48 protein-coding genes (1 of these 48 running past the window's edge) are annotated in these 57,671 nt (G+C 45.1%); 24 read left to right on the top strand and 24 right to left on the bottom strand.

Annotated elements, in window-relative coordinates:
* The 3 genes from R7R24_RS10895 to argR form a co-directional block, all read right to left on the bottom strand.
* Nucleotides 1-780 carry the start of a TRAP transporter permease gene (locus tag R7R24_RS10895; RefSeq protein ID WP_005383099.1) on the bottom strand. 1,800 nt of this gene lie to the left of the window's left edge, so only the first 780 of its 2,580 coding nucleotides appear in the window; it begins with the start codon at nt 778-780; its stop codon lies off the left edge, out of view.
* Between the two features lie 291 nt (nt 781-1,071).
* On the bottom strand, nt 1,072-2,040 hold the full coding sequence (locus R7R24_RS10890; protein ID WP_005379657.1) for a TAXI family TRAP transporter solute-binding subunit: 969 nt from the start codon (nt 2,038-2,040) through the stop codon (nt 1,072-1,074).
* A gap of 405 nt (nt 2,041-2,445) precedes the next feature.
* Complete coding sequence (argR, locus tag R7R24_RS10885) at nt 2,446-2,916, bottom strand: transcriptional regulator ArgR (protein ID WP_005379659.1); 471 nt, start codon at nt 2,914-2,916, stop codon at nt 2,446-2,448.
* 359 nt (nt 2,917-3,275) lie between these two features.
* Between argR and mdh the strand changes: the two genes are divergently transcribed.
* A complete protein-coding gene (gene mdh / locus R7R24_RS10880; RefSeq protein ID WP_005379660.1) occupies nt 3,276-4,211 on the top strand; it encodes a malate dehydrogenase in 936 nt (311 codons plus the stop codon).
* Between the two features lie 113 nt (nt 4,212-4,324).
* Entirely contained in the window at nt 4,325-4,516 is a 192-nt protein-coding gene (locus R7R24_RS10875; RefSeq protein WP_005379661.1) for a hypothetical protein, read from the top strand.
* 93 nt (nt 4,517-4,609) lie between these two features.
* Here R7R24_RS10875 and ispB read toward each other — a convergent pair whose 3' ends face one another.
* On the bottom strand, nt 4,610-5,581 hold the full coding sequence (gene ispB, locus R7R24_RS10870) for an octaprenyl diphosphate synthase (protein ID WP_025768368.1): 972 nt from the start codon (nt 5,579-5,581) through the stop codon (nt 4,610-4,612).
* Between the two features lie 256 nt (nt 5,582-5,837).
* On the opposite strand from ispB, the gene rplU reads away from it, so the two are divergent.
* The 6 genes from rplU (at nt 5,838) to folA (ending at nt 9,773) form a co-directional block, all read left to right on the top strand.
* Complete coding sequence (gene rplU / locus R7R24_RS10865) at nt 5,838-6,149, top strand: 50S ribosomal protein L21 (protein WP_005383096.1); 312 nt, start codon at nt 5,838-5,840, stop codon at nt 6,147-6,149.
* 20 nt (nt 6,150-6,169) lie between these two features.
* On the top strand, nt 6,170-6,427 hold the full coding sequence (gene rpmA, locus R7R24_RS10860; protein ID WP_005383095.1) for a 50S ribosomal protein L27: 258 nt from the start codon (nt 6,170-6,172) through the stop codon (nt 6,425-6,427).
* A 212-nt stretch (nt 6,428-6,639) separates the two neighbouring features.
* The gene (gene cgtA / locus R7R24_RS10855; RefSeq protein ID WP_005383091.1) at nt 6,640-7,815 is read left to right on the top strand and encodes an Obg family GTPase CgtA; all 1,176 of its coding nucleotides are present in this window, start codon (nt 6,640-6,642) and stop codon (nt 7,813-7,815) included.
* A 195-nt stretch (nt 7,816-8,010) separates the two neighbouring features.
* Nucleotides 8,011-8,811, top strand: coding sequence for a threonine/serine exporter family protein (locus R7R24_RS10850; RefSeq protein WP_005379664.1), 801 nt, complete (start codon nt 8,011-8,013; stop codon nt 8,809-8,811).
* Complete coding sequence (locus tag R7R24_RS10845; RefSeq protein WP_005379665.1) at nt 8,811-9,284, top strand: threonine/serine exporter family protein; 474 nt, start codon at nt 8,811-8,813, stop codon at nt 9,282-9,284. Before R7R24_RS10850 ends, R7R24_RS10845 begins: the two co-directional genes overlap by 1 nt.
* A gap of 9 nt (nt 9,285-9,293) precedes the next feature.
* The gene (folA, locus tag R7R24_RS10840) at nt 9,294-9,773 is read left to right on the top strand and encodes a type 3 dihydrofolate reductase (RefSeq protein ID WP_017820272.1); all 480 of its coding nucleotides are present in this window, start codon (nt 9,294-9,296) and stop codon (nt 9,771-9,773) included.
* A 257-nt stretch (nt 9,774-10,030) separates the two neighbouring features.
* Here the strand turns inward: folA and apaH are convergent, their stop codons facing one another.
* From apaH to lptD, 6 genes are all read right to left on the bottom strand, one after another.
* Nucleotides 10,031-10,837 carry a bis(5'-nucleosyl)-tetraphosphatase (symmetrical) ApaH gene (gene apaH, locus R7R24_RS10835; RefSeq protein ID WP_258472261.1) on the bottom strand — a complete coding sequence of 269 codons (807 nt, stop codon included), beginning with the start codon at nt 10,835-10,837 and terminating at the stop codon, nt 10,031-10,033.
* Between the two features lie 15 nt (nt 10,838-10,852).
* Nucleotides 10,853-11,233 carry a Co2+/Mg2+ efflux protein ApaG gene (gene apaG / locus R7R24_RS10830; RefSeq protein ID WP_005379668.1) on the bottom strand — a complete coding sequence of 127 codons (381 nt, stop codon included), beginning with the start codon at nt 11,231-11,233 and terminating at the stop codon, nt 10,853-10,855.
* 75 nt (nt 11,234-11,308) lie between these two features.
* Entirely contained in the window at nt 11,309-12,118 is an 810-nt protein-coding gene (gene rsmA / locus R7R24_RS10825) for a 16S rRNA (adenine(1518)-N(6)/adenine(1519)-N(6))-dimethyltransferase RsmA (protein ID WP_005379669.1), read from the bottom strand.
* A complete protein-coding gene (gene pdxA, locus R7R24_RS10820; protein WP_005379670.1) occupies nt 12,115-13,113 on the bottom strand; it encodes a 4-hydroxythreonine-4-phosphate dehydrogenase PdxA in 999 nt (332 codons plus the stop codon). The genes rsmA and pdxA overlap by 4 nt, the downstream gene beginning before the upstream one ends.
* Nucleotides 13,103-14,386 carry a peptidylprolyl isomerase SurA gene (surA, locus tag R7R24_RS10815; RefSeq protein ID WP_054579264.1) on the bottom strand — a complete coding sequence of 428 codons (1,284 nt, stop codon included), beginning with the start codon at nt 14,384-14,386 and terminating at the stop codon, nt 13,103-13,105. Before surA ends, pdxA begins: the two co-directional genes overlap by 11 nt.
* A 59-nt stretch (nt 14,387-14,445) precedes the next feature.
* Nucleotides 14,446-16,791 carry an LPS assembly protein LptD gene (lptD, locus tag R7R24_RS10810; protein WP_054579263.1) on the bottom strand — a complete coding sequence of 782 codons (2,346 nt, stop codon included), beginning with the start codon at nt 16,789-16,791 and terminating at the stop codon, nt 14,446-14,448.
* A gap of 266 nt (nt 16,792-17,057) precedes the next feature.
* On the opposite strand from lptD, the gene djlA reads away from it, so the two are divergent.
* Complete coding sequence (gene djlA, locus R7R24_RS10805; RefSeq protein ID WP_005383076.1) at nt 17,058-17,912, top strand: co-chaperone DjlA; 855 nt, start codon at nt 17,058-17,060, stop codon at nt 17,910-17,912.
* Between the two features lie 140 nt (nt 17,913-18,052).
* On the opposite strand, the gene R7R24_RS10800 is transcribed toward djlA, so the two are convergent.
* From R7R24_RS10800 to leuA, 5 genes are all read right to left on the bottom strand, one after another.
* Nucleotides 18,053-18,835 carry a DUF547 domain-containing protein gene (locus tag R7R24_RS10800; RefSeq protein WP_054579262.1) on the bottom strand — a complete coding sequence of 261 codons (783 nt, stop codon included), beginning with the start codon at nt 18,833-18,835 and terminating at the stop codon, nt 18,053-18,055.
* 335 nt (nt 18,836-19,170) lie between these two features.
* The gene (gene leuD / locus R7R24_RS10795) at nt 19,171-19,773 is read right to left on the bottom strand and encodes a 3-isopropylmalate dehydratase small subunit (protein ID WP_042522424.1); all 603 of its coding nucleotides are present in this window, start codon (nt 19,771-19,773) and stop codon (nt 19,171-19,173) included.
* Nucleotides 19,774-19,784: 11 nt separating this feature from the next.
* Nucleotides 19,785-21,185 carry a 3-isopropylmalate dehydratase large subunit gene (leuC, locus tag R7R24_RS10790; RefSeq protein ID WP_005383069.1) on the bottom strand — a complete coding sequence of 467 codons (1,401 nt, stop codon included), beginning with the start codon at nt 21,183-21,185 and terminating at the stop codon, nt 19,785-19,787.
* A 110-nt stretch (nt 21,186-21,295) separates the two neighbouring features.
* Nucleotides 21,296-22,387 carry a 3-isopropylmalate dehydrogenase gene (gene leuB / locus R7R24_RS10785; protein WP_054579261.1) on the bottom strand — a complete coding sequence of 364 codons (1,092 nt, stop codon included), beginning with the start codon at nt 22,385-22,387 and terminating at the stop codon, nt 21,296-21,298.
* 82 nt (nt 22,388-22,469) lie between these two features.
* Nucleotides 22,470-24,017 carry a 2-isopropylmalate synthase gene (gene leuA / locus R7R24_RS10780; protein ID WP_005379685.1) on the bottom strand — a complete coding sequence of 516 codons (1,548 nt, stop codon included), beginning with the start codon at nt 24,015-24,017 and terminating at the stop codon, nt 22,470-22,472.
* 517 nt (nt 24,018-24,534) lie between these two features.
* On the opposite strand from leuA, the gene R7R24_RS10775 reads away from it, so the two are divergent.
* The 8 genes from R7R24_RS10775 (at nt 24,535) to R7R24_RS10740 (ending at nt 35,361) form a co-directional block, all read left to right on the top strand.
* Complete coding sequence (locus tag R7R24_RS10775) at nt 24,535-25,332, top strand: SH3 domain-containing protein (RefSeq protein WP_054579260.1); 798 nt, start codon at nt 24,535-24,537, stop codon at nt 25,330-25,332.
* 152 nt (nt 25,333-25,484) lie between these two features.
* Nucleotides 25,485-26,033 (top strand): phosphatase PAP2 family protein, encoded by a 549-nt coding sequence (locus R7R24_RS10770; RefSeq protein ID WP_033906038.1) that lies wholly within the window; start codon nt 25,485-25,487, stop codon nt 26,031-26,033.
* A gap of 3 nt (nt 26,034-26,036) precedes the next feature.
* Nucleotides 26,037-27,083 (top strand): MJ1255/VC2487 family glycosyltransferase, encoded by a 1,047-nt coding sequence (locus tag R7R24_RS10765; RefSeq protein WP_005379691.1) that lies wholly within the window; start codon nt 26,037-26,039, stop codon nt 27,081-27,083.
* 555 nt (nt 27,084-27,638) lie between these two features.
* The gene (gene calR / locus R7R24_RS10760) at nt 27,639-28,598 is read left to right on the top strand and encodes a LysR family transcriptional regulator CalR (RefSeq protein WP_005379693.1); all 960 of its coding nucleotides are present in this window, start codon (nt 27,639-27,641) and stop codon (nt 28,596-28,598) included.
* Nucleotides 28,599-28,891: 293 nt separating this feature from the next.
* A complete protein-coding gene (locus R7R24_RS10755) occupies nt 28,892-30,700 on the top strand; it encodes an AMP-dependent synthetase/ligase (protein ID WP_005379694.1) in 1,809 nt (602 codons plus the stop codon).
* A gap of 449 nt (nt 30,701-31,149) precedes the next feature.
* Nucleotides 31,150-32,874 (top strand): acetolactate synthase 3 large subunit, encoded by a 1,725-nt coding sequence (locus R7R24_RS10750; protein WP_005379695.1) that lies wholly within the window; start codon nt 31,150-31,152, stop codon nt 32,872-32,874.
* A gap of 1 nt (nt 32,875) precedes the next feature.
* On the top strand, nt 32,876-33,370 hold the full coding sequence (ilvN, locus tag R7R24_RS10745) for an acetolactate synthase small subunit (protein WP_005379697.1): 495 nt from the start codon (nt 32,876-32,878) through the stop codon (nt 33,368-33,370).
* Between the two features lie 110 nt (nt 33,371-33,480).
* Nucleotides 33,481-35,361, top strand: a complete 1,881-nt coding sequence (locus R7R24_RS10740; RefSeq protein WP_005379698.1) for a GGDEF domain-containing protein — start codon at nt 33,481-33,483, stop codon at nt 35,359-35,361.
* A 54-nt stretch (nt 35,362-35,415) separates the two neighbouring features.
* On the opposite strand, the gene R7R24_RS10735 is transcribed toward R7R24_RS10740, so the two are convergent.
* Nucleotides 35,416-36,102, bottom strand: a complete 687-nt coding sequence (locus R7R24_RS10735) for a GntR family transcriptional regulator (protein WP_081008270.1) — start codon at nt 36,100-36,102, stop codon at nt 35,416-35,418.
* Between the two features lie 167 nt (nt 36,103-36,269).
* Complete coding sequence (gene pykF, locus R7R24_RS10730) at nt 36,270-37,682, bottom strand: pyruvate kinase PykF (RefSeq protein WP_005392243.1); 1,413 nt, start codon at nt 37,680-37,682, stop codon at nt 36,270-36,272.
* 433 nt (nt 37,683-38,115) lie between these two features.
* Here pykF and R7R24_RS10725 point away from each other — a divergent pair, with 433 nt between their 5' ends.
* Together R7R24_RS10725 and glmS are read left to right on the top strand one after the other, a co-directional pair.
* Complete coding sequence (locus tag R7R24_RS10725) at nt 38,116-38,877, top strand: DeoR/GlpR family DNA-binding transcription regulator (protein ID WP_005379701.1); 762 nt, start codon at nt 38,116-38,118, stop codon at nt 38,875-38,877.
* A 110-nt stretch (nt 38,878-38,987) separates the two neighbouring features.
* A complete protein-coding gene (gene glmS, locus R7R24_RS10720) occupies nt 38,988-40,820 on the top strand; it encodes a glutamine--fructose-6-phosphate transaminase (isomerizing) (RefSeq protein WP_005379702.1) in 1,833 nt (610 codons plus the stop codon).
* An 84-nt stretch (nt 40,821-40,904) separates the two neighbouring features.
* Here glmS and R7R24_RS10715 read toward each other — a convergent pair whose 3' ends face one another.
* Nucleotides 40,905-41,987: a glycerol dehydrogenase gene (locus tag R7R24_RS10715; protein WP_017820260.1), complete on the bottom strand. Its 1,083-nt coding sequence runs from the start codon at nt 41,985-41,987 to the stop codon at nt 40,905-40,907.
* A gap of 353 nt (nt 41,988-42,340) precedes the next feature.
* On the opposite strand from R7R24_RS10715, the gene dhaK reads away from it, so the two are divergent.
* Genes dhaK through ptsP form a run of 3 tightly spaced genes read left to right on the top strand, consistent with a single transcriptional unit; the run spans nt 42,341 to nt 46,476 of the window.
* Nucleotides 42,341-43,399 carry a dihydroxyacetone kinase subunit DhaK gene (gene dhaK / locus R7R24_RS10710; protein ID WP_005379704.1) on the top strand — a complete coding sequence of 353 codons (1,059 nt, stop codon included), beginning with the start codon at nt 42,341-42,343 and terminating at the stop codon, nt 43,397-43,399.
* A 22-nt stretch (nt 43,400-43,421) separates the two neighbouring features.
* On the top strand, nt 43,422-44,057 hold the full coding sequence (dhaL, locus tag R7R24_RS10705) for a dihydroxyacetone kinase subunit DhaL (RefSeq protein ID WP_005379705.1): 636 nt from the start codon (nt 43,422-43,424) through the stop codon (nt 44,055-44,057).
* A 1-nt stretch (nt 44,058) separates the two neighbouring features.
* Nucleotides 44,059-46,476 (top strand): phosphoenolpyruvate--protein phosphotransferase, encoded by a 2,418-nt coding sequence (gene ptsP / locus R7R24_RS10700; RefSeq protein ID WP_054579258.1) that lies wholly within the window; start codon nt 44,059-44,061, stop codon nt 46,474-46,476.
* A 62-nt stretch (nt 46,477-46,538) separates the two neighbouring features.
* Here the strand turns inward: ptsP and dhaR are convergent, their stop codons facing one another.
* The 5 genes from dhaR to R7R24_RS10675 form a co-directional block, all read right to left on the bottom strand.
* On the bottom strand, nt 46,539-48,464 hold the full coding sequence (gene dhaR, locus R7R24_RS10695; RefSeq protein ID WP_054579257.1) for a dihydroxyacetone kinase operon transcriptional regulator DhaR: 1,926 nt from the start codon (nt 48,462-48,464) through the stop codon (nt 46,539-46,541).
* Nucleotides 48,465-48,609: 145 nt separating this feature from the next.
* Nucleotides 48,610-49,140 (bottom strand): MltR family transcriptional regulator, encoded by a 531-nt coding sequence (locus R7R24_RS10690; RefSeq protein WP_005379708.1) that lies wholly within the window; start codon nt 49,138-49,140, stop codon nt 48,610-48,612.
* An 86-nt stretch (nt 49,141-49,226) separates the two neighbouring features.
* Complete coding sequence (locus R7R24_RS10685) at nt 49,227-50,375, bottom strand: mannitol-1-phosphate 5-dehydrogenase (protein ID WP_054579256.1); 1,149 nt, start codon at nt 50,373-50,375, stop codon at nt 49,227-49,229.
* Between the two features lie 111 nt (nt 50,376-50,486).
* Nucleotides 50,487-52,439: a PTS mannitol transporter subunit IICBA gene (locus R7R24_RS10680; protein WP_005379710.1), complete on the bottom strand. Its 1,953-nt coding sequence runs from the start codon at nt 52,437-52,439 to the stop codon at nt 50,487-50,489.
* A 595-nt stretch (nt 52,440-53,034) separates the two neighbouring features.
* Nucleotides 53,035-54,798, bottom strand: coding sequence for a lysophospholipid acyltransferase family protein (locus tag R7R24_RS10675; RefSeq protein ID WP_054579255.1), 1,764 nt, complete (start codon nt 54,796-54,798; stop codon nt 53,035-53,037).
* A 233-nt stretch (nt 54,799-55,031) separates the two neighbouring features.
* Here R7R24_RS10675 and R7R24_RS10670 point away from each other — a divergent pair, with 233 nt between their 5' ends.
* Nucleotides 55,032-55,751, top strand: a complete 720-nt coding sequence (locus R7R24_RS10670) for an SIMPL domain-containing protein (protein WP_005379714.1) — start codon at nt 55,032-55,034, stop codon at nt 55,749-55,751.
* A 223-nt stretch (nt 55,752-55,974) separates the two neighbouring features.
* Nucleotides 55,975-56,250, top strand: coding sequence for a hypothetical protein (locus R7R24_RS10665; RefSeq protein WP_005379716.1), 276 nt, complete (start codon nt 55,975-55,977; stop codon nt 56,248-56,250).
* Nucleotides 56,251-56,345: 95 nt separating this feature from the next.
* Here R7R24_RS10665 and R7R24_RS10660 read toward each other — a convergent pair whose 3' ends face one another.
* On the bottom strand, nt 56,346-57,149 hold the full coding sequence (locus tag R7R24_RS10660; protein WP_042521813.1) for a MetQ/NlpA family ABC transporter substrate-binding protein: 804 nt from the start codon (nt 57,147-57,149) through the stop codon (nt 56,346-56,348).
* Nucleotides 57,150-57,671 lie beyond the last annotated feature (522 nt).

Genomic DNA, 57,671 nt, shown 5'->3' with positions numbered 1-57,671 from the left:
GTTTGCGATTGAAGAACCAGAAACCAGACCAGATAAACCTGATGCAACAACGGCCGCTTTAGCTGGACCACCTTTCATATGGCCAAGTAACGAGAAGGCAACTTTAATGAAGTAAGCACCAGCACCAGCGCGTTCCAGCATTGCTCCAAACAATACAAACAAGAAGACAAAAGAGGTAGAAACACCTAGCGCAACCCCAAATACGCCTTCTGTTGTTAGCCACAAGTGGGACATGGCCTTGTTCAAGCTTGCCCCTTTGTGTGCGATAACGTCAGGCATGTAAGGGCCTGCAAAGGTGTAAGTAAGGAAAACAGCAGCCACGACCATCAATGGTGGACCAAGAGCTCGGCGTGTTGCTTCTAAAAGGAGGATCATACCGATAACAGCAACAACGATATCAACCGTTGTCGGTGCGCCTGAGCGTCCTGCTAGCTCGGTATAAAAAAGGTATATATAGGCTGCTGAAAAGCTGCCAGCCAACGCGAGTATCCAATCAACAAGAGGGATATGATCGCGAGGAGAATTCTTCATCGCTGGATAAGCAGTGAAAGCCAAAAAGATCGCGAAAGTAAGGTGGATAGATCGCGCTTCCGTGTCGTTCAGTACGCCAAAATTGAAAATAAATGGTAACGGGGATGCGTACCATAATTGAAATAGTGACCAACACAGAGGAACAAACCAAAGGATTCGTCCTTGCATTCCCGAAGGGCTACGTGCACCTGTGTCTGCCTGAGCCACCATTTCTTGCACATCTTGTGACGGAGCTTGATTCGTCGCCATGTACTTTTTCCTTATTATTGATGGTCCTGTCTGATTTTTATCGAGAACCACACTTCGCCTCTATCAGTGTAGTGAATGGAGCGAAGTTTGCTTTCGAGTATTTTGCTGCCTGAACTCAAAGTGTTGATTGTTGGATACTCTGTTAGGCGGCGTTTAAGTTTTCTTGGGTATGAGCTCGCAGTTTTCAGAAGAAAACTGGCGAATGAAGCATACAGTTAGAACGTGCTACAACCTGTATGCTCAAACAGGCAGAAAATATTCTTTCCTGCCTGTATGTAGAGTCTGAGGAAATTACTTAATTAGACCCATTTCTTTGTAGTATTTTTCTGCACCTGGGTGAAGAGGAATAGAAAGACCAGCTTTCACCATGTCTTCTTTCTTCAAGTTTGCGAATGCAGGGTGTAGACGTTTGAAGGTATCAAAGTTTTCAAACACAGCTTTTGCCACGTTGTAAGCGACATCGTCTGAAACATCAGAGGTCGTTACCATTGTTGCTGCAACACCAAAGCTGTTTACGTCTTTGTCTGTGCCGCGGTACATACCAGCCGGTACTGAGCTAAAGGCGTAGTATGGGTTGTCGGCAACAATTTTATCGATTTTAGGGCCTGTTGCTGAAACTAGCTTCGCATCACATGATGTGGTTGCTTCTTTGATTGAACCGTTCGGGTGGCCGACCATGTAAATGAAGGCGTCAATTTTGTTATCACAAAGTGCCTGAGAGCGTTCAGAGCCTTTTAGCTCAGACGCCAATTTGAAGCTGTCGTTTGTCCAACCCATCGCTTCCATGACAACGCCCATCGTTGCACGGTCACCAGAGCCTGGATTACCGATGTTTACGCGCTTACCTTTCAGGTCTTCAACGTTTTCAATACCTGAATCTGCACGCGCAATGATGTTGAAAGGTTCTGTATGAAGAGAGAACATTGCGCGTAGCTTCTTGTACGGGCCTTGTTCTTCAAACTTGCTCGTACCGTTGTAGCCGTGGTACTGCCAATCCGATTGCACGATACCAAAATCTAATTCGCCTGCACGGATAGTGTTAACGTTGTAAATTGAGCCACCAGTCGATTCTACTGAACAACGGATGTTGTGGTCTTTACGACCTTTATTTACCAACTTACAGATAGCACCACCAGTTGGGTAGTAAACACCTGTCACAGAGCCAGTACCGATGGTAATAAACTCTTGAGCGTTAACTGCGCCTGCGCCCATTACGGCTGCAGCGATAGCGCCTACTTTGAGAAGTTTGTTAAATGCCATGAATTTCCCTTCCTTATATTCATTATTTACCCGGAAATAACCATAAATCACTTCTGGAGTTTCCTATTTGGAAACGGCACCTTTTTCAATCCAATCGTTTGAAAAAGCGAGCGAATCATAACAAAAAATTGGCAGAAAATTATCCAATTGTTAAATGTTATAGTTGATAAGTCTGAATTTTGTATCAGGGGATAGGATTCAATTTGTGATTTAATTCTTTTTAAAACAATTGCTTAATTAACGTTTAGTGACTGAAATGAAAAAGATCAATTGCGTGATGTTAATCACAAAATGGATGGTTAAAGAATGAGCGGAGTAAGCAAAAAATTTACATAAATTATGGGCTACAAAATGAGACTTCTTTTATAACCCACAATGAGTTAGCTGATTGAAGCTTTATAGAACTTAACCAGTATATTCGAACAGCTCGCACACTGATTTGAAGAGTTGCTCAGTCGTAATTGCCATGGTTGGCGTAATGAAAATGGTATCGTCACCTGCGACAACACCAAGAATACCTTCGGATTTACCGAGTGAATCAAGCAAGCGAGCAATCAACTGTGCTGCACCTGGGCCAGTGTGAATTACTACTAACGCTGCGTTACGATCGATGTCTAGTACTAGTTCACGCAGAGAACTGCTGACTGTTGGGACACCTAGCTCAGCAGGAAGACAGTAAACCATTTCCATTTTTGCATTGCGCGTACGGACGGCGCCAAATTTAGTCAGCATACGTGAGACTTTAGATTGGTTGATACTCTCAAACCCTTGCTGTTTGAGTGCGTCAACAATCTCGCCCTGTGAGCCAAAGCTTTCTTCTTTTAACAGGGCTTTAAAGGCGCGAACTAAGTTGTCTTGTTTTTCTGAATTGCGCATAGTCATTACAAATCTCTTATTACGGGTCAGCAATTTTGCATATTCTCGCATATATATTCAGGCGGTGCCAAAGAGTCCCAGGATTATGTTAGATGCGTCACTGTAAACTATATACCACATAGAATTCTTTAGCGCGCTGAAGTAGGGCTGTATCTGTTTTCTTGAATTCCTTGTCATTTCAACAGAATAAAAGAATAATCCAAGCCCCATTTGTAGCACGGTAACAGCGAGTTGCGCGAGGTCGCAAAGCTAGCGTTAATTGATTGTAATCAAGTTGTGATTCCGATAGCTTTATTTAAGTTGGTTACAAACTACCCTACGAATACGTTTATAAGAGAAATACTCTCAAGGAGAACTACATGAAAGTAGCCGTTATTGGTGCCGCTGGTGGCATCGGTCAAGCCCTGGCCCTTCTACTTAAGAACCGTCTTCCTGCTGGTTCTGATCTAGCCCTATATGATATTGCTCCAGTAACTCCTGGTGTGGCCGCTGATCTTAGCCACATCCCTACGCCAGTTTCTATCAAAGGTTACGCTGGTGAAGATCCTACTCCAGCACTAGAAGGCGCGGATGTTGTGCTAATTTCTGCTGGTGTTGCGCGTAAGCCAGGTATGGATCGTGCGGATCTATTTAATGTAAACGCTGGTATCGTTAAATCGCTAGCGGAGAAGATTGCGGTTGTTTGTCCGAAAGCTTGTGTTGGTATCATCACAAACCCTGTAAATACAACAGTGCCAATTGCTGCTGAAGTTCTTAAAAAAGCGGGTGTTTATGATAAGCGTCGTCTATTTGGTGTAACAACGTTGGATGTTATCCGTTCAGAAACGTTTGTTGCTGAGCTAAAAGACAAAGATCCAGGTGACGTTCGCGTGCCAGTAATTGGTGGTCACTCTGGCGTAACGATCTTACCTCTACTGTCTCAAGTAGAAGGTGTTGAGTTTACAGCTGAAGAAGTAGAAGCATTAACGAAACGTATTCAAAATGCAGGTACTGAAGTTGTAGAAGCGAAAGCGGGTGGTGGTAGTGCAACACTGTCAATGGGCCAAGCTGCATGTCGCTTTGGTCTGTCTCTGGTTCGTGCTCTTCAAGGTGAAGAAGGCGTAGTTGAGTGCGCTTACGTTGAAGGCGACGGCGAACACGCGACTTACTTCGCGCAACCTGTGAAACTGGGTAAAGAAGGCGTTGAAGAAGTACTAAGCTACGGCAAACTCAGCGATTACGAAAAGTCTGCATTAGACGGTATGCTAGAAACACTAAATGGCGACATCAACATTGGTGTTGAATTCGCAAAGTAATCTAGAAAGCCTATATAAGAAGAAAGCCGATCATTTTGATCGGCTTTTTTGATCCTTGATTTCTCAACTTCGTAAAAATGGTCGAATAAAACCACGTAGTGAAGGAGAAGATGATGGAAGCGAGTCGAATCCGTAAAGGCATGGTTGTTGAGTGCCAACAAGGCGTCGGTACGATATTAGTGGTCGACCATGAAGCAGAGACGGTATTGTTGTCCAAACAAGGGACTGAACAGCAGCTCGCCGTTAGCTTTGATGAAATAGAAGATGATCCACAACTGCATGGCGGTAGTGACAGATATTACTAGCGCCTCCGGCGTCGTCATTAGGTATCAAACGTAAAAAAGGAAGAGCATGCTCTTCCTTTTTGCTATAAGTCTTGCGTTATGGGTAGCTATTGATTACTTCGTGCGTTGTACTGCGACATGAGCCAGAGTAACAAGCGCTTGTTTGTATTCAGACTCTGGCAACACTGATAGTTCTGCGATTGCTTTGTCTGCTTCTTCTAGAGCTTTTTGCGTTGTGTATTCCAGAGAGCCTGCTTCTTTCATGACCGCAAGAATTTCTTCTAAGCGATCCATGCCATTCGCTTTCTCAATCGCTTCACGAATCATGATTGAGTTTTCTGGTGTGGTATTACGCATAGCATGGAGTAGAGGTAAAGTTGGCTTGCCTTCGGCCAAGTCATCACCCACATTTTTACCCATGTCTTCGCCATCAGAAGTGTAATCCATGACGTCATCAATGAGCTGAAACGCAGTGCCTAGATACTTACCGTAATTTTGCATTGCGATTTCAACATGCTCAGGAGCATCATTTAAGATTGCACCGATTTGAGTTGCGGATTCAAATAAGCGCGCAGTCTTAGAGTAGATGACTTGCATGTAGCTTTCTTCTGTCGTGTCAGGGTCGTTACAGTTCATCAACTGCTGTACTTCACCTTCGGCGATCACGTTTACGGCATTGCTCATTAGTTTAAGGATCTTCATGGATCCTAGTTCTGTCATCATCTGAAATGAGCGTGTATAGATAAAGTCCCCAACTAATACGCTAGCCGCATTGCCAAATGCTGCATTCGCAGTGGCTTTACCACGGCGCATGTCTGATTCATCTACCACGTCATCATGCAGCAAAGTCGCTGTATGGATGAACTCAATAAACGCAGCTGCCATTGTATGACCATTGCCTTGGTAACCAAGTGCACGGGCTGACAGTATCGCTAAAAGCGGTCTTAGACGTTTGCCTCCACCACTCACGATATAAAAACCGAGCTGGTTGATTAAAGAGACATCAGAATTAAGTTGGGCTTGAATTGTTTCATTCACTTTTGCCATGTCATCGGCAGTAAGCGCTTGGATAGTTTTAAAATCCATCGTATATCCGGCTGAAGTTAGACCCTGCAAGGCTTATTCGATTTATATAATTGTCGAATAATACACTAAAAAACGTTGATTAATACATTACTAAAGGGCATGATTGCCGCACTTTTCTTTGGCGATTAGCTTTTCGCCAATTTTTTCAAAATATGGCTTGTCATAGGAGCATCTATTCTGTAGAATCTGCGCCCTATTGATGATTAGTTTAGCGCACACCCTCAAGAAAGGCTGTGCGGAAAAAGCGGAGTAAAATATGTACGCTGTTTTCCAATCTGGTGGTAAACAACACCGTGTAAGCGAAGGTCAAACTCTTCGTTTAGAGAAATTAGACGTTGAAACTGGTGCAACTGTAGAATTTGATAAAGTTCTTCTTGTTGCTAACGGCGAAGACATCAAAGTTGGTGCTCCTCTTGTAGAGGGCGGCAAAATTGTTGCTGAAGTTGTACAACACGGTCGTGGCGATAAAGTTAAAATCGTTAAGTTCCGTCGTCGTAAGCACTCTCGTAAGCAACAGGGTCACCGTCAGTGGTTCACTGAAGTGAAGATCACTGGTATCAACGCTTAATCTATTAGGAGAGTTTAACAATGGCACACAAAAAAGCTGGTGGTTCTACTCGTAACGGCCGCGATTCAGAAAGCAAACGTCTAGGTGTTAAGCGTTTCGGTGGTGAATCTGTACTTGCAGGTAACATCATCGTTCGTCAACGTGGTACTAAGTTCCACGCTGGTAACAACGTAGGTATCGGTAAAGACCACACTCTATTCGCTCTTACTGAAGGTAAAGTGAAGTTCGAAGTGAAAGGTCCTAAGAACCGTAAGTTTGTAAGCATCGAAGCTGAGTAATTAGGTTTTTAACCAAATTACTTAATAGCTTTAAGCTGAATTCAAAAGCCCTGCCGAATCGGCGGGGTTTTTTATTTGTGGCAGTCGACATATCGAAGTTTCTCGCTAAGATCCTAAGCGATTTGAATCTGGGAGCTTAGATCTGTCATCTGCTAAAATTGTCGGATGACATAGTAAGATTTAATCCACGCACGAAGTAGTCGGAGTAAAAGATGAAGTTCGTAGATGAAGCGGTAGTAAAAGTTCAGGCTGGTGATGGCGGTAGTGGCGTTGTCAGTTTCTGGCGTGAAAAATTCATCACTAAAGGTGGCCCTGATGGCGGTGATGGCGGTGACGGTGGTGATGTTTATATCCAAGCTGATGAAAACCTAAATACCCTGATTGATTACCGTTTCCAGCGCTTCTACGAAGCTGAGCGTGGTGAAAACGGTCGCGGTGGTAACTGTACAGGTAAGCGTGGTAAAGACATCGTTCTTCGTGTACCTGTGGGTACGCGCGCTGTGGATATCCACACAAATGAAATCGTGGCGGAAGTTGCTGAACACGGTAAGAAAGTGATGATCGCAAAAGGTGGTTGGCACGGTCTAGGTAACACGCGTTTCAAATCTTCAGTAAACCGCGCGCCTCGTCAGAGAACATTGGGTACAAAAGGTGAAGTACGCGAAATTCGCCTTGAGCTATTGCTTCTTGCTGATGTGGGTATGCTTGGTCTACCTAATGCCGGTAAATCAACCTTTATCCGCGCAGTATCAGCAGCAAAACCGAAAGTCGCTGATTACCCATTCACGACTTTGATCCCAAGCTTGGGTGTCGTAAGTGTCGTACCAGAGAAAAGTTTTGTTGTTGCAGACATCCCTGGTTTGATCGAGGGTGCAGCAGATGGCGCTGGCCTTGGTATTCGATTCTTGAAGCACTTAGAGCGTTGTCGAGTGTTGCTGCACATGATCGATATTATGCCAATTGATCAGTCCGATCCGGTGCAAAATGCATTGACGATCATTGATGAACTAGAACAATACAGCGAGAAACTGGCAAGTAAGCCGCGCTGGTTAGTGTTCAACAAAGTTGATCTAATGCCTGAAGAAGAAGCGAATGAGAAGATCCAAGAAATCTTAGACGCACTAGGTTGGGAAGACGAGTACTTTAAGATCTCGGCGATCAATCGTAACGGTACTAAAGAGCTTTGTTACAAACTGGCTGACTTTATGGATAACCTACCTCGCGAAGAGGAAGAAGTGGCTGAAGAAGATAAAGTTAACTTCATGTGGGATGATTACCATAAAGATGCGATGGCGGGTAAAGACGTTATCACTGAAGATGACGACGACGATTGGGATGACTGGGACGATGAAGAAGATGACGGTCACGTTGTCTACGTTCGTGACTAATCAGAACGGTCAAACAATGCCTGTTTGCCTATAATTCATTAAGCCGCAATTATTTATTGCGGCTTTTTTTGTATCTAAATCATATTTAGGTGATGTGATTTACGGCACAATAACCGATACGTCGTGTTTTTTGAGGGTTAGTTTGGCCCTCGCGCGTATGAATGAGTAACACCCTAAAAGGAATTAGACTTATTTATGACTCTAGAAACCATACCGCCTAGAGAGTTGGCGGTATCTACTCAACGATCGATTTCTCGTCTTGTCGCCCAAGCCGGACAAATGCTACTTGCTCATGGTGCTGAAAGTACTCTTGTGAGCGATATTATGCGTCGTATTGGCCTTGCTTGTGGGGTGAATGAAGTTGCGGTAGCACTATCAGCTAATGCATTGGTTGTGACGACGGTAATGGATGGACACTGCATCACCACCACCCGAAGCTGCGCTGATCGTGGCATCAATATGCGCGTTATTACGCAAATTCAACGAATCTGTATCATGATGGAACGTGGTTTGCTCGATTCAACCATGGCGCAGAAAAAGCTGAACGCTATCAGTCCAGAGCGTTATAACCGCTGGTTGGTGGTGTTTATGATTGGCTTGTCTTGTGCGGCATTCAGTCATCTAGCTGGTGGTGACTGGGGAGTATTCATTATGACCTTTTTAGCTTCAGCTGGTGGCATGATCGTTCGCCAAGAAATTGGTCATCGTCATTTCAACCCTCTATTGAACTTTGCTGCGACCGCTTTTGTGACTACCTTAATTTCAGCACAGGCGGAAATTTACCAAATCGGTAATCTACCTACCGTAGCAATGGCATCGTCGGTATTAATGCTTGTACCTGGTTTCCCACTCATTAACTCTGTCGCAGATATGTTGAAAGGCCACATTAATATGGGCATTGCTCGATTTGTGATGGCTAGTTTACTAACGTTGGCGACATGTTTGGGGATCGTTGCTGCGATGAGTGTAACTGGAATTTGGGGGTGGGCTATCTAATGAGTTTATTTGATTTGATGTTTGGCCTGTTGAATGACATGTTTTTTGCGGCGATTCCCGCCGTAGGATTTGCATTGGTTTTTAACGTGCCACAAAGAGCTTTAGTGTATTGCGCTGTTGGTGGTGCGATTGGTCATGGTAGCCGCTACTTGATGATGCAGTTTGGCATTCCTATTGAGTGGGCAACCTTTTTTGCCGCGACGTTAGTTGGGATGATTGGTGTGTACTGGTCTCACCGTTTTCTCGCGCATCCAAAAGTGTTTACTGTGGCTGCTTTGATCCCGATGGTGCCGGGTGTGTTTGCGTACAAAGCAATGATCGCTATGGTAGAGATCAATCATGTTGGCTACTCACCCGAGCTTGTCGCAACCTGTATGGAAAACTTTCTTAAGGCCATGTTTATTATTGCAGGTTTAGCTGTTGGTCTTGCGGTTCCAGGGCTGTTATTCTATCGCCGCAGACCAATTGTATAAGGACCTAACATGATCATTAGTATGATTGCCGCGATGGCCGACAATCGCATCATTGGCAAAGACAATCAAATGCCTTGGCATCTTCCCGCCGATTTCGCTTGGTTTAAGCGTTGTACCATGGGAAAACCGGTTTTGATGGGACGCAAAACCTATGAGTCTATTGGTCGCCCTTTACCTGGTCGCTTGAATATTGTTATCAGCCGTGATGAGACACTAAAGATCGAAGGCGTCACTACCGTAACATCGATTGAGCAAGCTTTGGACGTGGCTGGTGACGTGGAAGAAGTGATGATCATTGGTGGTGGTGCGATTTACGCATCTTGTCTGCCGATGGCCAATAAACTGTATGTAACACACATTGAAGCCGCGATTGATGGTGATACTCAGTTCCCAGACTGGGGAGATCAATTTAAGGAAACTTACTCAGAAATGTATCAAGCCGATGAGAAGAACGCCTACAACATGCGTTTTACGGTGTTAGAGAAGTAATTCGAGATTAAAACGGGGTAATGCCGTTCGTATAGCAGCGAGCGGCCATCCCAACCTACCGTCATCCTGAAAAGCGACGAAAGAGCGAGATTCAGGAGCCTCTATACGAGTACTTTGTTGTCAAAGGTATTTCTATCTATTCGCAGCGCGAGGATATTAGATTCCTAGTCTCGTTAAGGCTCGTTGGAATGACCCTACAGGAGGTGTTAAGTGACAGGTATTCTTCCTACTATGGATTATCGACTGTTATTCAGTGTTTAACTTAACGCATCCTGAGTAAAAATTTTCTTATCTTCCCAACGGATCATGGTCAGGCTTCCTCCCCAAACGCAGCCAGTATCTAGCCCGATGACTTCGTTGCTCATATAGCCTTGTAGTGCAGCCCAGTGCCCAAAGAGCACCGCTTTGTTTAAGTGGATACGTTTAGGCACATCAAACCATGGAATAAGTTCGTTACCGGAAACTTGTTGCGGTGGCAATTTACAATCCATATCCAAACGACCATCAGGGAAACAAAAGCGCATCCGCGTAAAAGCATTGATAATATAACGGTATCGGTCCAAACCCTGTAGAGAGTCATCCCAGGAATCAGGTTGATTGCTGTACATGTTTTTTAATAGCCAAGGCAGCTCTTCACTTTGGATGATGCGCTCAACTTCACGGGCACACTTTCTCGCTGTTTTTAGATTCCATTGCGGTGATATGCCAGCGTGACACATCACGAACTCGTCATGCTCGGTCAATAGAGGTTGCTGAGCTAGCCATGTCAGTAGTTCCTCTTTGTCAGGGGCCGTGAAAATAGGTGCGGTTTTATCTTTGTCTTTGACCTTTTTTATCCCGTGAGCCACTGCGAGAAGGTGAAGGTCGTGATTACCAAGCACCACGATTGCGTTTGCGCCAAGTGACTTCACAAAGCGTAACGTTTCTAGTGATTTAGGCCCTCTGGCGACCAAATCACCAGCAAGCCAAAGTTGGTCTTTTTTCGCAGAGAAAGATACTTTTTCTAGTAGTCGCTGCAATTCATCAAAACAGCCTTGGATGTCACCAACAATATAGGTAGCCACTGAATCTCCAATTTACTAATTTAAAACATTTGGAACAGCCAAGCGAAATGGTTCAATTTCGGTGATGAACTCTTGCCCTTTTTCATCCAGCATTTTGTAGTGTCCTTGCATAACGCCGACAGGGGTTTCTAACGCTGTTCCGCTACTGTACGTGTATTCATCATTGCTTGGAATAAAGGGCTGCTGGCCTACCACTCCGTCACCTTCAACCGTCATTTGCTTGCCATTCGAGTCTGTGATTAGCCAGCGGCGGCTCACTAACTGTACGGTTTGTTGGCTAAGGTTTTTGATGGTGATGATATAAGCGAAAACGTAGCGTTGTAGCTCTGGGTTGGACTGTTCTTCGATGTATTTGGTGTGAACTTGAATTTTGATGCAAGGTTGAATGACGTCCATGTGCACTCCTCAGAAACGTAATATCCCAATAATAATAAGCCAAACCTACAAGGGTTTGGCTCATTGTTTGAGTTCTTAGTGCTGCGGGTTATCCGCAAGCCAGTTCGCCATTGCGACGAATTGTTCTAGCGTCAGGTTCTCTGGACGCATGCTTGGATTAACACCTAGCTCTTCTAGTACTTCTGTGCTTAACAACGATTTGTAGCAGTTACGAACTGTTTTACGACGTTGGTTAAAGCCTTCACGACAAACGCGATCGAGCAAACGCAGATCTTTCGCCGGGCATGGCAGCTCTTCGTAAGGCACTAAACGAACAACGGCAGAATCCACTTTCGGTGGTGGAACGAATGCCGTTGGCGGTACTTCCAGTACTGGTACCACTTTACAGTAGTACTGAGCCATTACCGTTAAACGGCCGTAAGCTTTGCTGCCAGGGCCGGCGGCTAAGCGGTTTACCACTTCTTTTTGCAGCATAAAGTGCATGTCTTGAATGTCTTTATGGAACTCAAAAAGGTGGAACATCAATGGTGTAGAGATGTTGTATGGCAAGTTACCAAAAATGCGCAGCTTGTTGTTTGGCTTCACTAGTTGAGTGAAGTCAAAACGCATAGCGTCACCCTCATGGATGGTCAACTTATCTGCCAGTTCAGGGTGAGTACGTAGGCGTTCCGCCAGATCGCGGTCTAATTCGATAACTGTGAACTTATCCACTTCACGACCTACTGGCTCAGTGATTGCACCAAGACCAGGACCGATTTCAACCAGGTTTTGACCTGGTTTTGGGTTAATCGCTGATACGATTCCATCAATAATGTATGGATCGTTCAGGAAGTTTTGACCAAAACGTTTACGCGCTTTGTGTCCTAAATGGACATCATTTCTCATTGTTTCTTCTCTACCAAATCTATCGCATGCGTGAGCGCTGTTCGGAAACTCCCTGTATCCGCTTGACCTGTCCCTGCCAGATCTAATGCAGTACCGTGGTCCACCGATGTTCTAATAAAAGGTAGGCCAAGAGTAATGTTTACTGAACGACCAAAGCCTTTGTATTTTAATACTGGCAACACTTGATCATGGTACATGCCTAAAACAGCATCAGCATCATTTAAATATTTTTCATTGAAAATGGTATCAGCCGGCAGAGGGCCGATCAGGTTGATACCTTTTTCTTGTCGAATTTTTTCCAGTGTCGGAGTGATGGTTTCGATCTCTTCACGACCTAAGCAGCCATCTTCGCCAGCATGAGGGTTAAGCCCACAAACGTAGATGTTTGGTTGTGCGATAGCAAACTTTTCTACAAGGTCTTTATGAAGAATATCGATGATTTTTTCTAATCGCTCTTCGGTGACAGCTTTGGACACATAAGCTAAAGGAATATGTGTTGTAACCAGCGCCACGCGTAGTCCTTCCGTTGCTAGCATCATTACGACTAGCGGCGTTTGTGACTTCTCGGCGAAAAATTCAGTATGACCACTGAATGCAACACCTGCGCGATTAATCACCCCCTTATGAACAGGGCCGGTGACAATAGCATCAAATTCATCATTCATACAGCCTAAAGCCGCTCTTTCTAGCGTTTTTAGTACATAGTGACCATTCGCTTCATTGAGCTCGCCTGCGACCGCAGGTTCCGATATTTGGATATGGTCAACGATAAGCGTGCCCGCTTTTTGTGCTTTAGGTGCTTCTTCTGGATTGTAATCAGACAGTTGGACTTCGATGCCAAGCTGCTTGGCTCGCTCCATCAGCATATTCTTATCGGCACAGACGACAATTTGGTGCGCCCAATCTTCTTTCGATAGGGCAAGCACTAAGTCTGGGCCGATACCCGCAGGTTCCCCTGCGGTTACGACAATTCTACGAATTGTATTAGTTGTCATTGTTGTCATCCACGATTTCAACAAACGCACTTGCGCGTAGCTCTTGCATCCATGCGCCCGCTTCTTCATTAAATTTACGGTTAAATAGAATACGGTAAGCTTTGTTCTTCATCGCTGAGTCAGTACGGTCAACTTGGCGACGATCCAACACTTCAACGATATGCCAGCCGTGAACGGTTTTGAACGGTTCGCTGATTGAGCCAACTGGCAGAGTTTCTACTTGGTGCTTGAATTCTGGCACGTAAAGATCTGGCGTTTGATAACCTAGTTCACCGTCTTGTGCTGCCGAGCCAGGATCTTGACTGTATTGTGTTGCCAATTGAGCGAACGTTGCTTCACCGGCTTTGATGCGGCGTACAAATTCATTCAGTTGCTTCTTCGCCCCTTCGTCGCTCAGAATCACGGTTGGTTTAATCAAAATATGACGCGCATTTACTTCCGTTACCGCAACCGTTTCTAGGCCTTTTACATCCTCTATTTTTAGGATGTGGAAACCAACGCCACTACGGAAAGGACCAATAATGCTGCCTTTGTTTTGCATCTTGATCTGATCAGCAAAGATGGTCGGCATCTCTTCTTTACGCATCCAGCCCCAGTCACCACCTTGTAAAGCTTTAGGACCTTTAGAGTAGGTGTAGGCCATCTCCGTAAAATCTGCACCTTCGTTTAGCTTTTTCGCGAGCGCTTTAGCTTCTGCTTCTACAGCAGATTTTTCTTTATCGTCAGAGAAGCGCAGTTGAATGTGTCCAATTTTGTATTGAACAGTCGCATTGGTTTCTTGTGATAGTTGCTCAGCAAGGCTATCGACCTCTGCTGGAAGGATATTAATACGGCGACGAACCAGTGCATTGCGGGCTTCTGATGCGGCGATTTCCTTACGAATTTGTTCGCGGAATTCTGGGTAACTTAAACCTTCACTTTCTACAGAAGCGGCGAGTTGTTCTACTGTTTGCTCATTATTACGTGCGATCTCTGCAATCGCTTGGTTTAAACGGTTGTCGTCAATACGCACACCAATACGGTCTGCTTCTTGGCCTTGCAACGTGTCAATAATAAGTTTTTCAACAACTTGTTCTTTTAATACGCTGGTAGAAGGTAAGCTCTTTCTACTTTGACGTGCGTTGGCTTGCAGCGTTTTCATCGCTGTTTCGATGTCGCTTTGTAGAACTACACCGTCGTTCACGATGACCGCAACCTTATCGATCTCTACTGGTGCTGCAACCGCTCCGCAAGAGAGTAGGGTCGTGAATAAGATTGATTTCCAAATTTTCATTTAAAATTCCGTCAGTATTTTTGAATAGGCGTCTTATTCATTTAAGACGCCTATTTTGATTAATTGTTCAGATAGAATGGGCGGCCGTACTTAATCGCGTTGTCAGAACCATCCAGTTCTTTGACAGCAGTGTCTTCACGCTGGTTGGTCGCAAAGCCTTGAATACCGAAGTTAACGCTGAAGTTATTTTCGTATTCAGGTGATGCCCCGGTGCTGCCGATAGCTTGGTCTTCCCAACCAAGCAATTGGTTTGAGTAAGTGACGCCAATGTACCAACAGTCAGATTGGTAACGTAGGCTCGCTAACCATTCTAGGTCCGCATTTTCATTGAGGTCGTAGTAGTATTGACCACTCGCAGACCAGTTCGGGTTGAACTCGTAGGCCGCTACAATACCTGCTTGAGAAATACCTTTACGAGTAATTGTGTCTAGGTTTTCGAGAATGATCGTATCTTCGATGTATTCACGCGTAACGTAGCGATAGTTACCCTGAATAAAGCCGCCGTTGAATTGGTATTCCAAGGTACTGTTTGCCAACTGCATGGAGCTCAAATCAATATCGTATTGAATTCCACCGTGATAGAACAAGTAATCGTTGTAGTTGAAATCAGCTTCAATTGCCCATGATGAGTAATTGGTTGTCTCATCCGGAAGATTTGGGCTGTTGCTCAGTTTGGTCTTTTTATCGAAGTAGTAAATCTGACCAAATGAAACGTTAAGACGCTCTTTATAGTCATCATCAAAGAAGCGAGTACTCGCACCGTAGCTTAACTGGTTCGCCGAGGCGATTTTATCAATGCCACTGTACTTACGACTGCGGAATAGCCCGTAGTAGTCGGTTTGTAGCAAGGTGGTATCGTAGTTGTAGATGTTGGTTTGATCTTCTTCAGGTACGTACAAGTACTGCAGCTGAGGCTCCAGTGTTTGGGTGTAGCCCTTGATCCAGCTTGTATTTCGCTCTAAGTAAAGTTGCGCATGCGTACGGAACTCAGGAATAACACGAGAAACTTCATCATCCAACTGGTTTTGCAAGTTTACATCTGTCAAACCCGTTAAGTCTTGAGAGTAATACGTAGAGAGCACACGCGCTTCTGTTGTCCACGTTGCCCATGAGTTTGAGAGTGGTAATGTAAGCCCTGGTTCAATGTGAACACGGGTCGCATTTGGTCGCGCAGCATCGCTGGTATCGAAGCGGCTGACTTGGCTCTTCACGTCAAAGTTAAGGTAGTCTCCCCACAACGGCGTGTAGTAGTTCAAGTCTAACTGAGGAAGCAGGCGATAAGGGCGGTTCTCTTCTTTCAATAAGATTTGGAAGTCACGAACGGTTAACGAGGCATCCCAGAAGTCAGAACGATATTGTACTTGTCCTTCTTGAACCAGTTGACCATCTTCACGGTTACCAATATCGGAGTCGAGATCGAGGAAGTAATCAATATCACTCACTTTTGAGTAATCAACTTTGACTATCCACTGTTTATTGATGATACCGTCGTGTTTAACTTGGTAGCCCCAACGAGACTCGTCCTGATATTTGCGATCACTATTGAGGTATTCGCCTTTGATTTCCCCATTTCCCCAACCATCTGTTAGGTAGCGGAAATCAGTATCGAGTTTTGTACCACGTTGCTGCATATAGAGCGTGGTGAGTGTCATGTCATATTGAGGCGCGATGTTCCAATAGAATGGCACCTCGACTTCCATACCATCACTAGAACCGTACGATAAAGAAGGGAAGAGGAAACCCGTTTTACGCGTATCTCCAATTGGCATGGTTAGATACGGCACATAGAAAACAGGCACATCTAACACTTCAAATCGAGGGTGGTGCAGCGTCGCTGTCTCTTCATCTTGGTCAACATCGATGCCTGACGCAACCAATCGCCATGAATTATCGCCTTGAGGGCACGATGTGATAGAGCCGTCTTCGAGTTCATAAACCGACTGACCTGTGCGGGCGATATAGGCTGCAGTGCCTCGGCCTTGTTGGCAAAGGAACTGATAATCGGTGTTCTCAAGTGAAAACGTATCTTGATTAATGTCGTTAGTAACACGATCAGATCGAGCTTTGACTTGGCCGTCATTGAAAGTCACGTTGCCTTCGGCAACCACGACGTTGTCTTGTTGGTGCAGCGTTACGCTATCTGCGGTAATTTTCTTCTGGCCTTGGGTGACTTGTACATTACCTGAGTACTGAGCTTTGTCACCATTGATGGCTTGCAGGGTGTCAGCTTCTACCACTACTGGGGTATTAAGAGCGTCCTCCTCGCCACTTGTATCGACCAAACATTGATCTGTGGCGGGCATTTCCTGCACACTATCATGGATATTCGCTTCAGCTTGAGTGGTGGGTACAAACAAGGCGGTGCTGATAGAGGCCGCTAAAAATGTGCGGGAGAAATGTTGCATTGAATTGAACTTTCCTGTGTCACTACTACTCGATGGCTATAGGGCTTGTTGTACCCTAGCGTAATAGCCAAATGAATCAACTATAGTCGCATTTATCCCAGCGTATTGATTCACTGTGGCATAATGACGACAAAATAGCTGCAAAGATAAGCAGGCGAAATGGCCTAGCCGAAATAAAACTAATTCCATTATCATAAAGGAAATCGTTGCATCCGGCACTATAAGACCGCCGTCGTCGATAAAAATTCATTGATAGAGAACACATAATGCATATTTTTGGCAAAATTCTGGGTGCCTTTTTTGGCTTGTTACTTGGCGGGCCGCTAGGTTTACTCTTTGGCTTATTTATTGGCCATCAATTCGATAAAGCACGTCGCTTGAGTCAAGCCGGGTTCTCTACTGGCGGCTTTGGAAAAGGGCCAAGTCAAGCTCAACGCCAAGAAGAGTTTTTTAAAGCGGCGTTTGCGGTAATGGGACATGTGGCAAAAGCGAAAGGCCAAGTCACCAAAGAGGAAATCCAACTGGCTTCAGCCATGATGGACCGCATGAATTTGCATGGCGAACAGCGTCGCGCAGCGCAAGACGCGTTTCGTGAAGGTAAAGACAGCGACTTTCCGTTAGAAGATGTTCTTGTTCGTGTGAAAATTTCGACAGCTGGTCGCTTTGACTTGTTGCAATTTTTCTTAGAGCTGCAAATCTCGGCGGCCTTTGCAGATGGCTCAATCCACCCGAGTGAACGAAATGTACTACACAAAATTGCACGTGGTTTGGGTTTCTCTTCTGAGCAATTAGAGCGTCGTTTGCAAATGCAAGAAGCCGCATTTCGTTTCCAAAGCCAGGGCGGTTTTCATGGTCAGCATCAAGGCCAATCTTCAGGTGGTAGCTGGCAACAAGCTTCACAAGCGGATCAGTTGGCCGACGCGTACAAAATTCTGGATGTGTCTTCAGATGCAGACAGTAAAACCGTTAAGCGTGCTTATCGTAAACTGATGAACGAGCATCACCCGGACAAATTGATGGCTAAAGGTTTACCACCAGAGATGATGAACGTCGCGAAAGAGAAATCTCAAGAGATTCAAAACGCTTACGATCTTATTAAGAAGGTTAAAGGCTTTAAGTAGCCGGACGTTTTCTATCAAACATTTGGATTTAAAAAGGGCACTCAGTGCCCTTTTTTCATGTCTTAGTCTTTGAGTTGCCAGTGTCTTTAGCTTTTGGCCTATTATGTCCCTAATGCTAATTGACCTCACATCCCCCCAGTTTAGTTGGCTTGATTCAAGTCCCAATCGTATTCGTATTTCACTTTACCAGAGAAGTTTTTGTATTGCGGTGCGTACTTTGCGATGTGTTTGAAGATTTGTTTTTCTCCACCAAAGTCCGTTGCAAACCAATCATAAATAGAAGACAGTTGCGCGGTGTTACCTTGGATAGATACGCCTTTGCTGCTGTTGATAAATGTTTTGGCGGCACTATCCAGTAGAGCTTGCGTGTTGTCAGCAGTGAATGCTTGAGATTGTAGGTTAGGGCATCCCAAACTTGCACAATTTACGGCGTAATGCGTTCTTGGGTCATTCCAAATTGGACGCAAAATTCGATGTTCAATATCGTTTAAAGTTAGATCCTTCCCATTGACCACGACCACATCGTCTCCCCAAGGACCAAAGCTAAATAAACCACCTAGCTTGGTGATTGATTCGACTGGATAGTTATCCAAAATAAGATCTACCGTGATGGCGTTGTAAAGGTTTACCCAATAGGCATATTGCTCTGCTTGGTTGTATTGTAGAGGGTCTAGTTTTGCCAAACGCTGGATGTATTGTTTCAGCTTAGTTTTATCGACAGAGGAGACTTGGCTATAACGAAACAAGGTATTCTCACCTTGTTCAACCAAATAAGCATCGAGCAATTGCTGCCAATCTTGATGAGAGATCTGACTTTGATTAGCCTGATTCGATTGTTTCCAATACGGCCATAAGTCGGATTTAGGTGCGGCAAATGTTGATAAAGAAACCAGAGCACACAACAGCAATAACAGACGCTTCATAGAGATACCTTTGAATGAGATATTGTTGATAGTGTAGACCAGTTTAGTGCTTGTTTTCTTTCAGTAATCAGTGGCCTTTATTCGCCGTCACTCTGAGGAGCATAAGCGATATCAGGAATCTAATACCCACAAACTCTTGAGTAAAGACAGTATGAATCTGCACAGTGCGCTCTGGCAGTAGATCCTGAATTACACTCCTTCGTCGCTGTTCAGGATGACGAATTTCAACAGAGGCGTTCGGTATTCTGTAAGCAAAGCGATATGAGAACGGTTACCCAAAACATTAAAAGGGCCGACAATTGCCAGCCCTTGATTTGTGTATTTACTAACGCGTCTTAACGCAAGAAGCTTGGAATATTCGCTTCGTACTCGGCAATCTTATCTTCGTGCTGAAGGGTTAGACCAATGTTGTCCAAACCGTTTAGCAAGCAATGACGACGGAACGAATCGATTTCAAAGCTGTACTCTTTGCCGTTGGCACGAACCACATTCGCTTCTAGGTCGACCTCGACTTCTGCACCTTCATTCGCCTCAACAAAATGGAAGATTTCATCCACTTCTTGCTCAGTCAAGCGAACTGGTACCATTTGGTTGTTGATCGAGTTGCCGTAAAAAATATCGGCAAAGCTTGGAGCGATCATCGCTTTGATGCCGTAATCCGCTAGTGCCCACGGTGCGTGCTCACGAGATGAGCCACAGCCGAAGTTCTCACGAGCCAGCAAGATAGACGCGCCTTGGTAGCGAGGTGCGTTCATCACGAACTCTGGATTTGGCTGTTCGCCAGCATCGTCTAGGAAGCGCCAGTCATGGAATAGGTGCTTACCAAACCCTAGGCGGGAGACCTTTTGTAGGAACTGCTTTGGAATGATGGCATCAGTATCAACGTTCGCTGCATCTAGAGGAACAACTAAGCCTGTGTGTTGTTTAAAGCCTGACATTGGTTTGCTCCTTAGTCTAGTTCACGAATATCTACAAAGTGACCAGCAATTGCTGCTGCCGCTGCCATCGCAGGGCTCACTAGGTGGGTACGGCCATCACGACCTTGGCGGCCTTCAAAGTTACGGTTTGAAGTAGACGCACAACGTTCATGTGGACCCAAACGGTCATTGTTCATTGCTAGACACATCGAGCAACCTGGTAGGCGCCACTCAAAGCCCGCTTCTTTAAAGATAACGTCCAAGCCTTCCGCTTCTGCTTGCGCTTTTACTTGCTCAGAGCCAGGAACGATTAGCGCTTGAACGTGAGGCGCGACTTTGCGACCTTTCGCTACTTCAGCGGCTGCGCGCATGTCTTCGATACGTGAGTTAGTACAAGAACCAACGAAGACTTTATCGACGTTGTAATCAGACAATGACTTGCCTGCCTCTAGGCCCATGTAAGCCAATGCTTTTTCTGCCGATGCTTTTTCTACTGGGTCGGCAAAGCTTTCTGGTGCTGGGATAGGTTGATCTACCGCGATAACTTGGCCTGGGTTAGTTCCCCAAGTGACTTGTGGTCTGATATCCGCTGCGTTTAGTGTCACGACTGCATCAAACTGAGCATCATCGTCCGTTTTTAATGTCTTCCAGTACTCTACTGCTGCATCAAAATCCGCACCTTGAGGTGAGAATTTACGGCCTTTGATGTATTCGAACGTGGTTTCATCTGGTGCAATCAAACCGGCTTTCGCTCCTAGCTCAATCGCCATGTTACATACGGTCATGCGGCCTTCCATTGAAAGGTCTGTGATCGCTTCACCGCAGAATTCAACTACGTAACCTGTACCGCCAGCAGCTGTGGTTTCACCGATGATGGCTAGCACGATATCTTTAGCCGTGATACCCGGAGCCACTTTGCCTTTTACTTCGATCTTCATCGTTTTAGCGCGCGCTTGTTTTAGCGTTTGAGTTGCTAATACGTGCTCAACTTCAGATGTACCAATACCAAAAGCGAGAGAACCGAACGCACCGTGTGTAGCCGTGTGCGAGTCACCACAAACAATGGTCATGCCCGGTAGGGTAATACCAAGCTCTGGGCCCATAACGTGCACAATACCTTGGTATTTGTGGTTAATGTCGTAAAGCGTAACACCAAACTCTTCACAGTTTTTCGATAGCGTTTCCATCTGGATACGTGCCATCTCACCGGATGCGTTGATGTCTTTGGTGGTTGTTGAAACGTTGTGGTCCATGGTGGCAAAAGTTTTGCTGACTTGACGCACTTTACGACCTTTTTCACGCAAGCCGTCAAATGCTTGCGGAGACGTCACTTCATGTACCAAGTGACGGTCGATGTACAAGATTGGGTTTTCCCCTTCTGCTGCGACGGCAACGTGTGCGTCGTAGACTTTTTCGTATAATGTTTTGCCCATTGTTTGCTTCCTTTCCTCGTTATCCTTGTTGCTTTGTTTTAGCACCAATGACTTAGAGGTAAGTCATTGGTGGATAGAGGATTTAGTATTTATTATGAATCTGTTCTGTATTAAGAGTTTAAGATGTACTCAGCGATCTTATCGCCCATCTCAGACGTCGAAAGTGCTGGGTTGTCACCAGCAAGGTCACCCGTAAGCTCACCCGCTGATAGTGCTTTTGAAACTGCCGCTTCAATGTCTTGTGCCGCCGTTTCCTCACCTAGGCTATAACGTAGCATCAGTGCCGCAGACAGGATTTGTGCCACAGGGTTAGCGATGTTCTTACCTGCGATATCTGGTGCACTGCCACCTGCTGGCTCGTACAGACCGAATTTACTTTCGTTTAGGCTTGCTGAAGGCAACATACCCATAGAGCCTGTGATCATCGCGCATTCATCAGAAATGATGTCGCCGAAGATGTTTGAACACAGCATTACGTCGAACTGAGCAGGGTCTTTGATAAGCTGCATAGTCGCGTTATCAATGTACATGTGTGACAACTCGACATCTGGGTAGTCTTTTGCGATTTCTTCGACTACTTCACGCCATAAGATAGAGCTTTGTAGAACGTTCGCTTTGTCGATAGAGCACACTTTCTTGCGACGTAGACGAGCAGAGTCAAAAGCGATTTTTGCAATACGTTCGATCTCAAAGCGGTGGTACACCTCAGTATCAAATGCTTTTTCTGTTGCGCCTTCACCTTCACGACCTTTCGGTTGGCCGAAGTAGATACCACCCGTCAGTTCACGGACTACCACGATGTCAAAGCCGCGACCCGAGATGTCTGCACGTAGCGGTGAGAAAGCTTCAAGACCTGAGTGAATTTGCGCTGGACGTAAGTTACAGAACAGTTGGAAGTGTTTGCGTAGTGGAAGTAGGGCACCACGTTCAGGTTGGTCGTTTGGTGGTAAGTGCTCCCACTTAGGGCCGCCAACCGAGCCGAATAGGACTGCATCAGACTCTTCACATGCTTTTATTGTGCTCTCTGGAAGTGGGCAACCGTGGTTGTCGATCGCGATACCACCGACATCATGCTCGTCACGCTCAAACGCAATACCATGTTTCTTTTCGATTGCATCCAATACTTTATGTGCCTGCGCCATTACTTCCGGGCCAATGCCGTCACCGGGTAGGACGGCAATTTTGTACGATTTGTCTGTCATGTTAATCCTTTAAGTTTTCTAATTTTGAGCTTAATTATTTCAACGAGCGTGTTCTTTCCTGAGCCGTGTAGCCCGGTTGTTATTACACAGTCGCAATCTTTTTCTGCTTCATTTCTTCGATTTTATCTGCACGATGAATGCTGTTAATAACGTGCAATAATGCTTGGCCGGAAGCCTCAACGATGTCGGTGGAAACACCCGTACCGTGGTATTTGCGACCTTTGTAGTTGGCAATGATGTCTGCTTGACCCAAACCATCTTCACCTTCACCTTTCGCGGTTAGGTCGAATTTATCCAGAACGATGTCGTAGCCTGTCACGCGGTAGATACATTGGTATAGCGCATCAACTGGGCCATTACCGACCGCTGCTTCACACATTTCTTCATCACCGCATTGCATTTTGATGCTGGTGGTAGCCATTACGCTGCCTGACTGCACGCTTAGGTAGCTCAATTTGTAGAAGTCATCTTCTTCACGCAAGTTCGAGAAGTGCATTAGGGCTTCTAGGTCGTAATCGAACACTTGGCCTTTGCGATCAGCAAGTTTCAAGAAATCCGCATACAGCGCGTCTAGGTTGTACTCGTCTTCGTTGTAACCCATGGTATCCATATGGCTCTTCACGGCAGCGCGACCGCTGCGGCTGGTTAGGTTCAGAGCTTGGTTTTTTAGGCCAATAGACTCAGGGGTCATGATTTCGTAGGTATTCTTATTCTTCAACATGCCATCTTGGTGGATGCCTGAAGAGTGGCTAAACGCATTTGCACCCACAATTGCTTTGTTGCTTTGAATAGGCATATTGCATAGCTGGCTAACCAACTTACTGGTGCGGTGAATTTCATCATGCTTAATGCCAGTGTGAACGCCCAAAAACTCTTGACGAGTCTTGATGATCATTGCGATCTCTTCAAGTGAACAGTTACCCGCTCGCTCTCCAATGCCATTGATCGTGCCTTCTATCTGACGTGCGCCAGCTTGAACGGCGGCAATAGAGTTGGCAACTGACATCCCCAAATCGTCGTGACAGTGAACGGAGATGATCGCTTTATCAATGTTCGGAACGCGGTTAAATAGGGTTTCAATAATCCCACCAAACTCACTTGGTACGGTGTAGCCAACGGTATCTGGAATGTTGATTGTACTCGCACCTGCATTGATGGCGGCTTCTACCATGCGACATAGGTTGTCGATTGGAGTACGACCAGCATCTTCACAAGAAAACTCGACATCATCAGTGTAGTTACGTGCATGTTTAACGGCGTTGACTGCCATTTCTAGTACATCGTCGTAGCTGCGGCGTAGTTTGTCTTCTACGTGAATGGTGGAAGTGGCTAAAAACGTGTGAATACGGAATTGGTCAGCCACTTTTAAGGCTTCAGCGGCAGCATCAATGTCTTTCGCAACGGCACGCGAAAGGGCACAAACTCGACTGTTTTTTATGTTTTTTGCGATGGTTTGTACAGACTCGAAATCACCTGGTGAAGAGATTGGGAAGCCAGCTTCGATAACATCAACGCCGAGTCTTTCCAGCGCATAGGCAATCTGCAGTTTTTCTTTAACCGTCAAGCTTGCTGACAACGCTTGCTCGCCATCACGCAATGTGGTGTCGAATATAATGACCTGATCGTTCATGTTTGCTTCCTTCCTGATTTCTGCACTTTTGCGCAAGTGAATCGTTTACTTCCAGTATTTAGATATAAAAAAACCCGCATTCTCATGCGGGTTCTTAGAAATTGGTGTGGTTATTTTTCTTCCACAGCCTACCCGCGCGAACTGGTCACGATCAGGAGGAGGCTAAGCAGGATAGAAAAATGAGCTGACATAGTTGTTAAGCTTTCCACATAATTAAGTTAACAAATTAGTACCGCACTCCATGAAGCGCGTCAACCCTAAAGTCGATTTTTTATTCATATCGGATGAGTCTTTTCGTTTGCTTGAAAAAAATGATGCACTAAGTGAAACGACATGATGCGATAGAAACGTGCTAGAAGAAGTAAGTTCTCATCAAGTTTGCGACGTTTCATTACCAAAACAAGCATCGGGATTGCGACTTGTCACACAAAGGTCCGAATTGTTTGGCAAAAGTTTTGAATGACCATTTATAGTAGTGCAGTTGCACTAGGTAAAAGAAATAAGGGTTAGGGAAAGAATGAGGTTAACAAAACAATTTGGACGTTCAGCCATAGTATTTACTCTGGTCAGCTTGTCGGGTTGTCAGCTGTTTCAATCGCAGACCTATGTAGAAGTGGCTTCCCCCGTTGTTATGAATGATCACTCGCAGAGCGTCATGGTCATCAATGATCAAATGGATCGATTTTTGAGTTATGAAGGACGCGAATCGTTCTTGAATCAGATGCTTGTTGCCCTTGAGTCTGACAGCCGAAATAAGTTTAAAGGTAAAGATCCGGAAACGTATTCTTGGTGGAAGATCCGTGTTCAACCTAGTGAGAAACAGCAAGCGGAAGTTTTCCGACCAACCACTGAAGGTGTCGATACTTCAAACCCAGTAGAGTTTATGGATGTCTCTTACCGCTCTAAGACCACATTAAACCTACGCTCCAAACCGAGTCTTGAAGGGGCAAAGCTTGGCGTATTATCGAAAGGGGAAGTCTTTAATGTGCTAGCAAAAGTGGTTGATCAACCTTGGTTTCTCGTTGAACAGAAAGGAGTGATAAAAGGTTATGTCCATAAGGATTATGCGCGCAGCAATGTGATAAATCGTGACATTTTATCTACTCAGCCTAACCCTCTACTAGAGCCTAAATCGAGTAAAACGGAGCAAACGAGTATAGAGCATGAACTGTCGGGAAACTATACTTGCCGCTCACTGAGCTATGAGCTTACAAAAGATGGCGACATGACGACGGGCTCTTTGCGCGCCTGCCGCAAGAAGAGAAAAGTCTGGTATATAGACACCCCTCAACCGCAACCAACAAACCCTTCTTAATGCTCTATTTTTATGGTTATGCCCAATAGATAAATTGTTGGGCACACCTTAATTTGGCCTTTGTCATTAATTGTCCAAATTCCCGTCATGCTGTTGTCACCTAAACCTCCTACTTTTCACACAAAGGCGTTGTCAAAGTAAGGAAAGGTCACATGCGAACCATAGAGACAATTACACAGCCAATTGCAACCATTGCTAAGTTTGATTTAGCGCTCTCTAGTGTTTGTCTTAAGCACCGTTTTAATCAACAAGTCGCCAATATCAGCAAAGGAGTCTCCCACAGTGGTGACGGGCACCTTTACTTGGTGTTGGGTTTATTAGCTTGGTATTTAGATAAGGAGCAAGGAGTCTGGTTTTTACTGGCGGGTTTACTTGCTTTTGCTATCGAGCTACCAATTTATTGGACGCTGAAAAATAGTTTTAAGCGTCGTCGCCCTGAAGAGCTTAATGCACTCCTTCCTGCTTTTATTACACCCTCTGATCGCTACAGTCTTCCTTCAGGACACACTGCCGCTGCGTTTGTCATGGCGACGCTGATTGACCATTTCTATCCGAGCCTAGGCGTTGCTGCATTCTTTTGGGCAAGTTTAATCGGAACCGCGCGAATCTTATTGGGTGTGCACTTTTTTACCGATGTCATCATTGGTGCGCTGCTTGGCAGTCTTTGTGGTGGATTAGCGATTGCGATGTTAGGAGGCTAATTGATGAAAATCTTGTACGGTGTTCAAGGGACAGGAAACGGACATATTGCACGCGCAAGGGCGATGAGTCATGCGTTTAAAGAGCACGATGTTGAGGTCGACTTTTTGTTTTCTGGGCGAGCGCCGGAAAAATACTTTTCAATGGAAGCATTTGGCGATTACCAGACTCGCCGAGGCTTCACCTTTATTACCGAAAAAGGCTCTGTAAACTACGCGAAAACAGCATTGAATAACAATTTGGTGCAGTTTTTCAAAGAAGTTAAGCAACTCGATCTGTCGTCCTACGATCTTATCATTAATGATTTCGAACCTGTGACTGCGTGGGCAGCGAGACAACAAAATAAGCCTTCTATTGGTATCAGCCACCAAAATGCTTTCCGTTATCCGGTGCCACTAAAGGGAGCAAGTTGGTTAGATAAATCCGTCATTGAATACTTTGCGCCTTCTCAACACCACCTTGGTTTGCATTGGCATCATTTTGATCAACCTTTGTTACCACCGATAGTGCATACCGTCGATAGCCAAGCAGAAAACGACGACTTCGTGTTGGTGTATCTACCGTTCGAATCGATTGAAGATATCTCGGACTTATTGTTCCACTTTAATCAACAAGCGTTTATCTGTTATCACCCGGATGTGATCGAATGTGAGCAGGTAGAAAACATAGAACTGCGCCCTTTATGCCACAGCAACTTCCAGCATCATTTGCATCGCTGTAGTGGTGTCATTGCTAATGGTGGGTTTGAGCTTCCTTCAGAAGCCTTGTCTTTGGGGAAAAAATTGTTACTAAAGCCACTCGCGGGTCAATTCGAGCAGCAGAGCAATGTTGCGACCTTAGAAGATTTAGGGCTTGCGATGTCGATGGAGAGCTTAGACATTTCCGCAGTACGCCAGTGGCTAAAGGAGCAACAAGCCGAAAGTGTGAAATACCCAGATGTTGCTCAGGCTATTGTTCATTGGGTACTGCAAGGTGCATGGGATTCAAAAGCAGAGTTATCCAGACAGCTGTGGGAGCAGGTTGATTTTCCAAGTTACGTGTCGAACATTTAAGTACGTTGTTCTAAGTACATTGTTCCTTCCATTTTTGACACGATTTTGTTGCAGCCTTTCTATTTGGAAGGCTGCATTTTTATTCTTCCTCTCTCATTTCTATTCAGTGTGTATTTGCTGATAATTTGACTGATAAGTGCAAAATTCAATCAGAGATATAGCTGTCATCTGTTGTTCTTATTTCAACTAATAACTGAGCTAAATGCATGCTTGTGTTGACCGCCTGTCCTATCAATTTGCTAAATACGTCCTCAAAGAATGCATTTTTACGTGTTTTATAGTTTTTTATGTTTTTATCAAATCTTTGTTATTTAACAAATAAATACCTAATTGGCTAAAATTTACTGATTAAATATCAATCTAGTTGCGAAACCGCAATCGATTAGTTGATAGTACAGTTCGAGCCGGAAGTATCCGGACGATAAATATAATAAAAAGTTAGGTTATCTATTCGTAAAATGATTCGAATCCAGCCGCCGTCTTTTGTGCGAGATGGGATTCTATTCGTTATGAATTTAATGAACAAAGTTGACGATTACAAAAGAGGCGCACTCAATGTTAGAGAAGAAAGACGCGATGAGCGCAATTGCTAGCTACCGTATGGAAAGCACTTTGCGTGGTGTAGATTTAAACCTACTGACTGTATTTGATGCTGTAATGCAAGAGCAAAATATTACTCGTGCAGCACATAACCTAGGCATGTCTCAGCCGGCGGTAAGTAACGCCGTGGCACGCTTAAAAGTGATGTTTAACGACGAGCTATTCATGCGCCAAGGCCGTGGTATTCAGCCTACGCAACGAGCACGTCAACTGTTTGGCCCTATTCGCCAAGCACTACAGCTGATTCGCAATGAACTTCCTAGCTCTGTATTCCAACCAGAATCTTCGACTCGCTTATTCAAGCTTGCGATTTGCAGCCCTTGCGACATGCGTTTTGCTCCGAAGATCATGGCAAAAGTGAATCAACAAGCACCAAACGTTCAGCTTCACCTAGATGCAGAATTTGACCGTTTGTTGTCTGAGCGTATGCGCTACCAAGAAATTGATTTCGTGATCGACTACGCTCGTTTTGATGAGCAAGGTTTCTCAAGTACTGAAATCTTCAAAGATGAATTAGTGGTTATCGCATCAAAAACACACCCACGCATTCAAGGTGGTGTGACGGCTGAGCAACTGCTTAACGAAAAGCATGCGAAGTTATCGAAAGTGCATGGCCAACGTAGTTTCTCAGAGCAAGCGTACCGTGAACTGGATTGCCAAGCGGCGTATGAAGGTTCTAGTTTAAGCAACCTACTATACGTGGTGGGTCAATCTGAGCTTGTGACTATTGCACCACGTTGGATGGCGGAAAATGCGGTAAACAGCGATCAACTGCAAATTCTTGATTTCCCATTTGCGAACAAAGAAATCAGCGGATTCTTAAGCTGGCATGAATCAAGTGAAAAAGATAAAGGCCACATTTGGCTACGCGATCAACTGATGATCACTTGTGGTGAAGTCGTTGCCGCAAAATAAGATGACGTTTGGTCTTCTCGATTAGACCATATTGGTAATCATCAATTTTTACAATTCATTGGTCCCCGAGCGATTTTTGTCTCTCGGGGCTTTTTGTTTTCGTAATCAACAATCGAAACAGTAAGTTAAATAGAGTAATCATTCAGCAATTTGAGGTACGTTCGCGACGTATAAGTGATAGTTGTCTCTTATTAGTGATAAGTTTGATACTGGTCAGTTGCGTTTTAGCAAGCCGTGAGTACACTTGTTCGCTCAATTAGCTTACGCCTGTAAGCCAAAAGGTAAGTAAAAGAATGGCCAAGTTAGATTTTCATATCGTTAAACGTATTCGTGAACAAATTGCGAACGGTGGTACACGCGTTGCACTCAAGCATAAAGTGGGTGAGGAGTGGCAAGGTATTACGTGGACGCAATTTGGTCAGCAAGTTGATGCTTTATCACTTGCACTTTTGGCTCAGGGATTAGGAGTCCAAGATAAGATCGGCATTTTCTCGAACAACATGCCGCAATGGACGATCGCTGATATCGCAGCACTGCAATTACGCAGCGTGACAGTACCTATTTACCCAACCAATACTGCCGCCCAGTCGGCGTACATCATTAACAATGCAGACGTCAAAGTTCTGTTTGTTGGTGAACAGCCTCAATTTGATGCAGCAGTGAGCATTTTCGACCAGTGCGAACAGTTAGAGCTCATTGTTGCGATGTCTGATGATATAGAACTTGGCGATCATGATTTCGTTATCTCTTGGCAAGCATTTGTTGCCAAAGGCGACGCTACATATCAAGTTGAATTGGACGCGCGTTTAGATCAGGCAAAAGAAGATGATCTACTCACGCTGATCTACACCTCGGGTACAACAGGCCAGCCAAAAGGCGTTATGTTGGACTACGCAAACATTGCGGCGCAATTGGAAGGGCACGATCAGCGCTTGAGCCTTTCTCAAAGTGACGTGTCATTATGTTTCCTTCCGTTGTCACACGTATTTGAGCGCGCTTGGACCTTTTATGTATTGTACAAAGGGGCGACCAACTGCTATTTGCAAGACACCATGCAAGTACGTGATGCACTGAGCCAGGTGAGACCTACCGTGATGTGTGCCGTACCGCGTTTCTATGAGAAGATCTTCTCTGCGATTCACGAGAAAGTGTCTCGCGCGCCGATTCATCGTAAGATCATGTTTACTTGGGCAGTCAACATGGGCGCAAAAATGGCCGCTTGTCATCAAGAAAAACGTCAGCCATCGCTCTTGCTGCGTAAGTCATACGCTTTGGCGGATAAGTTGGTTCTGAGCAAACTGCGTGCGCTACTTGGCGGGCAAATCAACTTTATGCCTTGTGGTGGTGCAAAGCTGGATGAAACCATCGGTCGATTCTTCCATGCGATTGGTATCAACGTTAAGTTGGGCTACGGCATGACTGAAACCACGGCGACAGTATCGTGTTGGGATGATAAATGTTTTAACCCCGACTCTATTGGTATGTCGATGCCTGGCGCACAGGTTAAGATCGGCGAAAACAACGAGATTCTGGTTCGTGGTCCAATGGTGATGCGTGGCTATTACAAAATGCCAGAAGAGACGGAAAAGACCTTTGATGAGCACGGTTTCCTAAAAACGGGCGACGCTGGTTACATTGATGAAAATGGCAACTTGTTCATCACCGACCGTATCAAAGAGTTGATGAAAACTTCAGGTGGTAAATACATCGCTCCACAAATGATTGAAGGTGCGATTGGTAAAGACCACTTTATCGAGCAAATCGCAGTCATTGCGGATACTCGTAAGTTTGTTTCTGCGCTTATCGTGCCTTGTTATGACTCGCTAGAAGAGTACGCGAAAGAGCTGAATATCAAATATCACGATCGCGTTGAGTTGATTAAGCACCACCAGGTGGTCGAAATGCTTGAGAAGCGTGTGAACGATCTTCAAAAAGAGTTGGCAAAGTTTGAACAAGTGAAGAAGTTTAAACTGTTACCAAGAGCTTTCTCTATGGATGATGGTGAGTTAACGCCAACTCAAAAACTTCGTCGTAAAGTCATCAATGACAAATACCAAGATGAAATTGAAGAAATGTATAAGGAAAAGTCGGATAAAAAGTAACTTAAGCTGACTTAGATTTTATATTGATGAAAAAATCCCCAGTGATGTGATCGCGCATTGCTGGGGATTTTTGTTTGTATTGATTTTTTCTGCTTTGCTCGTCAAATAACGCTATTTCGCACCCAATAGCTAAAAGCTTATGAAATAATGTTCTTTTTTTGAGCGTTGAATTTTTAGTTTGTACTGTGAAATAGGAGATGTGTGGCTGCTATTCCTACTAACATTCTAATTACTAGTATCTTGTTTAAAAAGTAGACCAATCTCTCATTAGACCCTTTGATAATAAAACGTTACATTTGTTGGGTAACCTTGCGGGATGTTATGACGAACGCAAGACATAGCCGAAAACGTGGAAGTATTTCGATTAGGCTACGAATAAGACCTAGACTATGTAAAACCAGACCAATCCGTTGACCTTACGGTGAGGAAACTGGCTAAGGAGAACAATTATGACAGCAATGTTGTCAGGCGCAGAGATGGTGGTTCAATCTCTGATAGAAGAGCACGTAGAGCAGATCTTTGGCTACCCAGGTGGCTCTGTTTTGGATATCTACGATGCACTGCATGCTAAAACCGATCAAATCAAACACGTACTTGTAAGGCATGAGCAAGCCGCCACTCATATGGCAGATGGTTACGCTCGAGCTACCGGTAAACCGGGTGTCGTACTTGTGTGCTCGGGGCCGGGCGCGACCAATACCATTACGGGTATTGCAACAGCGTATATGGACTCTATCCCAATGATCGTTATCTCGGGTAACGTACCGAATAGCCTAATTGGTAATGATGCTTTCCAAGAGTGTGACATCGTCGGTGTCTCCCGCCCAGTGGTCAAACACAGCTTTTTAGTAAAAAAAGCGGAAGATATTCCTGAAACAATCAAAAAAGCGTTTTATATCGCGACTACAGGTCGACCTGGTCCAGTTGTGATTGATTTGCCAAAAGATGTAATGAACCCGCAAATCAAACTGCCTTATCAATATCCAGAAACGCTTTCTATGCGCTCTTACAAGCCGACAACTTCGGGCCATAAAGGCCAGATTAAAAAAGCGCTTAAATCGCTATTAGAAGCGAAAAAACCAGTGCTTTATATCGGTGGTGGTGCGGTGATTTCTGGCGCCCATGAACATATTTTAGAGCTTTCCGACAAACTGAACCTACCAGTAGTGAGTACTTTGATGGGCTTGGGGGCATTCCCGGGTACACATAAAAACTCACTGGGCATGTTGGGTATGCACGGCACTTACGAAGCTAATATGGCAATGCATGAAGCGGATCTTATTTTTGGTATCGGTGTGCGTTTTGATGACCGTACAACCAACAACCTTGAAAAGTACTGCCCAAACGCAAAAGTGATGCATATTGATATCGATCCGTCATCGATCTCGAAAAACGTGAAAGTGGATTTGCCGATCGTAGGTTCTGCGGAAAAAGTGCTGACAACCATGCTCGGGCTGCTTGCAGAGCAAGGTAGTGGAAATGATCAAGATGCTATCACCGCATGGTGGGATGACATTCAAGTATGGCGTGACCGCAACTGCTTGTCTTATGAAACGTCTCCAGAACGAATCAAGCCACAGCAAGTAATTGAAACGCTGCACAAGCTAACTAATGGCGACGCATATGTGGCGTCTGATGTGGGCCAGCATCAGATGTTTGCGGCGCTGTACTACCCATTCAATAAGCCGCGCCGTTGGATAAACTCTGGTGGTCTTGGCACCATGGGATTTGGTCTTCCGGCTGGCATGGGCGTGAAGTTTGCCATGCCACAAGAAGAGGTCGTGGTTGTGACTGGTGACGGCAGTATTCAGATGAATATTCAAGAATTGTCGACAGCCATGCAATACGACATTCCAGTGAAGATCATCAACCTGAACAACCGATTCTTAGGCATGGTAAAACAGTGGCAAGACATTATTTATCAAGGACGTCACTCTAATTCTTACATGAGTTCTGTTCCTGACTTTGCAGCGATTGCAGAAGCTTATGGTCACGTCGGTATTCGTATCGAAACGCCTGATCAGCTCGAAGAAGGGCTACAAAAAGCGTTGGATATGAAAGATCGTCTGGTGTTTGTGGACATCAACGTAGACGAAACCGAACACGTATACCCGATGCAAATCAAAGGTGAGGGTATGGATAAAATGTGGCTAAGCAAAACGGAGAGAACTTAATATGAGACACATTATTTCATTGCTATTGGAAAACCAACCGGGTGCGTTGTCTCGTGTTGTTGGTTTGTTCTCTCAACGTGGTTACAACATTGAATCTTTGACGGTATCACCGACTGATGATGAAACCCTGTCGCGAATGAACATTACCACGACATCTGATGAGATGCAGTTGGAACAAATTCAGAAGCAGTTACACAAATTGATCGATGTGCTGAAAGTGCAAGAAGTCACCGAGTATGAGCACATTGAGCGTGAACTGATGATGGTGAAAGTGAAAGCCAGTGGTTTTGCGCGAGCAGAAGTGAAGCGGACGGCAGACATCTTTCGTGGCCAGATCGTGGATGTCACGGCTTCCCAATACACCGTACAACTTGCGGGTACGAGTGAAAAGCTAGATGCCTTCATTCAAGCGATATCCGAAGTGACCGAAGTTGTCGAAGTTGCTCGTAGTGGTGTCGTTGGCATTGCGCGAGGAGAGCGAGCTCTCAAACCTTAACTCTCTGATTGCATATAGAAAAGCCACTTAATCTAAGTGGCTTTTTTGTTTAGAAAATAACAATTAATGATATAATTGTCGTTTTAGTAAGCATGATAGGCATTAGACGTGTGAAAGTACCTAAGCGAGTCGGCACCTTATTGGCGACAGCACTATTTTTTAGTGCACTCACTGCCGCTTACTACTATCAGAAATATCTGACGTTGTTAGAAAACAATGTTGAGAACACCGCTCAAGAAGCGTTACATCAATTGGCCTATACTGGCCGTGAATACAGCAATATTCAGGATCAAATCGAAACGATCAGTGACCTACTTGGTCACAGCCAAAGTCTGTATGAATATCTGCGCCAACCTAACCGGGTGAACCGTTCCATCTTAGAAGACATGTGGATCTCGGTCGCAATCAATCAAAAGTTGTATAAGCAAATTCGCTTTCTTGATGTTTCTGGTCGAGAAAAAGTTAGGATTAATTATGAGATTGAAACAGGCGCTGCGTTGCCCGCGATCAAATTGCAAAATAAGTCAGAGCGAGATTACTTTCAATTCGCTAAGAACTTAGACGATGGCGAAATCGCTTCGTGGGGGATAGGTTTAGAACGAGAGTATGGCGAGTTAGTCTATCCCTATAGCCCGTCACTGCGTATTTTGATGCCTATTTCGCTTAACGGAAAGCGCGAAGGGTATCTTGTGCTTAATGTTGATATTGACTATTTATCCTCTCGACTCAACTATTCGTCAGTGCTTGATTTCCATATTGAGCTGATTAAGAGTGACGGATTTTACATTGATAGCCCTAAATCAGCTCGTTTGTATGGCCATATAATTCCCGCTCGCTCTCAATTTAATTTTGGCCGGATGTACCCAAACATTTGGCGTAGTTTAAATTCAAAAGATTCGGGCTATGCTTACAATGGTTCGAATTTGGTCGCGTATCGCACCATCCAGTTTGTTTCTAGCGAACCTCTTCATCTGGTTATTGATCTTACCAATGAGCAGTTATTATCCCGAGCTCAGAGGGATATTGATGACTTAATCCAAGAAGCGTTTTTTGTTTTAAGTTTGGTGCTCGGCTTCACTTTGCCGACGGCAGCCCTTGCTCTGCATTATCGGCGTCATAGTATGGAATCGAAGTTGGCTCGAGCTGCTCTTGATGGTATGACTGCGGTGATGATCTCGGATGCTTCACATAGAATCATCATGGTTAATCAAGAGTTTGAAAACATGATGGGTTACTCAACCAAGCATGCCCAAGGTTGGAGTGCACATCATTTAATTCTCTTACCTGAAGATCTCGAAGCAAACCTGAGTATCTGGAAAACACTGAAGAGTGAACACGTATGGGAAGGGGAGATTCGTTGTCGAACTAAGTTTAATCAAGTCTTTACTGCAATAATGCGTATTCAGGCGAATTTAACCAAGTCAGGTAAAGTGAGTTATTACATTACGTCGCTGGTGGATATCTCTGGGCAAAAAGAGTTAGAAGAAAAATTACGAAACCTAAGCGAAAAAGATGGCTTGACGGGGTTGTGGAACCGCCGAAAATTTGAAGAGCAATTGGCGCAATATGCGGGGATTATTGAACGCTATCCTGATAGCCCTCCTGCTTGTTTGGCGTTGTTTGATATTGACCACTTTAAACGTATTAATGACGAGCTTGGCCACGACGAAGGAGACAAGGTGATTTGTAGTGTCGCAGAAACCCTCCTAGAAGAAGTCCGCAGCACAGACTTTGTATCTCGTGTCGGTGGTGAGGAATTTGCAGTGATTATGCCGCATACAACACTAGAAGAGGCTGAAATTGTATTGAACAGGCTACGTGTCGCGGTTCAAATGCGTAGTGATAGAGGCATTACTGTCAGTGCTGGGTATAGTGATTTAACCTCTGATCGTACAAGAACGTATAAATGTGCTGATATTGCTTTGTATGAGTCAAAAAGTGCAGGGCGTAACTGCGTATCGCTATGTCATAGTTATGATGATATTGCTTAGTGCTTTTACAAAAACGAAAAAACGGGGATAGACCCCCGCTTTTTAGTCTCAGCGTTATTCGCTAGCCAGTATGCGACATTGGTTGTCGATGGCGGCTTCGATACACTGTATTGACTGTCTCAAATAACGCTCTAGATAACCTAAAGCATCCTGACTCTTTTTGTCTAGCGATGCCTTCATCAGTATTTCTTGCTCATCGAGATTACAGTGCCCAGGGTTCCCTGTGCCTAAAATCTGCATCGCGAAGTATTGGTAGCGTTTAATTTGCGTGAGTAGATCGCGGAAAAACCCAAACATATTGACAGAGCCAGCACCTTCAAACAGCGCAGTAAGAAACTGATTTTGGCGCTCTTCCCATTCCCTCCAGCAAAAGCTTTCGCCAGGTTTTACTCGGGATAACTTGTGATAAGCAGTTAGTACATCCAGTTCCCATTTTTCATCGCCAATCATAATTGCCTTACTGAGTAAGCATGCGGAGACCATTTGCAGGCTTTCGTACAAGTCATGTAACTCATCTTTACATACAGGTGCAACCCAGCAGCCTTTTTGCGGCTCGAGTTTGACGTATTTGCTCCAAGATAATTGCACCAATGCTTCTCGAATGGGTGACGCTCCTAAGTTGTACTTCTCTTTGAGTTCGGCAACCACGAGTTTTTGACCTGGTTTAAGCTCGCCATCGAGAATATCCTGACGGAGCATTCTTAATACTTTGTCGGTAAGAGTGGGACTAGACACATACACCTCATAGAAGAAACTTTAATCGTGACGATAAAATTAAACAGTACGAAATTCTGATAGAGGTGAATAATACAATTAGCCTATTATGAGAGCAAGAAAGCCATATAAAATATAAAAAAGGAGGGCATAAGCCCTCCTTCTCAAGAAACTGAAGTGTTAAAAGTTCAGTCTTATAGTACGTGTACAGAAGCTGTGTTCGTAGTACCTGAAGCAACTAGAGCGCCAGAAACCATAACAACGATATCGCCTTTGTTACCTAGACCTGATTCTAGAGCAAGTTCTTTACCCGCTACGTAGAATGCGTCAGTGCTTTCGATTGAATCAACAACTACAGGAGTAACACCTTTAGTTAGAACTAGCTGTGCAGCAGTTTTCTTGTTAGTTGTTAGCGCTAGAATGTTTGCAGTTGGGAAGTACTTACGTACTGAACGTGCAGACTTACCGCCTTCAGTTGCAACAACGATAAGTGGAGCAGCTAGTTTCTCAGCTGTGTCTACTGCACCTTTACATACTGCTTCAGTGATGCGTAGGCGTGGGCTGTCTAGACGAGAACCTAGTTCAGCTTTTAGCGCTGAGTCAGTACGGTTCGCGATTTGAGCCATGATAGTTACCGCTTCAACAGGGTATTTACCTTTCGCCGTTTCACCAGAAAGCATTACTGCGTCAGTACCGTCCATTACCGCGTTAGCAACGTCGCCTGCTTCCGCACGAGTAGGACGTGGGTTGTTGATCATAGAATCAAGCATTTGAGTTGCAGTGATAACCATCTTACGTGCACGGTTACACTTCTCGATCATCATTTTCTGAGCGAAGATTACTTCTTCAGCTGGGATTTCAACACCTAGGTCACCACGTGCAACCATGATGCCGTCAGAAAGCTCTAGGATCTCGTCGAAGTTATCAACACCTTCTTGGTTTTCGATCTTAGAGATGATGTGGATGTTCTCGCCGCCGTTTGCAGCAAGTACTTCACGGATTTCTTGAACGTCAGACGCTTTACGGATGAAAGAAGCTGCTACGAAGTCAACGCCTTGCTCACAACCAAATTTAAGGTCGTTCTTATCTTTTTCAGATAGTGCAGGTAGGTTTACAGAAACGCCAGGAAGGTTAACACCTTTGTTTTCGCCCAGTGCACCGTTGTTAAGAACTTTACATTTAACTTCAGTTTCAGTCTTAGAGATAACTTCCATCTCGATTAGACCGTCGTCTACTAGGATAGTGTTACCTACGTTTAGGTCTGCTGCGAAACCAGCGTAAGTTACTGCAACTTTATCTTTGTTACCTACAACTGAAGTGTCAGTTGTGAAAGTGAATTCTTGACCTGCTACTAGATCAACATCGTTACCGCCTTCTAGCTTGATAGTGCGGATTTCTGGACCTTTAGTATCTAGAAGAATTGCTAGTGGTTTGCCAGTAGCTTCCATTACTTTACGGAAGTTCGCGATACGAGTGCCGTGTTCTTCGTAGTCACCGTGAGAGAAGTTAAGGCGCATTACGTTCATGCCTGCGTTAACTAGTTCAGTTAGCTTCTCTACAGATTCTGTTTTAGGGCCAATCGTACATACGATTTTGGTCTTTTTCATGGAAGATACTCTCCGGTAAGTATAGTTACAATTTGAAAGTCGGTTATTTACTCTGAAGTCAGGACGTTTTTGATGACATTTAGTACCTGTCACCCACCGATTTTTCGTCTCATTATTAGAACTTCAGATTCTGAAAGTCTTTCACCAAGTTTAGTCATTTTATGACTAAAAGATCGGCGATTTTGGTTACCTTTTTGTGACTAATCCCACTTTATATGCAGAAAGTTGCAAAAAAATAGCCTTCAATTCTGTAATTTTTTTTCTTTTCGGTGGCGAATTCTACCACTGAATGAATCCAATATCACTGTTTAAGAATTGTCTTAGGACAAGGTTTTATCGAGAAATATTAATTTTTTGGATCGAAATAAATGGACTTGAAAGTTTCGGTTTGACTATAATAAGTTTCACATCGAAACTTAAAATAAAAACTTAAATGTCGAAACGAAACACTCAATTAAGAAGACACGCCATTTCTAACTTGGTTTCTGAACTAGGAGAAGTCAGCGTTGATGAACTTGCTCAGAAATTCGAAACCTCAGAGGTCACGATTAGAAAGGATTTAGCTTCTTTAGAGAAAAACGGCCAACTTCTACGCCGCTATGGCGGTGCGATTGCTATCCCAAAGGAAGTCATTCACGAAGAATTGGGCGCTAATGTTTCGACTCGAAAGTTAAGCTTAGCAAAAGCAGCAGCATCATTGATTCGCGATCATAATCGCATCGTGATCGACAGTGGCAGCACGACTGCCGCGCTGATTCAACAGTTGAATGACAAACGTGGCTTAGTGGTCATGACCAACTCGTTGCATGTTGCTAACGCCCTAAATGAATTAGAGAGCGAACCGACACTGCTGATGACTGGCGGTACTTGGGATACGCACTCAGAGTCCTTTCAAGGCAAAGTGGCCGAATCTGTATTACGAGCTTACGACTTTGACCAACTATTCATCGGTGCGGATGGCATCGATCTCGAGCGTGGAACCACGACATTTAATGAGTTGGTTGGCTTAAGTAAGGTAATGGCAGAAGCGTCACGTGAAGTGATCGTAATGATCGAGTCCGAAAAAATCGGCCGTAAGATCCCAAACTTAGAGCTCGCTTGGCATCAAGTTGATGTGTTGGTGACCGATGCAGATATCCAAGCAGAGCATAAAGTACAGATTGAACAACATGGCGTGAAAGTCATTTGCGCCTAATAATGTAATCAGTTTCATATTTTACTTCCCTCTGGATAAAGGCCTTTGCTTGCTGCCTCTATTTGAAATCATGGCTAGGGAAGAACAAAACTACAAACGGAGATAAACACATGTGTGGAATCGTAGGTGCAGTAGCACAACGAGATGTTGCAGAAATTTTGGTTGAAGGTCTACGCCGCTTAGAGTACCGCGGTTACGACTCTGCTGGCGTTGCGGTTGTTGATGGCGAATCAAACCTAACGCGCGTTCGTCGCTTGGGTAAAGTACAAGAATTGGCTGATGCAGTAGAAGAAGCAAAAGTGATCGGCGGAACTGGTATTGCGCACACTCGTTGGGCGACGCACGGTGAACCTTCTGAAATCAATGCTCACCCACACATGTCTGGTGATATCGCAGTGGTCCATAACGGCATCATCGAAAACCATGAAGAGCTGCGTGAGCTGCTTCAATCTCGTGGCTACGTGTTTGAATCGCAAACGGATACAGAAGTTATCGCACACATGGTTGAGTGGGAACTTCGTACTTCAGAAACGCTATTAGAAGCGGTACAAAAAACAGCAAAACAACTTGAAGGCGCATACGGCACGGTAGCGTTGGATCGCAAAGACCCATCTCGCATCGTAGTAGCACGTTCAGGCAGCCCGATCGTGATCGGTTTTGGTGTAGGTGAAAACTTCCTAGCGTCTGACCAACTTGCATTACTTAACGTTACGCGCCGTTTCATGTACCTAGAAGAAGGGGACGTAGCAGAAATTACTCGCCGTGAAGTCACTGTGTTTGATGCAACGGGTGAGCCAGTTGAGCGTGAAATTGTTGAATCTAATGCAGAGCATGATGCAGGTGATAAAGGCCAATACCGTCACTTCATGCAAAAAGAAATCTATGAGCAACCTAAAGCGTTGATCAACACAATGGAAGGTCGTATCACGTCAGATTCTGTTGTGACAGACGCGATCGGTGTGCACGCGGCAGACATTCTAAGCAAAGTAGAACACGTACAAATCGTGGCGTGTGGTACGTCTTACAACGCAGGTATGACGGCACGTTACTGGTTTGAAGACATTGCAGGCGTTAGCTGTGATGTAGAAATTGCGTCTGAATTCCGTTACCGCAAGTTTGTGACTCGTCCAAACAGCCTTCTTATTACGTTGTCTCAGTCTGGTGAAACTGCAGATACGTTAGCAGCACTTCGCCTAGCAAAAGAGAAAGGTTACATGGCGGCGATGACCATTTGTAACGTAGCAGGCTCTTCTCTGGTTCGTGAATCAGATTTTGCGTTCATGACTCGCGCTGGTGTTGAAATCGGTGTGGCTTCAACCAAAGCGTTCACGACTCAGCTTTCTGCACTACTTATGCTGGTAACAGCACTGGGTAAAGAGCAAGGTCGCATCAGCAAAGAGAAAGAAAAAGAGATTGTTGAAGCGCTACACGCACTTCCTAAGCAAATCAACGCGGCACTTTCTTTCGAGAAAGAAATTGAAGCACTTGCAACGGATTTTGCAGACAAGCACCACACATTGTTCCTAGGCCGTGGCGAGTTCTACCCAATCGCGATGGAAGCGTCTCTAAAACTGAAAGAGATCTCGTACATCCACGCAGAAGCGTACGCGGCGGGTGAACTGAAACACGGTCCTCTGGCTCTAATTGATGCTGACATGCCTGTTGTTGTGGTTGCACCAAGCAACGACCTACTTGAAAAGCTAAAATCAAACGTTGAAGAAGTGCGTGCGCGTGGCGGCCTTCTATACGTATTCGCAGATGCAGACGCAGGCTTCGAAGGCGATGAGACAATGAAGATCATCACTATGCCTCACGTTAGTGAAATCACGGCGGCGATCTACTACACCATCCCAATGCAGTTGCTGTCTTACTACGTAGCACTGATCAAAGGTACGGACGTAGACCAACCACGTAACCTAGCGAAAGCGGTAACGGTTGAGTAATTACGCTTAACAGCAAAAATCCTGAGCGGCACATGCGAGAGTATGTGCCGCTTTTTTATTTAAACCCATTTTAAGGTTTGTGAGTTATTGACCCAACTGGTGAGCGGTTAGAATTGCAGAGTAGACATTTTCTGCCGTCACTGGGAATGGCATATTGTGGATGGTTTCTCCCTCGGCCGTTGAGGCTTCGGCGACCTCGCGCAACTTAGCGTGGTTAAGCTCTTTAACGCCCATATCAAATAAGTTGGTTGGTAGACCTACAGAGCGGCAGAATGCAAGAACCGTATTAATCTCTTCCATCGCTGCGTTTTCTAGTACCAGCTGAACTAGTGTGCCGAACGCGACTTTCTCACCATGATAGAGATGATGACACTCTTCAAGCTTAGTTAGGCCGTTATGAATAGCGTGAGCACCCGCTAGACCACTGCTTTCAAAACCGATACCGCTAAGGTATGTATTGGCTTCAATAATGTTTTCTACCGCTTTGGTGCTCACACCATTTTCTACTGCAGCTTTTGCTTTTACACCATCTTCAAGCAAGGTTTCATAGCAAAGTTTCGCAAGCGCTTGTGCTGAACGCGTCGCTAACCCACCAGCCATTGTTGCCTTACCAGAAGTCATGTTGGCACGAGCTTCAAAGTAGGTGGAAAGCGCGTCGCCCATCCCCGATACAAGTAAGCGAACAGGGGCTTTGGCGATGACTGACGTATCCATGATGACCATGTCTGGGTTTTTAGGGATCATCAAATATTCTGCAAATTCACCTTCAGGTGTGTATATCACCGCAAGCGCTGAGGTTGGCGCATCAGTCGAGGCAATCGTAGGAACCACCACGACAGGAATTTTTGTGTAAAACGCAACAGCCTTTGCTGTATCTAACGTTTTACCACCACCAATACCGACAATGACATCGTGTTTCTGAGTGGCACAAATGTCCGTGATGCGTTCAATCTCAACGCGTGAACATTCGCCACCAAAAATGTTCATAGCGAGTGGAAGCTTTTCGTCAGCAAAACTTTGTTTGACGTCATCACCAACCAGGTTAGTCACGAACTCATCGGCAATTACTAACGGACGTTCACCCAATGTTTTCACATAGTGAGCGATAGATGTAAGTACTTGTTCACCTTGGACGTATTTGCTTGGGCTGATAATAATTTTGTCCATAATTCAAACCTTTAACCTTTTTTATGTGTGTTTTGGACTGCAATGAATATCCATTGTAGGGATAAGGTTTATATTAGGTTTGGTGTGGTAAGTGGTGAAGGATATCTCTGGTTTTGTTCCATGCTTTTATGACCTCTGTGTCAAACCGACTGCCAGAAGTAATAAGAATCAGCATGCTTTATGGCGACGATCACTATTCAGGAAAATTTGTCGTTTTTCGTTTCATATTGAAACAATAATGCCGAAGTTTTTGTTTCAATATGAAACGGATTGATTTTTGTTGAGCACGCATTTTCTCTGTTTAAGATGAATTCATACCCTACATAAAAATATAAATGGAATGAGATAGAACGATGAAAAAGTTAATTAACCAAGTTGATGATGTTGTATTGCAGCAAATGGAAGGTCTGGCTTTATCTCGCCCAGAGCTAAAAGCGAACTACGAACCTCGTTACATGTGGCACGAGGAAACACCGGGGCAAGTGGCACTGGTTTCTGGTGGTGGCTGTGGTCATGAACCTTTGCACGCAGGTTTTATTGGTAAAGGCATGCTGACAGGCGCCTGCCCTGGAGAGGTATTTACTTCACCAACGCCAGATCAAATGTACGAATGTGGCAACCAAGTGAATACTGGTGAAGGCGTGCTATTTATCATTAAAAACTACACCGGAGACGTGTTGAACTTTGAAACGGCTGTGGAGCTGCTTCATACCGATGGCATCAAAGTTGGGTCGGTGTTGGTGGATGACGATGTTGCAGTCAAAGACAGCCTGTATACCGCTGGTCGCCGTGGCGTAGCTGGAACGGTATTGGTTGAAAAGTTAGTTGGGGCTGCCGCGAGCAAAGGTTATTCGTTGGAGCAATGTGAAGCACTGGCTCGTCGCGTTAATAATCACTGTCGTTCATTTGGCGTGGCGCTTAATGCTTGTGTTGTACCCGCAGCAGGTAAACCATCTTTTGTTCTGGAAGATGATGAAGTGGAGTTTGGTGTTGGTATCCATGGTGAACCAGGTATCAAGCGAGTGAAATACACCGATGTCGATACGTTAGTGGATGAAATGTTTGCTGAAGTTGCTGAAAACACACCTTATCAGCGCACATTGCGTATTTGGAATCGTGACGAAGGTGAATGGGATGAAGTGGAATCCAGCATTGAGCCTTTCGCCGCTGAACACGACTACATCGTGATGGTGAATGGTATGGGCGGTACGCCAACTTCAGAGCTTTACGGAGTGTACCGCCGTCTGGCTCATAACTGCGAGCAAGCAGGGTTCCGTATCGTGCGTAATATGGTTGGTAACTTCTGTACGTCACTCGATATGGAAGGCGTTTCGATTACGTTGCTGAAGGCAGATAAAGAGATGTTGGAGCTGTTCGATGCTCCTGTCGATACGGCCGCGATCAAGTGGTAAGAGGGGGGAGCGGGGAGCAAACATGCAAATTGAAAAACAACATATCGTTCACTGGCTAGAGTTATGTGCAAAAACGTATCAAGAGAATCAAGATTTTCTGACCGACCTTGATCGTGATATTGGTGACGCAGACCATGGTCTCAATATGAACCGTGGCTTTAAAAAAGTTGCTGAAAAACTGCCGCAATTTGCGGACCAAAATATCGGCAGCATTCTCAAGAATACGGGCATGACCTTACTTTCTAGTGTTGGTGGGGCAAGTGGCCCGCTGTATGGCACGCTGTTTATTCGCACGGCTGCCGCTGTCGGAACCCGAGAGCAACTAACGTTTGAAGAGTTGGTCGATGCACTAAAAAGCGGTGTGGATGGCGTGGTGTCTCGTGGTAAAGCGGAACTGGGTGATAAAACCATGTGTGATGTTTGGTTACCCGTTTTAGTTAGCGTGAAGGCGTCGTTAGAAAATGGCATGAGCGCCGATCACTTACTTAATGAAATGGTTGAGCTAGCAGAAACGAACGCGGTTGCCACGATTGAAATGTTGGCGAAAAAAGGGCGAGCAAGCTATTTAGGTGAACGCAGTATTGGTCACCAAGATCCCGGTGCAACCTCTTCTTTGTTAATGATTAAAGCACTACAGCAGGCAATAGCAGGTAATTAAGATGGTGGGAATTGTAGTTGTATCTCATAGTCGTCGACTTGCCGAAGGGGTGGCAGAACTTGCCACCCAAATGACGCAAGGCAAAGCCAAGCTTGCGATTGCTGCTGGGATTGATGATCCAGAGAACCCGATCGGAACCGATGCCATTGCCGTGATGGAAGCGATTGAGCAGGTACAAGATCAACAAGGGGTTGTTGTGTTGATGGATCTTGGCAGCGCGTTGCTTAGCACGGAAATGGCTCTGGACCTGATTGATGAGCATGTGAGGGAAAATGTCACCCTTATCTCGGCACCTATTGTTGAAGGAACCATGGCGGCGTCGGTGGCTGCCGCCGCCGGACTGCCTTTATCGACGGTAGTCGAAGAGGCACAGAATGCGTTAAGCGTAAAACAAGAGCACCTTGGTGATCAGCCACTAACATCCGCTGAGATAGCGCCAGTATCAGAGAACTTTGAGCAAGAATGGACATTTGATTGGGTAGTGCAAAATCCGCATGGATTACATGCTCGTCCCGCTGCGGCCATTGTTGGTGCACTCGCGCCTTTTGACTGCCAATTATGGTTGAAAAAAGGCGAGCGCCGTGTGAACGCGAAAAGCTTAAACAGCATTGCGAAACTTGGCGTTCGTAGCCAAGAGACGATCACGCTGTGCGCACTCGGCTCTCAATCCAGTGAAGCAATCAAGGCATTTGAAGCCTTAGCTTATGAGCACTTCGGAGAAAAAGAGGCGGTTGAGCAAGGCATTATCGAACCTGAAGAAAGTTCAGATACTCTGCTCGATGGCATGGCCTCAAATCAGATTGAAGGTGCTGTTGTTGGTATTCGAGTCAATGACGGTATCGCTACTGCTCCTGCTGTCCTTTTTACTCATGAAATGCCAGCAGTGCCTGAACGTGATTTCCAAAGTGAACAAGATGAAATTGAACGGGTTAAGCGTGCGATAGGCGTGGTTGTTCAACATTTGCAGGAGCAAGCGAAGCAGCCGAAAGGGGAAATATTTGCTGCTCATAGCATGATGCTCAGTGACCCAGAATTATGGGCATCGGTCGAGTCGCGAATTCAAACGGGCATGATAGCCGAGCAAGCTTGGGTAGAATCACTGCAAACGTTGGCCGAAGAGTTTCGCCAGGCAGAAAGTCAGTACATGCGGGAACGCGAAGCAGATGTGCATGATATAGCACGCCAAGTTATGGTCGAAATGACAGGCGTAACGCCTAATGCCATCGACATTCAGGAACCGAGTATTTTGTTGGCCCGCGACCTGATGCCTTCTGATGTGGCCGGGCTTGATAAATCGAAAGTGCTTGGTATCTGTTTGAGTGAGGGAGGGAAAACCTCTCACAGTGCGATTCTTGCTCGTGCGATGGGGATTCCTGCCATCGTTAAAGCTCAGGGCTGCCTTGATGCTGTGCGTGCTGGTCAAGTGGTGACTATTGATGGCTTCCGAGGGCATTTATGGTTCTCTCCTTCAGATGCCGTACTGCAGGAATTAGAAGCTCAGCAAATTGAGTGGCAAAGCATCCGACAACGTGCATTAGCGAGTGCTCAGCAAGCCGCAGTCACCTGTGATGGTGTCCATATTCCAGTACTCGCCAATATTGGTGGACCGAAAGATATTGATGATGCACTAACATCAGGAGCTGAGGGCGTTGGTCTATTTCGGACTGAGTTTCTATTTCAAAACAGTGATGAGTTGCCGACTGAGGAAGCGCAATACCAAGTGTATCGTGATATTGCAGCCGCACTTGGTGATAAGCCACTTACGATTCGTAGTCTAGATGTTGGCGGTGATAAGCCTTTAGCCGCTTATCCTATGCCAGCAGAAGATAATCCATTTTTAGGTTTGAGAGGGGTGCGGTTGTGCCTTCAACATGAGTCATTGTTTACCGCTCAACTTCGAGCCATTCTGAGAGCCTTTCACGAGCAACCGAATATTCAATTGATGATACCGATGGTGGCTCAGGTTGAAGAAGTGAGAAAAGTAAAAGTGCTGTTGGCGCATCAAGCAAACCAACTCGGCTTGGATGCGACTCATTTGCCCGTTGGTATTATGATTGAGGTACCAGCCGCGGTGTTAAATGCTGATGCGTTAGCCCAAGAAGTCGACTTTTTCTCTATCGGCACCAATGATTTGACTCAATATGTTATGGCCGCCGATCGAGGTAACGCTGCTGTTGCTGAATTGGTGAACTACTTTGAACCATCGGTACTAAAAGCCATTGAGCTCACGTGTGCAGCAGGCGATCGCGCGGGCATACCGGTTAGTATGTGTGGTGAGATGGCTGGCGATCCAAATGCCACAGAAACATTGCTCCGCGTGGGGTTGCGAAAATTCAGCGCCAGTTCGAGCATGCTACCGGGACTAAAAGCGCAGATTCGTCAGTTGTCTGTCGATGTTTACTCGATACCTTATCGTTAGTACACCTGTACCGGCGTGCTTACGCCGGTTTTACTTTTGTTATAGGAACGCCAATTCACGACTTAATACAGCTTCATTTGCTCCTGCAGCCCAAACTTATTAATTTTTCTCCATAAGGTCGTGCGGCCAATTTGCAATGCTTTCGCCATATCATGCATTTTGCCATCACACTGATTCCAAGCCTGAACAATCGCTCTTCTCTCGGCTTCTTCTAACGTGATTACTGGCGTATTTTCTGCGGTATGGCAAGAATTCAGTTTAATGTCTTCAGGAATATCGTTCAGCTTGATTAAGTTGGAACTGCGGTTAAGCAAAATTCGCTCAGTTCGGTTTCTTAATTCAGAGTTGTTGCCTGACCAACGAAAATTCATCAACGCTTCCAGTGCGACTGGCTCTATCGAGATCGTCACATTGTGGCGGCGTTCATAATGGCTGATAAGCTGCTGGACGAGAAATTCAATGTCTTCTTTACGCTTTCGTAGTGGCGGAATATGCAGCTCGTTCGAGGAGATTTCATAATAAAGTTGCCGACCAAATGAGCGCTGAGTGACATACTCGCTGATCTCTGAAGCGGTGCTGGTAATAAGTTGAAAGTCTACGGGGATCAATCGCAAACTGTCGCTGCGGCTGACGAGCCCAGTTTTTAACAACTTAAGTAGCACGGCTTGTAAATCGGGCGACAGATATTCCACCTTTTCTAAAAAGAGCGTACCGCCATGGGCGAGCTCAAACTTTGAAGGCATGCCTTGCCCTTCGTCGTACCCCAGGGTTTCTTTGACCAGTTGCTCTGTATTGATGGAGCGGCAGTTGAGCGTAATGAATGGTCCTTCTTTGTAGGCGCTTTCGTTATGAATCGCCATGGCGAGAGTGGCTTTTCCTACGCCTTCTTCACCTGTAATTAGAATCGGTGATTTTGACTTTATGGCCCGTTTTGCCACGGTAATGACATGCTTCATTTTTCGTGAAATGACGGGCAAAGTGCTGAACGTATAGCGCGCACTGCCACCTATTTGTTGTTGAGCAAGTTCGCGAATTTTATCGATAGGGTGCAAGAACAATAAGTGTGTGCCGTCGTTGAGTGGACGCAAGGTGATGATCGCCTCAACAAACTCGCCACGAACCTCTACCGTTGTGAGTTTACGGTTTATGCTCGCACCTGACTCAATACTAGTAAGGACATTCGGTGGGAAGCGCAAAACAGAAAAGACTTCTTTATCCAAGACCTGACTGGCTTCAATGTTTAACAAACGCTCGGACTGGTGATTTACCATGGTGATGCGATTTTCTTCATCCCACGCTAGAAGGCCGTCATCCATGCACTCTAACGTTGCGTTATGCGCACAAGTGAGGCGGTTCATGTTTTCTTGTTCCGACTGAATGTGGATTTGCAAGCTGACTTCTTTCGCGCTCGACGCGATGATGACTAAGTCTTCTTTCTTATAGCTTTCCGCTTTTCTGAAAAGGCATGTTGTACCGCGTAATTTTCCAAATTGGTCAAAAACAGGCGCAGCTACAGAGGCATAAGAGTGCAAGTGGCGATTGAAATGTTCGGCAGCAAAAACTTCACACGGGATATGAGTATTGATACAGAGATTGACTGCATTTGTGCCTATCTTTCCTTCGGAGAGAAAACAGCCTTGTTTTATGCCGAGCGTTTGCATCTCTTGTCGCATAGAGTCGTGCCCGACGGTGGAGAGAATACAGCCGTTGCCATCGGTTACCATCAATAGCAGGTCTTCGTCCCCTAGCATGTCGTAAGTGTCTTCAAGTACGGTCGTGGCGCATTCGATGAGGTGCTCGTTGCGTTTCATCAGAGATGAGAAGGTAAATCCAGAGGCAATATGTGGCTTTGACCAGGTGTAAGGGCTGCATTGCTTTATGCAACGCTCCCACGACTCGAGGACGGGAGTGCGGGAAAATTCTGGAGATACCCAGTGGTGTTTCTGGAAAAACTCCCACTTAGTTTTAGTGTCTTCGATTGAAAGCATGCGATCCCGTTTCAATACTAGCGATAGATTGGTCTGATGTTACAGAGACATCGGAATATGGACTGTGATGGCTTTCACGCACGTTGTATAGAAGAATGTGCAAAAAGAGGGGCGAGTTGAGGAGGCTTCCTTGCCAGTTTTTCGATTAAAAAGGGCTGTCTTTGCCGAGCTCATTGCAAATCTCGACAATGGCAAGTGAGAGCCCTGACTTAATGATTTGTTGTTGACGTTGCAGCTGTAGCTGATAAAACTCAAGGTCGATGTCGTCATCTGGTTCGCTGACTTCCAGTTGCACCATGCCCATTTTCTTCACCAAGTGCAGTTTCTTAATTGGTTCTAGAATATTCGGGTCAGTGAATTCGTAATCTGAAGCGTCACTATTGAGTTGGTTTTTGAGTTTGATGATGTCTTCGATGTCGTGGTAAATGTCATCGGGGAGCACTCCCAAGCCAAACAATAACTTCAAACGAACAGATAGATCGCCCAGCGGTCCAGAGTCTTGTAGCAGCGGACCGACAACCGATTGAACAGCGAAGTTATCTTTACGAAAGATTCTTTGCACCAACCCGTCGATCGAATCGTTAAAAACGTCGACTGCTGCAATGAAAAAGCCTCGTACCGATGGTGCGCTGTTTAATCGCTCAATGATCTCGGTTTCGTTGATGTTATCTGCCATATACTGAATACATTTCTAATTATTAGCTATCCCAACTCTTCAAGCAGAGAAGGACATAGAAGGGGAGCCAAGCTCCCCTAGGTAAATCAAAGTTGGTTGTAAAGTGTCTCGATTTGAGCCACTTCATCACTGTCTTCTGCAAGACCTGTGTATGTCGCTAGCGTCTTCTTCACACCCACTTCTTTTAATGAGGTTTGCAGTTCTACTGCTTGTGGGTCGGTGTCGTTAGTGTACTTCAACGCAGCGGCAATGCCTTTCAAAAGTGTTTTATTTTCAGTGCTATACTCAATTGTACCGAGTAAAGGCTTCACTAATCTATCGTTTGCACCCAATTTTCTAATTGGTTGACGACCTACGCGATCCACCTCATCCACTAAGTATGGGTTGGCAAAGCGTCCTAAAATCTTCTCGATGTAGGCGTTGTGCATGTCACGGTCGAAGCCGTAGCGTTTGATCAGCACTTCACCACTCTCTTGCATCGCCTGTTTTACTTCAGCGTGAATGCTTGGGTCTTCAATTGCTTCACGAATGGTGCGATGGCCTTTCAAGCAACCTAGGTAAGCGGTAATGCAGTGGCCTGTATTGAGAGTGAATAGCTTGCGTTCTACGAATGCCATTAGGTTGTTGGTTCTTTCCATGCCAGCTATGTCAGGGATTTCGCCCTTGAATTGCTGCTCATCCACAATCCATTCGCTAAAACTCTCTACAGTGACTTCTAGTGGGTCATCGTTCGCCGCTTCTGCTGGTGGTACGATGCGGTCCACTGCGGAGTCGACGAAGCCAACTAGCTCGTCTGCTTTCGCGTGTAATGATTCATCCAAATGTTTGTACACTTCACCTTTTAGGTGAGTCGTGCCACGAACCATGTTTTCGCACGCGATGATGTTCAATGGTTTATCGTTACCTGCTGCAAAGCGTTTAGCAATGCCGGTAGCGATGGTTTTTGCAATGATGTCCAGTACGTTAGGGCCAACCGCTGTTGTTACCAAGTCGGTTTTTACAATGCGGTCGATGACATCTTCACTGGCTGAGTTTACCGCGGTGACGTGAGTTACTGTGTCGATTTGGCACTCAGTACCGACCACTTTTACTTTGTATTCTTGCTTGTGACTCAGTTGGTCGACGAGTGGAGCGTCAACGTCTGCAAATGTGACCTCGACTTCTGCATCTGCTAAGAGTTTTCCGATGAAGCCACGACCAATGTTACCTGCGCCAAAATGAACTGCGTTTTTCATAATTCTTACCTACCAATGTCTAAAATGTTGACTTACGAAACTAGGGGGAGGCCAACCGCATAGGGGGTGACAGCTGACCTCATTTGCCTCAGGAGCAAATTAAAGGGGTAATTAAGCCGCTTGTTGACCGCCAAGGATGTTCAGAATCTCTTCCACATCGTTGGTGCTGGTTAGCTTCTCAATTGCCTCCGGCTCATCGAGCGCGTTCGTAATGGTGGTAATCACCTGGATGTGCTCATCGTTCTTAGCGGCAATGCCGATAACCAGTTTCGCTACATCATCGTCGTCTTCAGTAAATTGGATACCCGATGGGTATTGGCAGATTACAATGCCGGTTTTCTTCACGCGGTCTTTCGCTTCTACCGTGCCGTGAGGCACTGCGATAGATTCGCCTAGGTAAGTTGGAACCAATGCTTCACGCTCAAACATCGCGTCTACGTATTCTGGTTCTGCGTAGCCAAGTTCGACCAACTTGTTGCCCGCGAAGCGAATCGCTTCTTCTTTGTTGGCAGCTTTCAAACCTAGGTGAATGTTCTCACGCTGGATTTGGAACACCGACGTTTGCTGTGGCTCGAAGTTGTCGTCGTTTGCTGCCACGAGCGACACTTTTACCATTTGGTCGTCATTGGCTGCGGATTGGTTTTGTGCGGCTAGTAGTTTGGTGACTAGCTGGTTGTACATTTCGCTGTCTAGGAAGTTAGTCAATGAAATGTGGTGTGCGTTTGGAGCATGCTTACGTGCACGATCCGTTAAGTCTTTATGAGTAATCACGATATCTGCACTCTCTGGTAAGCTGTTAATGGCAAGGTTGGTTACGTGGATGTTCAGACCTGCGTCTTGAACCTTTTTGCGTAGCATGCTCGCGCCCATTGCACTCGAGCCCATGCCCGCATCACAAGCGACAATGATGCTTTGTACTGTCGCTAGGTCTACGTCACCTTTGCTTTGGCTGTTTACCACCGCATCGTTTTTAGATGCAGATTTCATGTCTTTCATTTGTGATGTTGCTTTCTCTAGTGCTGCTTCATCACCGTCTTCTTCTGTTGACGTTTGAGTCTTCATTAGCAGTGCTGCTACGGCGAATGACACGCCTGTTGCTGCTGCGATAGACGCTAGAACACCAACGATTGAGCCTTTCTGAGTCATCAACAAGATTGCAAAGATTGAACCTGGTGATGCTGGAGAAACGATACCTGCGTTAAAGATAGTTAGAACGAATACGCCAGTCATACCACCTGCGATAGCCGCAAGGATTAGGCGAGGGTTCATTAGGATGTATGGGAAGTAAATCTCGTGGATACCGCCGAAGAAGTGGATGATTGATGCACCACCTGCCGTTTGACGAGCCGTACCTTTACCAAACACCATGTAAGCTAGCAGGATACCTAGACCAGGACCTGGGTTTGCTTCGATTAGGAAGAAGATCGATTGACCTGTTTCAGACGCTTGTTGGATACCCAGTGGAGAGAAAATACCGTGGTTGATCGCATTGTTTAGGAACAGGATCTTCGCAGGTTCAACGAAGATTGAAGTCAGTGGTAGTAGGTGAGCAGAAACTAGGAAGTTAACGCCAGCCGCCAAGCCACCAGAAAGAATTTTTACGAATGGACCGATAAAGATGAAGGCAAGGATCGCACATAGCATGCCGATGATGCCCGCAGAGAAGTTGTTAACCAACATCTCGAAGCCACTTTTTACTTTACCATCGATGTAGTTATCGAATTTCTTGATAGCCCAGCCGCCCATTGGGCCGACCATCATTGCCCCCATAAACATTGGGATGTCTGTGCCGACAATCACACCCATTGTTGTGATTGCACCGACTACCGCACCACGATCGCCACCAACTAATTTACCACCGGTGTAACCGATAAGTAGTGGCAGCAAGTAGGTAATCATTGGGCCAACCATAGAGGCTAATGTTTCGTTTGGTAGCCATCCCGTTGGGATAAATAGAGCAGTGATAAAGCCCCACGCGATAAACGCGCCGATGTTTGGCATTACCATGTTTGACAGAAAACGACCAAAATTTTGTATCTTGATCTTGGCATCTGGTGATATCATAACAATTCCCCGTTCGATGTTCTGATGAATCTTGTTGTAGTAAACGGTTCGCCAAAACCGTTTGTTTGATTGCTTAGTACCCAATCAATTTACCACACATTTTCCAATTGGAACTGACAACGGGTTTTTTGTGATCTACGCCCGCATTTCTTAGGCTGAGAAACGGTTTTTAAGTGACCAAGTTCAACTTATTAACTTGTAACTTAATAACAAAAAACCACTTTCAAATCTGTCAATGAAAATCTTAGTGATCAATCCGACCTTCTGACAAATTTAAAATTAAAATACCTTGTGACTTTGATCACTTTTAATTTTTTTTGAAATTCGAATTAAATACTTGTGATGATCAATGTCACGTTTTGTGTTGAGTTGTGGTGGATTTAAAGTGTGACTTGGATCTGTTTTTGTATTTTGTGAAAGTTTGTGACGGAATTGGTGAGATAAATGCTATCTAGATCTTTCGATAGATTGTATCTATAAGATTCTTTTCGGCGCACTTCACGGAGCACGCCTAATTAGTTGATGAAAGGGTAAATAAAGAGAGTCGCCACACGGTTCTTCTTGTGATTCCCAACTCTCTACTTAATCACTGTTCTTAATCATCGTTGCTATTAGTATGATAGACGAGGTAGTCATGAGCTTGCTCGCGTCCCATATACCTTGCCAACGTCTTTTCTTGAACATCGCGCAAATCCACCATAATCAATCCATCTAGAGCGTTATTGAATGCAGGGTCGACGTTGAAGCATACCAGCTTGCCATTGAGGCTTAAGTACTGACGCAGCAAAACGGGCACTCCTTTCCCTTCATCGATTCTGGCAATGACACGTGACAATAGCTGTAAATCACCCAGAGCAGTGAGCATGCTGGTGTTCCAGTCACGGTGGTGCTCAGGAAGTGGGTTAGAAGGTGTGACGTACTCTGCGCAATTGTTGTCGTAGTGGTGCAGTGTCATTGATTGAGCCAGTAATTGACGTGCAGTATCGCTATAATCGTTGCTAATGCTTACCGGACCAAATAGGTGAGTGTAATCTGGGTTTTGATGAACGAACGTTGCGATGCCTTTCCACAGCAGCAGTAGCGCGCTCATGCTCTTTTGATATTGCTGTGCAATCACAGAGCGCCCCATCTCAATGGATTTACCCATTTGGTCGATAAAGCGTTGGTCATAGTTAAACAACGTTCGTGAATACAGACCTGCTACGCCGCGCTTTTCAATCAGTTGATCAACCAGACCTAAACGATACGCGCCCACCAAGCATTGGTTCTCTCTGTCCCACACAAACAGATGCAGGTAATCATGATCGAAATGGTCAATGTCTATTGCTAGTCCAGTCCCTTCGCCAACTTGTCGGAAATTGAGCTCACGTAGGCGACCAATTTCATGCAGTAGGGAAGGGATACTCTGCGACTCCGTGCAGTAAACATCGAACTCACCACTTGTTAGCAGCTTGGACTCTTTTGGTAAGTTGTTCAGCTCTTCAAGCAATTCGCCTACGGGTAACCCTGCTGCTATTGGAGAGAGCATTTCTGATGAAGAAGAAGGCTTCACTGAATGGGTTTCACGATTGAGCAAGTAAGTGTTGAGCCGCAAATAGTTCACCACTTGATCATCGTTAAGTGTGTTGATCTCTTTGAATTTGATCACTTGGCCAAAAGATAAATCAATGGTTTGCGCATGTTTGTTTAGCAACTCTCGACCAAGCAGTAGGGTACGCAAAAGTGGATGGATTTTCCCTGCCATATAGAAGCGTTTCGAGTTCTGGCCACTGATGAATACTGGAACTGTCGTTGCTTTGTTTTTGCGGATCAGGCTACTTACGCTTCGACTCCACGCTTTGTCTTCCAAGCGTTGCTGTTTGGCATCGACTAACTGGGACACTTCACCGGCAGGAAAGACAAGCAATAAGCCGCCACTTGCTAGGTGTTTATTAGCCGCTCTGAGGGCCTTCATATTCGATTTGACGGCGTCTTTGCCTTCAAACACATCGACACCAATGAAGAGCTGATCTAACTCCGGCACGGTTTTCAGGTATTGATTGGCTAGAATTTGGATATCGTCTCGTACCATCAACAAGAGTTCGGCCAAGATGACGCCTTCCACACAACCAAGCGGATGGTTCGCCACAATGACGGTAGCACCTTGTTTAGGTACTGAGTCGAGTGAACCATGAGCAATGCGATAATCGATACCTAAGATATCCAGCGTGAAGCGGAGAAAAGTTTTGGTATCGGCATTAACGGGGCGTTGGGCGTAGAACTTATCAAGTTGGTTTAAACCGGTTGCCCATTCAGCAACGTTTTCACCAATGCCAAACGGCGTTTTACGAGGGAGACGAAAAGGGGTTGAACTATCCATATTTACCTCAGCGTACAAGTTGCTGATTGGATAGTAGAAATTACAGATGACAGTTAAGAGGCAAAAGCATGAGCCTTTGGTGACAAACCAATGAAGCTTTATTGACTAAAGAAAACGGTATATCACTGTGCTATGAATCAAAACTCGCGTTATGTCTCCCTCTTAAAACAATAGATAGGCTATCTTATCTAGAACAAAGATTAAGCTAAGTTGATATTTATCAGGGGGAAATAATGGAACGAGTTTCCAATAAAGCAGCACTTTGGATTGGGCTAAGTTTGATACTTGGTCTTGGCATCCTTGGCTATTTTATGCAGCAGACGGCGGTGAAATACCGAGCCTATGAAAGAGTCGTGACAGTAAAAGGTTTGTCGGAGCGTGAGTATCCTGCTGATACGGTGATTTGGCCGATTCAATTTACTCTAGCGAGTAATGATATGGGGGCCATGTTTGATGAAATTGACCAGCAAACCCGTTTGATTTTAGACTTTCTAAGTGCCAAAGGGCTTCCTGAAACCAGCGTTTCCCTTTCTTCCCCAGCGGTCATTGACAGAAAAGCACAGCAATATGGGAGCGAGCAAGACATTGAGTATCGTTATTTGGCCTCGCGAACCGTTACGGTTTACAGCCAGAGTGTTGATGTTGTTCGAGCGGCAATCAATGAAATAGGTGAGCTAGGAAAACAAGGCGTTTTGCTTAACCAAGATCCTTATGCAAATCGTGTTGAGTACAGCTTTACTAAGCTGAATGATGTGAAGCCAGACATGATCGAAGAAGCGACTAAGAATGCGCGTGAAGTGGCTGAGAAATTTGCGAAAGACTCACAGAGTTCACTGGGTAAGATCAAACGTGCAACTCAAGGGCAGTTCTCGATTTATGACCGAGACAGCAACACGCCTTACATTAAGAAAGTACGAGTGGTATCGACGGTTCAATATTACTTATCTGATTAAAGTTGCGCTCATATAGTCAATAGTTGGTCGTTCCATCACCTTCTATTTGTAGAGGTATCTATGCTCTGTGATAGGGAAATCAGTCTTCGATGACGCTATATACAAGTACTTTTTTATAAAACTAAGTTCTTAACAGTGATGAGGTGAGTTTGATAATAATCAAGCTCACTTGTTTCTTATGAGCGTAAGTTAGTATGACTTATTGCTAGAAGGAATTAGTATCATGGCATACAAGCATTTTGTTAGAGAACTACTGGGTTTAGCGATTGTTGTCTCTGTCGTCTTTGGCGTATTAGGCGTGATGTTAGAGCTCTTCGCACTGACGGCACTTTGGGAGCATCAGCAAACGATAGCCGATGTTTTCTTCCATGAATCTCTCTACTTCATCGTATTTTTAATCCCACCATACTTCCTCTGGAAGTTGATTAACCGTCCTGAATTGGTTTCTGCTGACCAAGCTTATTTGGCAATGAAGTTAGAGGCTGAAAGTCGACAATGAGTCGATTTAGTGAGTAATGAAAAGAAGAGGCTATGAGAAAACATTAGCCTCTTTTCTATCTGATTCGTGGGGCAAAATATTCGCTGCTTTATTGATTAAAAAGCTGCTTCGATTGTGCCTTTGAAAGTGCGATCGAGGTAATCACGAATCGCTTGAGATTGATAAATAGAAACGAACTTTTTATACGCTTCATTATTTTTGTCTGCGTCACGAGTGGCGATGACCATGACTGCTAATGGGGCGTCTTTTGCTTCAAGATAGATACTTTGTTTCTTCGGATCTAAACCAGAAGACATTACGTAGTTCATTGTAATCGCAGCCGCGTCCACATCATCTAATGTTCTTGGTAGCTGAGCGGCATCTACCTCGACAAATTCAAATGATTTTGCGTTTTTTTTGATATCAGTTAGGGCGGCTTTATGGCCAACACCCTGTTTCAGCTCAATTAAACCTGCATCGGCGAGTAGCAACAGACCACGACCACCGTTGGTAGGGTCATTTGGAAGCGCTATACGTGCATTGTTTGGAAGCTCTTGCAGTGAGCGATACTTATTGGAATAAAGCCCCATACGCATAAGAATGGACTGACCAATTGATACTAATTGGGCGTTATGGCTACTGTTGAAGTTGTCTAAAAATGGCTGGTGCTGATAGCTATTAATATCGATGCTACCATCGCTAAGAGCGGCATTAGGTGTCACGTAGTCAGAAAACTCAATGACTTCGACATTCAAACCTTGCTTCGCTGCTTCCTTCGCTACCGCCTCGACTACTTGTGCATGTGGCCCAACTGTCGCGCCCACTTTAATGACAGAGTCATCTTTTTCTCCACAAGCGCTTAAGCCGACTACTGCCGTGAGAATCAAAGCTAGTTTCTTTAAGTGACCAATACTTTTCATTGTAGCTCCATTTTTTTGTTTTAGACGTCCATACGTTTGTATGTCCATCCTATCAGAAGTTGTCTGAGGGTCAATGGTTTAAATCACGAGCAGACATTTTGTTTCTATTGCTCGTATAGAAAGCCAGATAATAGTTAAAGAAGAGGGGAAGAAGAAAAGCTATTACGAGGTTAGTGACGAGTTACCGCAACCGAAACTGTACCCAAAGATATAAGATACAAAAAATGCTTATGGAGAAATCCGTAAGCCTTTTTTCGTTCCAGTCCTTTCCATATCTGGTCCGCAATTACTCCCGGTAAGCTCCGGTCCATCAGGTCAGCCGAAACACTTCACGTAGTCACTACAGAGTCACACTTCCTGTCTCAGAGTGATATCCACCATCAGAACCTTCTCTCGTCTGTACAGTACGAATCAGAGCAGATACATACCACTCAACACCAGAATCGAACCCCAGAAAAACTTCGCGCTGGAACCAACAAAAATATAACCAACATCCTGTCCATTAGCTGAAGTTATTAATTT

This window comes from Vibrio sp. 704 (genome assembly GCF_033339295.1).
Note: the sequence above shows the minus strand (reverse complement) of the source record. Positions and strands in the feature narration are given on the sequence as shown.

Excerpts from the sequence above, each read along its gene's own strand:
- R7R24_RS10890 (WP_005379657.1), bottom strand. The coding sequence starts at position 2,040 with ATGGCATTTAACAAACTTCTCAAAGTAGGCGCTATCGCTGCAGCCGTA.
- argR (WP_005379659.1), bottom strand. The coding sequence starts at position 2,916 with ATGCGCAATTCAGAAAAACAAGACAACTTAGTTCGCGCCTTTAAAGCC.
- mdh (WP_005379660.1), top strand. The coding sequence starts at position 3,276 with ATGAAAGTAGCCGTTATTGGTGCCGCTGGTGGCATCGGTCAAGCCCTG.
- R7R24_RS10875 (WP_005379661.1), top strand. The coding sequence starts at position 4,325 with ATGGAAGCGAGTCGAATCCGTAAAGGCATGGTTGTTGAGTGCCAACAA.
- ispB (WP_025768368.1), bottom strand. The coding sequence starts at position 5,581 with ATGGATTTTAAAACTATCCAAGCGCTTACTGCCGATGACATGGCAAAA.
- rplU (WP_005383096.1), top strand. The coding sequence starts at position 5,838 with ATGTACGCTGTTTTCCAATCTGGTGGTAAACAACACCGTGTAAGCGAA.
- rpmA (WP_005383095.1), top strand. The coding sequence starts at position 6,170 with ATGGCACACAAAAAAGCTGGTGGTTCTACTCGTAACGGCCGCGATTCA.
- cgtA (WP_005383091.1), top strand. The coding sequence starts at position 6,640 with ATGAAGTTCGTAGATGAAGCGGTAGTAAAAGTTCAGGCTGGTGATGGC.
- R7R24_RS10850 (WP_005379664.1), top strand. The coding sequence starts at position 8,011 with ATGACTCTAGAAACCATACCGCCTAGAGAGTTGGCGGTATCTACTCAA.
- R7R24_RS10845 (WP_005379665.1), top strand. The coding sequence starts at position 8,811 with ATGAGTTTATTTGATTTGATGTTTGGCCTGTTGAATGACATGTTTTTT.
- folA (WP_017820272.1), top strand. The coding sequence starts at position 9,294 with ATGATCATTAGTATGATTGCCGCGATGGCCGACAATCGCATCATTGGC.
- apaG (WP_005379668.1), bottom strand. The coding sequence starts at position 11,233 with ATGGACGTCATTCAACCTTGCATCAAAATTCAAGTTCACACCAAATAC.
- rsmA (WP_005379669.1), bottom strand. The coding sequence starts at position 12,118 with ATGAGAAATGATGTCCATTTAGGACACAAAGCGCGTAAACGTTTTGGT.
- pdxA (WP_005379670.1), bottom strand. The coding sequence starts at position 13,113 with ATGACAACTAATACAATTCGTAGAATTGTCGTAACCGCAGGGGAACCT.
- surA (WP_054579264.1), bottom strand. The coding sequence starts at position 14,386 with ATGAAAATTTGGAAATCAATCTTATTCACGACCCTACTCTCTTGCGGA.
- lptD (WP_054579263.1), bottom strand. The coding sequence starts at position 16,791 with ATGCAACATTTCTCCCGCACATTTTTAGCGGCCTCTATCAGCACCGCC.
- djlA (WP_005383076.1), top strand. The coding sequence starts at position 17,058 with ATGCATATTTTTGGCAAAATTCTGGGTGCCTTTTTTGGCTTGTTACTT.
- R7R24_RS10800 (WP_054579262.1), bottom strand. The coding sequence starts at position 18,835 with ATGAAGCGTCTGTTATTGCTGTTGTGTGCTCTGGTTTCTTTATCAACA.
- leuD (WP_042522424.1), bottom strand. The coding sequence starts at position 19,773 with ATGTCAGGCTTTAAACAACACACAGGCTTAGTTGTTCCTCTAGATGCA.
- leuC (WP_005383069.1), bottom strand. The coding sequence starts at position 21,185 with ATGGGCAAAACATTATACGAAAAAGTCTACGACGCACACGTTGCCGTC.
- leuB (WP_054579261.1), bottom strand. The coding sequence starts at position 22,387 with ATGACAGACAAATCGTACAAAATTGCCGTCCTACCCGGTGACGGCATT.
- leuA (WP_005379685.1), bottom strand. The coding sequence starts at position 24,017 with ATGAACGATCAGGTCATTATATTCGACACCACATTGCGTGATGGCGAG.
- R7R24_RS10775 (WP_054579260.1), top strand. The coding sequence starts at position 24,535 with ATGAGGTTAACAAAACAATTTGGACGTTCAGCCATAGTATTTACTCTG.
- R7R24_RS10770 (WP_033906038.1), top strand. The coding sequence starts at position 25,485 with ATGCGAACCATAGAGACAATTACACAGCCAATTGCAACCATTGCTAAG.
- R7R24_RS10765 (WP_005379691.1), top strand. The coding sequence starts at position 26,037 with ATGAAAATCTTGTACGGTGTTCAAGGGACAGGAAACGGACATATTGCA.
- calR (WP_005379693.1), top strand. The coding sequence starts at position 27,639 with ATGTTAGAGAAGAAAGACGCGATGAGCGCAATTGCTAGCTACCGTATG.
- R7R24_RS10755 (WP_005379694.1), top strand. The coding sequence starts at position 28,892 with ATGGCCAAGTTAGATTTTCATATCGTTAAACGTATTCGTGAACAAATT.
- R7R24_RS10750 (WP_005379695.1), top strand. The coding sequence starts at position 31,150 with ATGACAGCAATGTTGTCAGGCGCAGAGATGGTGGTTCAATCTCTGATA.
- ilvN (WP_005379697.1), top strand. The coding sequence starts at position 32,876 with ATGAGACACATTATTTCATTGCTATTGGAAAACCAACCGGGTGCGTTG.
- pykF (WP_005392243.1), bottom strand. The coding sequence starts at position 37,682 with ATGAAAAAGACCAAAATCGTATGTACGATTGGCCCTAAAACAGAATCT.
- R7R24_RS10725 (WP_005379701.1), top strand. The coding sequence starts at position 38,116 with ATGTCGAAACGAAACACTCAATTAAGAAGACACGCCATTTCTAACTTG.
- glmS (WP_005379702.1), top strand. The coding sequence starts at position 38,988 with ATGTGTGGAATCGTAGGTGCAGTAGCACAACGAGATGTTGCAGAAATT.
- R7R24_RS10715 (WP_017820260.1), bottom strand. The coding sequence starts at position 41,987 with ATGGACAAAATTATTATCAGCCCAAGCAAATACGTCCAAGGTGAACAA.
- dhaK (WP_005379704.1), top strand. The coding sequence starts at position 42,341 with ATGAAAAAGTTAATTAACCAAGTTGATGATGTTGTATTGCAGCAAATG.
- dhaL (WP_005379705.1), top strand. The coding sequence starts at position 43,422 with ATGCAAATTGAAAAACAACATATCGTTCACTGGCTAGAGTTATGTGCA.
- ptsP (WP_054579258.1), top strand. The coding sequence starts at position 44,059 with ATGGTGGGAATTGTAGTTGTATCTCATAGTCGTCGACTTGCCGAAGGG.
- dhaR (WP_054579257.1), bottom strand. The coding sequence starts at position 48,464 with ATGCTTTCAATCGAAGACACTAAAACTAAGTGGGAGTTTTTCCAGAAA.
- R7R24_RS10690 (WP_005379708.1), bottom strand. The coding sequence starts at position 49,140 with ATGGCAGATAACATCAACGAAACCGAGATCATTGAGCGATTAAACAGC.
- R7R24_RS10685 (WP_054579256.1), bottom strand. The coding sequence starts at position 50,375 with ATGAAAAACGCAGTTCATTTTGGCGCAGGTAACATTGGTCGTGGCTTC.
- R7R24_RS10680 (WP_005379710.1), bottom strand. The coding sequence starts at position 52,439 with ATGATATCACCAGATGCCAAGATCAAGATACAAAATTTTGGTCGTTTT.
- R7R24_RS10675 (WP_054579255.1), bottom strand. The coding sequence starts at position 54,798 with ATGGATAGTTCAACCCCTTTTCGTCTCCCTCGTAAAACGCCGTTTGGC.
- R7R24_RS10670 (WP_005379714.1), top strand. The coding sequence starts at position 55,032 with ATGGAACGAGTTTCCAATAAAGCAGCACTTTGGATTGGGCTAAGTTTG.
- R7R24_RS10665 (WP_005379716.1), top strand. The coding sequence starts at position 55,975 with ATGGCATACAAGCATTTTGTTAGAGAACTACTGGGTTTAGCGATTGTT.
- R7R24_RS10660 (WP_042521813.1), bottom strand. The coding sequence starts at position 57,149 with ATGAAAAGTATTGGTCACTTAAAGAAACTAGCTTTGATTCTCACGGCA.